Source organism: Pseudomonas sp. MWU347 (assembly GCF_017947305.1).
Taxonomy (GTDB): domain Bacteria; phylum Pseudomonadota; class Gammaproteobacteria; order Pseudomonadales; family Pseudomonadaceae; genus Aquipseudomonas; species Aquipseudomonas putida_A.
Genome location: NZ_JAFGZB010000007.1, coordinates 113,716 through 170,526, shown reverse-complemented (window position 1 = coordinate 170,526; position 56,811 = coordinate 113,716). Strand labels below are relative to the sequence as shown.

Sequence of the window (56,811 nt, the reverse complement as noted above, 5' to 3'; positions counted from 1 at the left end):
GAAGTTCTTGCGGATCAGCGCACGGGCCTGTTCGCGGGAGTCAGCATCGCTGAAGCCCAACTGAATGGCGCCGCCCAGTTGTGGCAGGCTGCGATAGCGCAGCTTCTCTTTGCGCAGCAGACTCTTGACGTCGCCTTCGTAGACTTTCAGGCGGGCGTCGAGGGCTTTGTCCATGTCCACTTCCAGCAGGAAGTGCACACCACCGGACAAGTCCAGACCCAGCTTCATCGGGTGCGCGCCGAGGTTGCGCAGCCATTGCGGGGTGGTCTGTGCCAGGTTCAGTGCGACGACGTAGTCATCACCCAATGCCTTGCGCACAACGTCTTTGGCCGGCAGCTGGTCTTCAGCCTTGGTCAGACGGATCAGACCGCCCTTGCCGTTGGCGGCCAGCGAAGCTGCCTTGACGTTGATCCCGGACTCACGCAGCGCGGTGCTGACGCGATCCAGATCGGCCTGATTGACCTGCAGGGCCGTGCTGGCGCCGCTGATCTGAATGGCCGGGTCATCAGGGTATAGATTGGGAGCGGAATAAATCAGACCGACCGCCAGCACCGCCAGGATCAGAATGTATTTCCACAGAGGATATTTGTTCAGCATCACGCCGCCCGTTATGAACGCGGGGCGCCTTGCGCGCCCCGTCGATTGAGTAGAAGTTGGAACCTTAGATCGCTTTCAGCGTGCCTTTTGGCAGCGTGGCGGCGATGGCGCCCTTCTGGAACTTCATTTCCACGGTGTCGGAAACTTCCAGAACCACGAAGTCATCGGCCACTTTGGTGATCTTGCCGGCGATGCCGCCGGTGGTAACCACTTCGTCACCCTTCGCAAGGCTGCTCAGCAGGTTCTTCTGCTCTTTGGCGCGCTTGGCCTGTGGACGCCAGATCATCAGGTAGAAGATGACCAGGAAGCCGACCAGGAAAATCCACTCGAAGCCGCCGCCCATTGGGCCTGCAGCAGCCGGTGCAGCTGCGTCAGCCATGGCGTTAGAGATAAAAAAGCTCATTTAGCACTCCAGTTGCAAATGTTGAATCTTGGGGTCAGAAAACTCAGTCCAAAGGCGGAACGGGGAGCCCGCGTTTGGCGTAGAAGGCATCGACAAAGGCGGCCAATGTACCCTGTTGAATAGCCTCGCGCAAACCAGCCATCAGCACCTGATAATGGCGCAAGTTATGGATGGTATTGAGCATGCTGCCGAGCATTTCGCCGCACTTGTCCAGGTGATGCAGATAAGCGCGGGAGAAGTTCTGGCAGGTATAGCAATCGCAGGTCGGATCCAGCGGCGAATCATCATGGCGATGGAACGCGTTACGGATCTTCAGCACGCCTGTATCAATGAACAGATGCCCATTGCGGGCATTACGGGTTGGCATCACGCAATCGAACATGTCCACACCGCGGCGCACACCCTCAACCAGATCTTCCGGTTTGCCAACGCCCATAAGGTAACGAGGTTTGTCAGCCGGCATCATGCCCGGCAGATAATCCAGCACCTTGATCATCTCGTGCTTCGGCTCGCCCACCGACAGACCGCCAATGGCCAGGCCATCGAAGCCGATCTTGTCCAGACCTTCCAGCGAGCGCATGCGCAGATCCTGGTGCATGCCGCCCTGAACAATACCGAACAGCGCCGCGGTGTTGTCGCCATGCGCGTTTTTCGAGCGCTGGGCCCAACGCAGCGACAGCTCCATGGATACGCGGGCGACGTCTTCGTCAGCCGGGTACGGCGTGCATTCGTCGAAGATCATCACGATGTCGGAACCGAGATCGCGCTGCACCTGCATCGATTCTTCCGGGCCCATGAACACTTTCGAGCCGTCGACCGGGGAGGCGAAGGTCACGCCCTCCTCCTTGATCTTGCGCATCGCGCCCAAGCTGAACACCTGGAAACCGCCGGAGTCGGTGAGGATCGGGCCTTTCCACTGCATGAAGTCGTGCAGGTCGCCGTGCTCCTTGATCACCTCGGTGCCCGGACGCAGCCACAGGTGGAAGGTGTTGCCCAGAATGATTTCCGCGCCAGTGGCGACGATGTCACGCGGCAACATGCCCTTGACCGTGCCGTAGGTGCCCACCGGCATGAACGCCGGGGTCTCGACGGTGCCACGCGGAAAGGTCAGCCGACCACGACGAGCCTTGCCATCGGTGGCAAGCAGTTCAAAGGACATGCGACATTCGCGACTCATTCTGTTTCCTCTGGGCCTGTGTGTTCAGGGGCAGTCGGGGCGGGATTACGGGTGATGAACATCGCATCACCGTAGCTGAAAAAGCGGTAGCCGTTGTCGACGGCGGCTTTATAGGCGGCCATGGTTTCGGGATAACCGGCGAACGCCGAAACCAGCATCAACAGCGTGGATTCCGGCAAATGGAAGTTGGTGACCAGGGCGTCGACCACATGGAACGGCCGGCCCGGGTAGATAAAGATGTCGGTGTCGCCGCTGAACGGCTTGAGCACGCCATCACGCGCGGCACTTTCCAGCGAACGCACGCTGGTGGTACCCACGGCAATCACCCGCCCGCCACGCTCACGGCACGCGGCAACGGCGTCGACCACGTCCTGGCCGACTTCCAGCCACTCGCTGTGCATGTGGTGATCTTCGATCTTGTCGACGCGCACCGGCTGGAACGTCCCCGCACCGACGTGCAGCGTGACGAACGCGGTCTCGACGCCCTTGGCGGCAATCGCCTCCATCAGCGGCTGATCGAAATGCAGCCCCGCCGTCGGCGCCGCCACCGCCCCCAGGCGCTGGGCGTACACGGTCTGATAGCGCTCGCGATCCGAGCCTTCATCCGGGCGGTCTATATAAGGAGGCAACGGCATGTGCCCGACGCGATCGAGCAGCGGCAGCACTTCTTCAGCAAAGCCCAGCTCGAACAGCGCATCGTGACGCGCGAGCATATCGGCTTCGCCACCGCCGTCGATGAGGATCTTCGAACCCGGCTTCGGCGACTTGCTGGAGCGCACATGGGCCAGCACGCGGTGCGAATCGAGCACGCGTTCGATGAGGATTTCCAGCTTGCCGCCCGAGGCTTTCTGCCCGAACAACCGCGCCGGAATCACCCGGGTATTGTTGAATACCATCAAATCGCCCGGGCGCAAATGCTCAAGCAAATCAGTGAATTGACGGTGTGCAAGGGCGCCGCTCGGCCCATCAAGGGTCAGCAGGCGACTACCGCGACGCTCGGCCAACGGGTGGCGGGCGATCAGCGAATCAGGAAGCTCGAAGGTAAAGTCAGCAACGCGCATGATGGGGTTCGTCTAGCAGGGCCGGAAAGTCTAGCGGAATTATCAAAAATTGACCATGAAACGTGATTGACCAACGGTAATCACCTCTCTATACTTCGCCGCCATTGAGCCCTGATGGCGGAATTGGTAGACGCGGCGGATTCAAAATCCGTTTTCGAAAGGAGTGGGAGTTCGAGTCTCCCTCGGGGCACCAAAATTAAGAAAGGTCTTGCTTAGCAAGGCCTTTTTTTTCGTCTGTCGGAAAGTGCCCCCTCTCCACTCAATGGCCACCTGCTCACCCGCGATGAGACCGGTTGCGCGATAAACTTGGCGAAGTATTGATCGCTAAAAGCGAAGAACTTCAGACGCTTGCCACAAGCTCAAAGCCTGCTGGCGATTTCTTGCCACATATGGTCGTAGTTGTATTTCAACCAACGAATCAGCAACTTGTCGAACAACCTGCGAAACCAATTACGCTGCCGCGCCACAAGCCTTTCCTCTATCTCGCCCCTGAGCCAATCAGGGTCAAAACCTGTCCAGACAGTCGGCAAGACCGCTGCAATGTTCATAAAGCACACCGGCGCTACTTCTGAATAAAAAATCTCGTAGAGCACCGCTGGATCGACGCCTTTTAGCTGGCATGCGATGTAATCGTAATCAGTGGGAAAATGGTTGAACGGTTCGGACAGTGCAGCTCTAACGTTTGTCAGTTGTGGTTCATTCAGAAAATGCTCCAACGGGAAAACCCCTCCATTTGCGTTCCACTGGCGCGGCGCAGTTCAAACGACGAGCCGAGACAGGAACTCAGATATCTGGATCAGGCGCACGCGGGGCTTGAACAACTCCCCCAAACAAACGCTCAGCTATCTGACGACCTCGTTCCTGGCCCTCCTCCGTCAACCAGATCGATTTGTTCCTGTTTACCGGATTACTGATGAGACCCTGTTCATGCAATCGGTTCATGACTTCAAAATCGAAGCCTTTCCATGCATTGCCGTCGTCGGAACTGAAAGCGGCCAACAGGGCAAGCACAGCCTCTTCAATCAACTTTTCGTCGTATTCCATGATCGTCGCTCCGCTCATATGCCTGAACTATCGTTGAGTTTGTCTGGCAGCTCATACTCGCTGGCCATCCTGAGAAACTCGTTCTGTTGCTTAGGTCATTGAATGTCTCGGCGCTGTCCGTGCAACCTGTTTTGCCTAGGGACTGCACCTGATGCGTCCACTCAGTATAATCACGCACGCCCGCAGCCGGTCTTCCGCCCCGTTGCGACTATCGCTGGTCGTACCGAATTTCAAGACTCAAGCTCAAGAACCTCCAAGGCCAACCATGGAAACGTCACTGGAAACCGTCGCCCTGTTCTCCCTCAAACTCGCTTACGAGGAGGAAGGCCTGAGCCCGATTCTGCGGGATGACATGGTTATGGGTGACTATCAGAAAGACGTTTTCGAACTGCTGGTGCGCCGGGGTGATGTCGAAACCATTCAGTTCAAGATGAACGAGTGCCTGGGCTTGGCGATGGATGCGTTGGGCGGCGTCGAGAAACCGCTGGGGCGGGAGCTGCACAAGCTGTCAGCCGATTTCAGTCAGTCGCAGTCGCTGGAGCAGCTTGATCAGCCGCTCCTCGCGCTCAAGGGTTATCTGAAAGACATTCTCTGATCAGTTGCTTCACTCGCTGACCTTTCAGCGTCGAGCCTTCAAAACCCGAATATCCGTGGGAAACCCATCCGCCCCCACAATCTTCTTCCAGCCCACATACTGAAACTCGCCCCGCTCATCAATGTAATCGCCCTTCTCCACCGACCGGCCACCGACGATCGCCACGCGTTTTTCCTCGCCACAGCCGCCATCCGACGGGCGCACGGTATAAATCACATACGGCTTCACATACTGCGTGGCGCGAAAGTATTGGCCGCAAATTTCGTCGACGGTGATCAGCATGGTTTTCAGGCGGGCTTCGCCGTCCATGTCTTCGTGGAGTTTGAGGAAGGAGATGTCGCCGACGTCGCTGTAGCCGAGTGAACGGGCGCGTTTGTATTCGGGGGAGTTCTGATGAGCGATACGGCCTTGCTCGGCGGCCTGATTCATTCTGGCGGCAAACTCGGCATTGCCTTGAGCAATGGTTGCCTCGGCCTGGGCGGCGACGTTTTCGCATTGCGCGAATTCGCGGGAGCTGAGGTATTGGGGCGTCAGGTTCGAGCGGCGCTGGTTCATGCTCCGCAGGCTGTTCTCCAGATCGCCGATCACCTCATAGGCGCTGGGTACGCGACCGCTCTGGACGTCGGCGATTTTCTCCTGCATTCGCTGGCAGTTGCCGAGGTAATACTGCCAGCTGCTTTCCGGGGGCTCCTTCCACTCGGCGAATGCCGGGGTAATGACAGCGGCGCACGTGATTGCACAGAGCAAGCGCAGAACAGAAGCGGCTTTTGGCATGAGTAGTCCATTACAGGAATCAAGAAAGTGGCGCGACGCTACTATTTTGCTATCGTGCCGTCCACTGTCGGCAAGGTGCCGAGCGTTTGTACCGTGACGGGTTTCGAAGGATGGATACGATGGATGTTGTGTTTTTCTTTATCGCCTGGATAGGCATGTGGGTCTGGGTCGTCAGGCAGCGTGGTGCGTGGAATCTGCTACTCGCCAATGTGTTGGGTGCGGCCAGCGGCATGATTGTCGGCCTGGTGGTTTCGCAGCTTTGTGTCGGTCTGTTCGGCTCTAGCCGGCCACCGGTCCCGGGGGTCATGGGATCGCTTCTGGAAATGCTGGCGACTGCCGCGGCGCTGACCGGCGTATGGATGCTGGTGGCACGTCGCTCGCAGGTCGAACACCCTGTCGCGCGTCAGCTACTGGCCGGCCTTTGCGGCGTTGTGGCCGGCATAACGGCGATCATGTTTTTTGTTCAGATCAATCCGCCCAATCTCGGCATGTGAATGTCTTCGTGGCGTCAGACCTCTATTTTGATATCTTGCCGTCCATCTTCAGCACTCACCGCCAGTGGGTGCTGTTTTGCAGGCTATTGAAGGGTTAAGGAAAGGATCGAATGGAGTTTCTGAGTTTTCTGGCATTTATCGCCGCCTGGGGTTTGATGTGGCGCTGGGTGGTGAAAAACCGCGGCAGCTGGAATCTGTTTTACGGCAACATCGTTGGCGCGGCGGGCGGTTTTATCGTCGGCATGGTGGTGCTGTCGATCTTGCTGTCGATATTCCCGTCGGCGCATAAATCCGCAAAAGCGCCAATTGAAGACGTGATCACACAGAGTGATGTGACCACCAGTCTGTTGCCCGAAGCCGAGTCGGATTCGACGTCCGCGGTGCTGGAAAACGCGCCGGGCTTTGCCGCGATCGAGCCGGATAACCAACCTTCTCCGCCGGATTCCGCACTGCTGCCGAATTACGCCAGCCGGGCGCCGAAATCGATATCGGAAAAAACCGTCCTGGATCAGAGCGACGCGCAGGGCCGTAAAGCGCTCACCGCGCTGCGCGACAAGCTTGGGCAAAATGCCGACAGCGATAAATCGATGCTCGCGTATGTCATGTGCGGCACGGTGGTCACCAGCACACTGCGCTTCCCAGCGTCGGAGCGCTTCGCCGACAGTTCCGCCATTGTCACCAAGCGCTTCAAGGATCAGGTCTACACCCTCAGCAACAAGGTCACCGCGCGCAACATGAACGGCGATGACGTCACTTATCGCTTCGACTGCTCGGTGCAGGAGCAACCCGCGTCCGCCGAATGGCGACTGCTGGCGCTGAAGCTGCAGAAGGCTGACTCTTAAGCCTCGTTTAAGGGTTCAAGGCGCCGGCTGCGCTATCATCGCCAGCCTGTGCGCCTTGAGCTTTGCCCCCTGAATGTCCCCGATACCTGCTGACCTGAATCCGCTACCTCCCGTCCTGGCCGGCCCACTGCTGCGCCGGCTGGAAACCACGCGCGTGGTGCTGTGGCTGGTCGGTACGCGTCAACTGTCGCTGACGTTGCGCCTGCAAGGCGTAGGAGATATCCCTCTCGATGCCGGGAGGTGCACGGTCATTCCTGTAGGCCGTCATGCGTTCGTTCATTTGATTGACGTTGTGCTCGACAGCGCCCTGCCCTGTCAGACCGTTGTGGGTTACGACTTGCTGATCGATGGCCAGCAGCGAATTGCCGACTGGGCACCACATCTGGTGTATGGCGATGCTACTTGCCCGAACTTCGTCGTGCGCTCACGGATCGATCAATTGCTCCACGGCTCCTGCCGCAAGCCGCATCATCCGGCGGCAGACGGTCTGCTCTGTGTCGATCAGTTGCTGGCGATAGAAACCGATCCACAACAACGCCCCGCCCTGTTGATGATGAGCGGCGACCAGATCTACGCCGACGATGTTGCCGGCCCGATGCTGCGGGCGATTCATGCGTTGATCGAGCGCCTCGGTCTGTTCGACGAACACCTCGAAGGTGCCGTGGTCAGCGACAGCGCCAAGCTCTACCAACACCCGGCCAGTTACTACCACCGTGCGGATCTGTTACCGGCGCTGGAGAGCAACGAGACCTTGCGCGAGCGATTTTTCGGCGGTGCGCGTAAGCCGATTTTCACCAGCAGCAGTGCTGACAATCACCTGGTGACCTTCGCCGAAGTGATGGCGATGTATTTGCTGGTGTGGTCGCCGATTGCCTGGGGGTTGATCAATCCTGCTGCTCCAGCGCTGACGCCTGAACGCTTGAAGCGCTACACCCTGGAGCAGACCCGAATCGATGGTTTCAAGGCCGGGTTGGCCAACGTTGCCCGGGCGCTGGCGCACCTGCCGAGCCTGATGATTTTCGATGACCACGACATCACCGATGACTGGAACCTTTCCGCGCAATGGGAGGAAACCGCCTACGGTCATCCGTTCTCCAAACGCATCATCGGCAACGCCTTGATCGCGTACATGTTGTGTCAGGGCTGGGGCAATAATCCGGACGCGTTCAAGGATGTGCTGGAGAACACTCGCCGCCTGAGCGCCAGTGGTGACGATCAATATCTCGACAGCCCGGTGCAGGACGCGCTGATCGATGACTTGCTGCGCTTTCAGCATTGGCATTTCGTGCTGCCGAGCAGCCCGGCGCTGGTGGTGCTCGACACCCGCACCCGGCGCTGGCGCAGCGAGATGGCACTCAAGCAACCCTCCGGTTTACTGGACTGGGAAGCGCTGAGCGAACTGCAGCAGGAGCTGCTTGATCATCCGTCAGCGATCATCGTTTCACCGGCGCCGATCTTCGGCGTGAAGCTGATTGAAACCGTTCAGAAGGTTTTCAGCTGGTGCGGTTATCCACTGCTGGTCGACGCCGAAAACTGGATGGCTCATCGCGGTGCGGCGCAGGTGATCCTGAACATTTTCCGACACACCCGCACACCCGGAAACTACGTGGTGCTGTCCGGCGATGTGCATTATTCCTTCGTCTACGAAGTGCTTATCCGACACCGCAAGGCCGGGCCACGGATCTGGCAGATCACCAGCAGCGGGATCAAGAACGAGTTCCCGAAAACCCTGCTGGAATGGTTCGACCGCCTCAACCGCTGGCTCTATTCGCCGCGCTCGCCGTTGAACTGGTTCACCAAACGCCGACGCATGCGCATCGTGCCGTACACCCCGGAACATGCCGAAGCGGGTGAACGGCTGTGGAATTCAGCCGGGATCGGCCAGGTGTTTTTCAATGCGCTGGGGCAGCCGAGCGAGATCATTCAGCACAATTCGAACGGGGCGCTGAAGACGCGGATGCTGGCGCCGGAGTTGGGGGATTATCCGGACTGACGTGCACCTATTCCAATGTAGGAGTGAGCCTGCTCGCGATTGCGGTAGGCCATTCAAAATGTATATCGCCTGATACACCGCTATCGCGAGCAGGCTCACTCCTACAGGGGGTTCGTTTGCGCGTCAGTGCGCGATCACGGCACGCCCCACCCCTCTGACAATCATCCCCACCTCCCGCTCATCAATCGTCAGCGGCGGCAGCAGCCGTATCGTCTTGCCACGCGTCACGTTGATCAGCAATCCATGATCCCGCGCAGCAATCAGCGTCAGATCGCGGAGCGGCTGTTTCAACTCGATACCAATCATCAAGCCCTGCCCGCGAATCGCCAACACATTGGGGTTGTCTGCCAGTTCGGCGCGCAGGCGGGTCAACAGGCGCTCACCCTGCACCCGGACATTTTCCAGCAAGCCCTGTTCTTCGATGATATCCAGCACCGTGCAACCGACCCGGCAGGCCAGCGGGTTGCCGCCGAAGGTGCTGCCATGGCTGCCGGGCGTGAACAGGTCCGCCGCTCTGCCCCGCGCCAGACAGGCGCCGATCGGCACACCGTTGCCGAGGCCTTTGGCCAGGGTCATGACGTCCGGCACGATACCTTCATGCTGGAACGCAAACCACTGGCCAGTGCGGCCGATACCGGTCTGGATTTCGTCGAGCATCAACAGCCAGGCGCGCCGATTGCACACTTCCCGCAGGGCTTTGAGGTAGCCGGGCGGCGCCAGTTGCACGCCGCTTTCGCCCTGGATCGGCTCGACCAGAATCGCCACGATGCGCGCGCCATGCTTGTGCTGCAGCTGATCCAGCGCCGCCAGATCACCGAAAGGCACTTTGACGAAATCCCCCGGCAGATCATTGAAGCCCAGGCGCACCGCCGGGCCATCACTCGCCGACAACGTACCGAGCGTGCGGCCATGAAATGCGTTGGCCATGACCACCACCAGCGGCTGTTCGATACCTTTGCTCCAGCCGTACAAGCGCGCAAGTTTCAGTGCAGTCTCGTTAGCCTCAGCACCCGAGTTATTGAAGAACGCGCGATCCATGCCCGACAGCTCAGTCAGCCGTTTGGCCAGTTGCTGCTGCCAGTCGATGCTGTACAGGTTGGAGGTGTGCAACAGCAGCCCCGCCTGTTCGCTAATAGCAGCGACGATCCGTGGGTGCGAGTGCCCTACGTTGGTCACCGCAACCCCGGCGACGGCATCCAGGTATTCACGACCGGCCTGATCCCACAGGCGAGTGCCCAGACCTCTGGTGAAACTCAGAGCCAGCGATTGGTAGGTGTTCATCAGGGCGGCGGTCATGACTTCAAACTCCAGTGAAGGTCGGTGTGTTTGCAGTATGGTTAGCCACCAGAACTGGATAAACTCGGTAAAACTTCAATCATTTAAAAGCAGAGCTTGATAATGGACCTGTTGCAGGCAATGAGCGTCTACGTGAAGGTTGTAGAAGCCGGGAGCATGACGGCGGCCGCGTTGCAGTGCGAAATGTCCACGACCATGGTCGGAAATCACCTGCGCGCACTGGAGCAACGGCTCGGCGTGCAATTGTTGCAGCGCACCACCCGCCGGCAGCGGCTTACCGAGTTCGGCAACGTGTACTACCAGCGCTGTCTGGACGTTCTGGGTCTGGTGGCCGACTCCGAACGCTTGGCCGAACAGGCCCTAGACGAGCCACGCGGCCTGTTGCGCATCACCGCGCCGCTGACCTTTGGTGTCGAACGCCTGGCCCCAGCGCTCAGTGAATTTTCCCTGCAATACCCGCAGGTGAAAATGGATGTGGTGCTGACCAACCGCCGCCCGGATCTGCTGGAAAGCGGCCTCGACGTAGCGTTTCGGCTGGGACATTTCGAGCAGTCGAACCTGATCGCCCGGCCGCTGATCGACTACACCCTGACCGTGTGCGCTTCGCCGGCTTACGTCGCCCGACGCGGCATGCCGATCACCCCGGAAGACCTGCAACAACACGACTGCCTGTCGTTCGCCTACCCTGCCGGCGACGACTGGCAATCAGTGGAAAAACGCTGGCGCCTCAGCGGCCCGGACGGCGAGATTCTGGTCGACGTCAGCGGCCCGATGCTGATGAACACCTCCGCCGGCCTTCATCAGGCAGCACGCACCGGCATGGGCATCGTCATGCTGCCGGATGCGCTGGTGGAACAGGATCTGCGCGACGGCAAACTGGTGACGGTGATACCCGATTACCAGCCACCGAGCCGCCCTTTGCATTTGCTCTATGCCCCGGATCGTTATCGTTTGCCCAAGCTGCGGCGCTTCGTCGAATTCGCAATGCAAACCTGGGGCAGATCCTGACTCAATTGCTATCGACTACGCTCCGGTGATTGCCGACAAGGATGCTGTTATCGATGAGAAACGACCTTACCGTACGCGATCTGTTGCCCGACGAAGTGGAGCCAGTTCGGCTGTTTCTCGGCCTACATGGCTGGGGACACCGAACAGGCTCCAGCGACTACTTCACTCAACTGATCGAAAACTCGCAACGCACTGCCGTCGCACTGAGCGGCGAAAAAATCATCGGTTTTGCCCGAGGCATCACCGATGGTTTGTCCAACGGTTATCTGTCGATGGTCGTAGTTGATGGCCAGCATCGGCGCGCCGGCGTCGGGCGCGCACTGGTCGAGCATGTCATGGGGGACAACCCCGAGATCACTTGGGTACTACGCGCCGGGCGCGAAGGTGCGGAGGCGTTTTTTGCCAGTTTGGGGTTTGAAACATCGGTAATTGCCATGGAGCGACCGCGCTTGAAATAACCGCCGCCGAACATGGCAACCGCTATGATTCATCTTCTCTTTCAAGCACGGACGCCAATTGATGCTGATCACTCTGCAAAACACCCCTCTGTGGGTTTATGCGGTTTTCCTGGTACTCGTTTATTTCGGGATCAAGGCTCGCACGCCCAGCCCCAAGAGCCGTTTAGCAATGCTGGTCACACCACCAGTGTTAATAGCCTGGTCTCTCTTCTCAATAAATCTGACGCTTAACCCAGCCCTGTCCCTCAGCTGCTGGATTGGCGCCCTCTTGCTGGGCGGCGTTACGGCATGGCTAATGTTTTCGGCGCAATACGTGACGCTTGATGATTCGCAAACAGGACTGATCTTGCCCGGCACTTGGAAAGTGTTGATGTTGTACCTGCTGTTTTTTGCCGTGAATTACTACTTCGGTTATCAGGATGACGTGCATCCGGAGCAAGCCTCTGCTCTGGATGCACTGTTGTTGAAAGCCGCGATTTCAGGTTTCGTCTGCGGGTTGATCGGCACTCGTTCGCTGAAGTACTACCGTTTGCTGCGCACGCTTCAGTCCCAACGCCGACAAATAACCTCGCAGTAATTCAGGAACCAGTTTTCACCAACACCGGTTTCTCCTGATAACGCTGCGCAAACAACTGCTTCAACTGCGCGACCTTGGGCATGTCGTTGATCACGATGTACGGATAGCTTGGGTGTTCGGTGAGGAAATCCTGGTGATAGTCCTCCGCCGGGTAAAAGCCGTTGTAGGTTTCCAGTTGGGTGACGATCGGTTTGTTGTAGGCATGCGCCGCGTCGAGTTGGGCGATGTAGGCCTGGGCCACACGTTGTTGATCGGCATTGACCGGGAACAGCGCCGAGCGATATTGCGTGCCGCTGTCCGGCCCCTGGCGGTTGAGTTCGGTCGGGTTGTGGGCCACCGAGAAGTAGATCTGCAGCAGGCTGCCGTAACTGACTTGCGTCGGATCGAAGGTGACTTGCACTGACTCGGCATGACCGGTATCGCCTTCACTGACCCGCTCGTATTCCGCCGTGTTCGCCGCACCGCCGGCATAACCGGAAACGGCTTTCTGCACACCTCTGACGTGTTGGAAAACCCCTTGCACGCCCCAGAAACAACCACCGGCGAACACCGCGGTTTCACTGTGCGCCTGAGTGGTTTCGTCGAGGGCTGGCGGCGGGATGGCCACCGCATCCTCTGCACCGAAAGAGAACGCCGAGCACTGACCGATCACACCGGCCATGGCGACACCGAGCAACGCACGGCGCCAGTTGTTTTGAGCTTTCATGTTGCGCACTCCCGATCAGCCGAAGGTGAAGGCGTAAGCCGATACGCCCGGGTCAAGAAATTCGATGCTGAAGGTGCGATCCTTCACTGCATCGGTTTGCCGCACCAATTGGTACAGGCGCTGCTCAGTCACGCTACCGCTGCCATCCGCGGCGACATCGACACCGTGCGCCTCACCCGGCGCCTTACCGTCGATCGACACTTTGAAACGCACCGGTTTGCCATCCGCGCCCGGGCCCAGCACCAGATGCAGATCGCGGGCGTGGAAGCGGTAGACGATGCGACTGGCCGGCGCGCTGGCGGTGGCGCGCTCGGCACCGACGGCCCACTGGCCGCCAAGGCTCCAGTCATTCAGGGTCAGGTTGGCGGGTGGGTTATAGGTCGCGACCTTGTCAGGCACCAGCCCGGTTTCCGGTACGAAATGTTCCGCACGCTGGTAACCGACGTAGGTTTCCGGTGACAGCACCTGATTCATGTCCGGCGCCTGTTGCACGCCTTGGGCATCGGCGTTGATCAAGCCGTCGGCGACGGTTTTCGCCCCGGCCTCACGCAGCAACTGCTGTATGACCCGTTCCGATTCGGCGTAATCCCCTTCGCCAAAATGGTGGTAACGAATCCGTCCTTGAGCATCGGCAAAATAATGCGCCGGCCAGTATTCGTTGTTGAAAGCACGCCAGATTTTGTAGTCGTTATCGATGGCGACCGGATAGTTGATACCCAGCTCCTTCATGGCTTTAGTGACATTGCCCACGTCGCGCTCGAAAGCGAATTCCGGGGCGTGCACGCCAATCACTACCAGGCCTTGATCGCGGTACTTTTCCGCCCAGGCTTTGACGTATGGCAAGGTGCGCAGGCAGTTGATGCAGGAGTAGGTCCAGAAATCCACCAGCACCACTTTGCCCTTCAATGCCTGGGCGTCCAACGGTGGCGAATTGAGCCATTGCACGGCGCCATTGAGCGGCGGCAACTGGCCTTCGACCGGTAGTGTTCCCGGTGCCTTGTCGGCAACTTTCATCGCCCCGCCGGCAGCAGGAATCTGCGCCATCATGGTTCCGTTGCCCGTCGGCGATTTGCTGGTCAGCTTGCCCACCAGTGCCTGTTCAATCCCGCCCGTGGACGCGGTCGACAACCGCGCCAGCAACCCGGTGTCGAGGCCCAGCGCAATCGCTGCGACACCCGCGAGCATCGCCGCTCCCAACCCACGCCGGATCCACTCCCCCGTACCGATCGAGCGCTTCATCAACGCAAAGACCTTACCGCCCAGCAGCAGCGCCGCCGCCAGTGAAGTCGCGGCGCCCGCCGCGTAGGCGAGCAACAACAGCGTGGTGGCGATGCTTGCCCCTTGCAGCGCGGCTCCGGTCAGAATCAAACCGAGGATGGGCCCGGCGCACGGTGCCCAGAGCAGACCCGTGGCGACGCCAATCAGAAACGAGGCGCCGGGACGCGGACGATTGTCCTGGCCCGCGGCTTCGGACAGCCGACTGCCGGCCGACACCAGCGGTCGCGTCAGGCGCTCGGCGAGGCGCGGCAGCAGCAGCGTCAGCCCGAACAGTGCAACGAACAGCAACGCGAGCCAGCGCCCGTACTGATTGACTTGCACCACCCAACCGCCGCCCACCGCCGCCAGTGTGGCGACGAGGGCGAAAGTCAGCGCCATCCCGGCCAAGAGCGGCAAGCCACTCTTGATAAACGGCTGCCCGGTGCGAGCGAAGACAAAAGGCAGAACAGGCAGGATGCACGGACTGACGATCGTCAGCACACCGCCCAGATAAGCGAGAACCAAGAGCCACATGGTGTCGTCCTGTAGAAAGTGAACATCGAAAAATGGCCATGGCTCATGCCGCCACGGGTTTGAACGTCATCGCCAGGCCATTCATGCAATAGCGCAGGCCGGTGGGTTTCGGGCCGTCGTCGAACACATGTCCCAAGTGCCCTCCGCAGCGTCGGCAGTGCACTTCATTGCGTGACATGCCGAACGATCGGTCCTGACGCGTGGCCACCGCATGTTCCAACGGTGCCCAGAAACTCGGCCAGCCCGTGCGGCTGTCGAACTTGGTCGCCGATGAAAACAGCGCCAGATCACAACCCGCGCAGGCGAATGTGCCGTTGCGATGCTCGTCATTGAGCGGGCTGGTATAGGCCCGTTCGGTGCCTTCTTCGCGCAGGATGGCGTACTGCTCGTCCGAGAGCAGCGAGTGCCATTCACTGTCGCTGTGGCTCACCTCGAAAACCTCATCGGCATGGGCTTGCTCGATCAGTCCGGTGCTCGAGGAAAATTTTGGCAATACACCCGCCACCAGGGCTGCAACCCCCAGCCCGCCGCTCGCTACGAGAATCTGTCGCCGTGAAAACATGGCCGTCTCCAAAAATTCCAGGTGCCTGTCATGGAACACAGCCTAGGCTTGGGTTGATCGCTAAATCCTCACGGGAAGTTAACGAATTCGTGATAACTCGCCCCGAGGAAAACCCGCACAATGCGCTCACTGCGCCGAAGGATTGAGCTTGATGGAACCGACCAGACGCATCCTCGTGGTCGAGGATGACCAGCACATCGCCGACTTGATTTGCCTGCACCTGCGCGATGAGCATTACGACGTCGTGCACAGTGCCGACGGCGATGAAGGCATGCGCCTGTTGCAGCAAGGGCAATGGGATGCACTGATCCTCGACCTGATGTTGCCGGGGGTCGACGGCCTGGAAATCTGCCGCCGCGCCCGGGCGATGGCGCGCTACACGCCGATCATCATCACCAGCGCCCGCTCCAGCGAATTGCACCGCATTCTGGGTCTGGAGCTGGGTGCCGACGATTACCTCGCCAAACCGTTTTCAATGCTGGAACTGGTGGCTCGGGTCAAAGCCTTGCTGCGCCGGGTCGACGCCATGGCGCGCAACCTGAAAATGGACGCCGGCAGCCTCAGTCTCGATGGTTTGAGCATCGACCCGATCACCCGCGACGTCGCCCTCAACGGTGCGCGGCTGGACCTCACTCCGCGAGAGTTCGACTTGCTGTATTTCTTCGCCCGACAGCCGGGCAAGGTGTTCTCACGCATGGACCTGCTCAACGCGGTATGGGGTTACAGCCACGAAGGCTACGAGCACACGGTCAACACCCACATCAATCGCTTGCGGGCGAAAATCGAAAGCGATCCGGCGCAACCGACCCGCATCCTCACCGTGTGGGGCCGAGGCTATAAATTCAGTACGGAACAACCATGAAACTGACCCTGTCGCAGCGCCTGTCGCTGGTGTTCGCCGTTTTGCTGCTGGTGTGCTGCGGCACCTCGGCATGGCTGCAGGTGCGCTCCAGCAAGATGCATGAACTGGAAGTGGTGCAAGGCCTGTCGCGGGATCTGGCGCAGCACATCGCCCATGACACGGTGCTGATGGACAGCCATGGCCTGATGCCCGGCGCCGTGCGCGAACTGTTCAGCAAGCTGATGCTGGTCAACCCGAGTGTCGAGGTGTACCTGCTCGACCCCGAGGGGCGGATTGTCGGCAATGCGGCGCCGGAAGGACATCTGCGCCGGGAGACGGTTGATCTGGCGCCGATCCGCCGGCTGCTCGATGACCAGCCGTTGCCTATTCTCGGCGATGACCCGCGCAGTGCCGACGGGCGCAAGGTCTTCAGTGCCGCGCCGTTACGGGTCAACGGCAAGCCCGCCGGTTATCTGTACGTGGTGTTGCTCAGTGAAGAACACGATCGTTTCGCCGAACGTGGCGCGACCAGTGCCGCGCTCAACACTGCATTGCTGTCGATCGGACTGGTCGCATTGCTATGCCTGATCGCCGGTCTCACGGCGTTCAACCTGATCACCCGGCCACTGCGCCGATTGACCGAAACCGTCAGCCGCTTCGACATTGATGGCACGCCGCAACCTCTGCCCGCTCCGTCAGCAGCTGTGGATAAAAGCGCTGACCCGGATGAGATCGCCGTGCTTGATGGCGCCTTCCGCCAAATGCAAAAACGCCTCGGTGAGCAGTGGCGCTCGTTGACCCGCCAGGATCAGGAGCGCCGTGAACTGGTGGCGAATATCTCCCACGACCTGCGCACACCGCTGGCCTCGCTGCACGGCTATCTGGAAACCCTGTCACTCAAAGACGCCACACTCACCGCCGATGAACGCCGGCGTTATCTGGGCATCGCGCTGGATCAAAGCCGCAAGGTCGGCGGGTTGGCGCAATCGCTGCTGGAGCTGGTGCGTCTGGAGCACGGTTTCGTGCAACCGGTACTGGAACGCTTCTCGCTGATCGATCTGCTGCAGGACATCTTCCAGAAATTCGAACTGGCCGCCGAAGCACGCCACGTCGAACTCAAGGCCAGCTTCGGTCCGAACCTGCCGACGGTGTGCGCCGACCTCGGGTTGATCGAACGGGTGCTGACCAACCTGGTGGATAACGCTTTGCGCCACACGCCTGCGGGCGGTGAAATCGAGCTCGACTTGAAACCCCAGGGCGCCTTGGTCGAAGTCACGGTCAGCGACTCCGGCCCCGGCATCGCTCCGGATCTGCGCGAAGGTCTGTTCCTGCGTCCGTTCAATATTGGCGGCGCGCGGCGTGACGGTGGACTGGGCCTGCGGATCGTCCACCGCATCCTGCAACTGCACGGGCGTGAGATTCAGTTGATCGATGTCGCCGGGCGCGGCGCGACTTTCCGCTTCACGCTGCCGACCGATCAGCAAACCGCTGAACAGTGGATGGTGCGCTCGATGAACCTGAACACGCCGGACAAATAATCCGCACCACCGGACTGTTGTTCCGTGACAACGCCGCCCCGCTCCCCTAAATTAACCGGCCTGAAAAAGACCTCGCGCTTTCTCGTTTCCACTCAAGTTAAAAAAGTAGTGAAATTTCAATGTCCGATTTCAACACCGCTGAATCCGTAGTCACCGAATCGTCCAAAGCGGAATACGAAAACTCCATCAATCTTTCACAACACCTTCCACAAGCCAAAATCATCAGCGAGATGGTGCTGGATGCTTTCCAGTCGACCCGCGAAAGTGACCAGATCCGCGAGCTGCGCGCCGCGATCCGTCAGGCGCACGACAGCTTCGATGACGACAAGGCCTACGAGCTGATGGGCCAGCTCAAGGCGCTGAAAGACGCCGAGGCCGCCGACATCGCCGCCCTCGAAGACCTGAGCAGCAAGTTTTCAATCGGCCGCATCCTGTCCTGCTTCAAGGACGATCCGGCGTTCCAGGAAATCGTTTACGGCCTCGCACTCAAAGTGCTGAACCAGACCCACCAGGCGATCAGCAACCCGAGCGGCGGCAAGAGCAAGGCTGCCAAGAAGAAAGAACTGGAAATCTTCACCATCAGCAAGGACGGCAGCAGCGTGACCCTGCCGCTGCGCACGCCGCGTTCGCGTCTGAACGTTGACCGTGAAGCGCTGGAGTTCCTCGGTTTCACCTTCATCGGTGAAGGCGAAGAAGCCGAGTTGGAGGGCGAGACCTTCATCGACAACGCCGGCACCGAACACGCGATCAACCGCAAGAACATCATCACCGCCCTGCAACAGCAAACCGCGTTCGATGGTTACAGCATCGCCGCGCAGTAATCCCGGCACCGACAAAAAAGCCCCGCTCTGAGATTCAGGCGGGGCTTTTTGTTGGGCGGCGTAACGGTCAGACTTCCGGCTGCACCGCCGCGATCATGTCGACTTCAACCGCGGCGTTCTTTGGCAACTGATAGACACCGACCGTAGTGCGAGTGTGCCGACCGGCGTCGCCGAGCACATGGCTGAACACATCCGATGCACCGTTGGCCACTTCGCTCAGGTCTACGAAGTCCGGGGTCGACTTCACATACACCGTGACCCGCAACAACGCCCGAATCTTGTCCAGCGAACCCACCGCATCGACAATCAGCGCCAGGCAGCGCATGGCACTGATGCTCGCGGCAGCCTGGGCATCCTTGAGCGTCAACTCCAACCCGACGCGACCGGGATACAGAATCCTGCCATTGACCCGCGGCACCATGCCGCTGATGTACAACTCATCGCGGTGCCGGATCAGCGGCGCGTAATTGCCGCCGGCGGTGTTCTCGCCGTAGATGTCGTAGTTCAGCTCGTGTGCCAGGGCAATGAAACGTTCGTCGCAGGTCATCCTCTCAGTCATTTCGCCCAGCCTTTTGGTCAGTGCATGAAGAATCGCGGAGTGGAACAGTTGAGCGCCGAGGAAGTGGCATGGCGCTATCATTGAAGACTGGATCCAAATCTAGGTGTTTTGCCAGTACTGCGCAACCTTCGAAATCGGCGGTGCACGCCATCGCGAGCAGGCTCGCTCCCACATTTGATTGGCGTCGTTCACAAATCCCCTGTGGGAGCGAGCCTGCTCGCGATGGTGTCACCTCGATTCAGCATAATTTACCCAACAAAAAACCCCGCACATCTCTCAATGTGCGAGGTTTTTCGTAAAGCCATCCAGCCTTACGGCGCGTACGTCAGCAGCAGCTCGGCGGGCACCTTGAAGTCCAGGGACATCATGACGCTCAGGGCGGTGATGGTGAAGATCGAGAACACGAACAGCTTGCGTGCCCAGACCGTGTCATCCACCGCCTTGTAGCCGGTCCAGGCCATGTACAACCAGTACATGCCCATGGCCGCGGCGACCGCGAGGTAGCTCATGCCGGCGTAACCGCTGAAGGTCAGCATCAAGGTCGCCACGAGGAACGCCAGGATGTAGAGCAGGATGTGCTTCTTGGCCACTTCGATTCCGCGCTTGACGGGCAGCACCGGAATCGATGCGGCCAGGTAGTCGTTGAAACGGAAGATCGCGATGGCGTAGGAATGCGGCATCTGCCACAGGCTGAACATCACCAGCAGGGTCAGTGCGGCCATGTCGAAGCTGTTGGTTACGGCAACGTAACCGATCACTGGCGGCATGGCGCCCGACAGACTGCCCACCAGCGTGCCGTGCACCGACTTGCGCTTGAGGTACAGGCTGTAGAAGCCGACGTAGATGATGAAGCCGATTACCGCGAACAGGGCGGCCAACGGGTTGGCCACCTTGTACAACAAGGCAACGCCGAGAACACCCAGGATGGTCGCGTAGACCAGGGCCAGTTTCAGGGAGATCAAGCCCTGCACCAGCACCCGGTTCTTGGTGCGTTCCATCTTCAGGTCGATGTCGCGGTCGATGCAGTTGTTGAACACGCAACCGGAGGCCACAACCAGGGATGTGCCGATCATGGCGGCCAGGAACACCGCCAGATCTACATGCCCTTTCGAGGCCAGGAAGAACCCGCCTGCCACAGAAAGCACGTTACCGAAAATGATCCCCGGTTTGGTGATTTGGATAAAGTGCTTGAGCGACATCGGGTCTACCTCACTTCGCCATCATGTACGTGTGGATGCTGAACATGATCCACAGCGACAGGCCAACCAGCAGCAGGATCACGATGGCCGTAAAGACAAACGCGATCACGTTGTTACGTTGTGCAATCGAACGGTCCAGGTGCAGGAAGTAATACAGGTGAACGATCACCTGGATTACCGCGAACAGCAGGACGATTGCCAGCGTGGTCGACTTCGGCAAGGTCGGGAACATCACCAGGCCGAACGGGATGGCAGTCAGGATCACCGACAGGATGAAGCCGATGGCGTACGACTTTACGCTGCCGTGGCCAGCATCATGGCTGTCATGGGAGTGTGCATTAGCCATTACAGAGTCCCCATCAGGTAAACAACGGTGAATACGCAGATCCACACCACGTCCAGGAAGTGCCAGAACAGGCTCAGGCAGCTCAGACGGGTCTTGTTGGTCGCCGTCAGGCCGTGCTTGTTGACCTGGTACATCATGATGCCCATCCAGATCAGACCCGCGGACACGTGCAGACCGTGGGTACCGACCAGGGTGAAGAACGCCGACAGGAAGCCCGAACGGCTAGGACCGAAGCCCTCGGAGATCAGCAGGTGGAACTCGTTGATCTCCATGGCGATGAAGCCTGCGCCGAGCAGGAAGGTCATGAACAACCAGCCCAGAACCTGCTGCTTCTTGCCTTTGTACAACGCCAGCATGGCGAAGCCGTAGGTGATCGAACTGAACAACAGCAGAGCGGTTTCGCCCAGCACGTATGGCAGTTCGAAAATGTCGTGGCCCGACGGGCCACCGGCGACGTTGTTTACCAGTACTGCGTACACCGCGAAGATCGACGCAAACAGAATGCAGTCGGTCATCAGGTAGAGCCAGAAACCGTATACGGTCATCTCGCCCGAGTCGTGGTGATGGTCATCGTGCCCATGGTCACCATGGGCGTGTCCAACATTGGTCACTAAGTTCGACATGGTTTAAGCCTGTTCCAACGAGGTTACACGGGTGGCATTGGCCGGGATTTTCCCTGCCGCGACCAGACGCTTGTGCTGCTCGGCTTCGATGCGCTCGATCGTTTCAACCGGAACCATGTAGCCCTGGTCGTCACGTGCGGCGTGGATCACGAAGTAGATGACAGTGCCGGCCAGGCTGGCGATCGCCAACCACCAGATGTGCCAGATCATCGCGAAACCGAAGACGGTCAGCAGTGCGCCCATCACCACGCCAGTGGCGGTGTTGTTCGGCATGTGGATCGGCTCGTACTTGGCCGGAGCCTGGTACGCAGTACCGTTTTCCTTGGCTTCGGTGAACGGGTCGATGCAGTCAGCCTTAGGCAGCACAGCGAAGTTGTAGAACGGAGGTGGCGACGAGGTCGACCATTCCAGAGTGTGGGCATTCCACGGGTCACCGTGTTCGCACATGTTCTCTGGCTTGTTGCGGTCACGCACACTGACGTACAGCTGGATCAGTTGGCAGGCGATACCGACAGCGATCATCACCGCACCGAACATGGCAACGTACAGGTACGGTACCCACTCAGGGTTGGTGGTGGCGTTCAGACGACGGGTCATGCCCATGAAGCCCAGTGCATAGAGCGGCATGAACGCGACGAAGAAGCCCGAGATCCAGAACCAGAACGCTGCTTTACCCCAGCCTTCGTGCAGCTTGAAGCCGAACGCTTTCGGGAAGTAGAAGCCGAAACCTGCGATGTAGCCGAATACCGCGCCGCCGATGATCACGTTGTGGAAGTGCGCGATCACGAACAGGCTGTTGTGCAGAACGAAGTCAGCACCCGGGATGGCCAGCAGTACGCCGGTCATGCCGCCGATGGCGAAGGTCACCATGAAGCCCAGAGTCCACAGAACCTGGCTGGTGAAGCGCAGACGGCCCTGGTAGATGGTGAACAGCCAGTTGAACAGTTTCACACCCGTCGGGATGGAAATCAGCATCGTCGCCAGACCGAAGAAGGCGTTGACGCTGGCACCCGAACCCATGGTGAAGAAGTGGTGCAGCCAAACCATGAAGCCCAGTACCGAGATCGCGCCCGAAGCGTAGATCATCGAGTGGTGGCCGAACAGTTTCTTGCCGGTGAACGCCGAGATCACTTCCGAGAAGATGCCGAATGCCGGCAGGATCAGGATGTAAACCTCAGGGTGGCCCCAGGCCCAGAACAGGTTGACGTACATCATTGGATTGCCACCAAGTTCATTGGTGAAAATGTGGAAATCCATGTAACGGTCGAGGGTCAGCAGTGCCAGGGTAGCGGTCAGGATCGGGAACGAAGCCACGATCAGGACGTTAGCCCAGGTGCAGGTCCAGGTGAAGATCGGCATGTCCATCAGTTTCATGCCAGGGGTACGCATTTTCAGCACGGTGGCGAGGAAGTTGACCCCCGTCAGCGTCGTACCTAACCCGGATAGCTGTAGCGCCCAGATGTAGTAGTCCATACCCACGCCAGGGCTGTACTGCAGACCCGACAGCGGCGGATAGGCAACCCAGCCGGTCTTGGCGAATTCGCCGACACCCAGCGACAGGTTGATCAGCACAACGCCGGACACCAGCAGCCAGAAGCTCAGGGAGTTCAGGAACGGGAAGGCAACGTCACGCGCGCCGATCTGCAGCGGCACTGCAAGGTTCATCAGGCCGGTGAAGAATGGCATCGCCATGAAGATGATCATGATCACACCGTGAGCGGTGAAGATCTGGTCATAGTGTTCAGGCGGCAGGTAGCCAGGCGAACCCTCGGTGGCCATGGCCAGCTGGGTACGCATCATGATGGCGTCGGCAAAGCCACGCAGCAGCATGACCATGGCAACGATGATGTACATCACACCGATTTTCTTGTGGTCGACCGACGTCAGCCACTCGGTCCACAAGTAGGTCCACTTCTTGAAGTAGGTGATTGCAGCGAACAACGCCAGACCACCGAGCGCGATCATCGAGATGGTGACCATCACGATCGGCTCGTGGAAAGGGATCGCTTCCCAACTTAATTTACCAAACATCGTTTACTCCTCTGCCCCGGCAGCTGAATGCGAATTCGAGTCCATGTCCGTTGCCGCCACTTCTTTCTCTTTCTTCTCGTGCTTCAGCGGCTTGCCCGGTTTCATGCCTTCGTACTTGTCGACGATGGTCTGGAACAGGTTCGGCGTGACCGAGGAGTAGAGCTCGACTGGATTGTTCTGGCTTGGCTTGGCAAGGGCTGCGTATTCAGCTTGTTCAAGCTGTTTAGGTGCCTTTTTGACTTCACTTACCCAGGCGTCGAAATCTTCCTGAGAAGTTGCGATCGCTTTGAATTTCATACCGGTGAAACCAGCGCCGCTGTAGTTGGCGGAGATACCGTCCATTTCAGCGTTGCGGTCAGCGATCAGGTGCAGCTTGGTGGTCATGCCCGCCATCGCGTAGATCTGGCCGCCCAGGCCCGGGATGAAGAACGAGTTCATCACGGCGTCGGAGGTGATCCGGAAGTTGACCGGAGTATGCGCCGGGAACACGATCTTGTTGACCGTGGCAATGCCTTGTTCCGGGTAGATGAACAGCCACTTCCAGTCCAGCGCAACGACTTCGATGGTCACCGGCTTGACGTCGGATTCAATCGGACGGTACGGGTCCAGTTTGTGGGTCGAAATGTAGGTGATGTAACCCAGGGCGATGATGATCAGAACCGGGATGGTCCAGACCGCCACTTCGATTTTGGTCGAGTGCGACCATTTCGGGGTGTAGACGGCATCCTTGTTGGACGCGCGGTACTTCCAGGCGAACAGGAAGGTCATGACGATAACCGGCACAACGACCAACAGCATCAGCAGCGTGGCGGTGATGATCAGGTTGCGCTGTTCCAGGCCGACCTGGCCCGTTGGATTGAGCAGGGTCATGTTGCAGCCTCCCAGCAACAACGTGCCGAGCAGCGGCACTAGGCCTAGTAATCTGGGGTACCTGTTTTTACTCATCTCACGACCTCTAAAGCAGCTTGCGCAATGCAGTTGGGTTTTGATCGCCAACACTTCACCCTGCCAAGGGTTGGCATTTTCTTTGGATTGAATAAGGGCCGCCCGTCGCGCGTCAGACGCTCGACAAAACCATGGACAGCGGTCAGTTCTTATTCGAATTCGTGGTCAAAGGCCTTGTTACAGACCAATTCCATTTGGTGCGGAAAGTTGGAAGGCACCGACACCTGGGTGTCGCAAAAGCCTTTCGGCCCGCTCGACACCCGACTTCCTGTCCAGTTCCTTAATAAAGGCTGAACAGTGCCGGGAATTCAGTGCGGGCGATTGTAGATAGGTAGCGCCCTATACACCATGTCTTATCCCGAAATAATTTTTATCGCTCAGAGCAACAATCCATCACCGTTTTTGCAAAAGTTCCGCATGTTATCGAAATCGATTCTCAACAAAAACACCAAAAAATGTAGGCCTATACACCTCAGTTCAGACAGCTCCGAAGGGATTTTCCCGGCAGCGAATCGGCGCAAAGCCCGATATTCAAAGGCCTCTGGCCATCTGCCAGAGCCTGTTAAAACTGCCTGATCTGGCACCTGCGTGCAAAACCAGAAAAATGCCGAAACAGACCAATCCTTTTTTGTAACATTACGCCAATCCGGGTCGCCGAAAGGCCCTGCGACATGGCGCGTGTGACAACATGTCGCACACCTGCCGCACTCTCCATTGCCGTTCGTCACGGTGATTTCACAAACACTCTGAAATGCAAAACGCCCCGATCGGCTGATACGCAAATCGGGGCGTTTTCTGTATCGGCCAATCTGCCGAAGAGTTGATTCAGCGCAGTGCTTTTCGGTTACGCGAGGTCAGCAGCGGCACCAGAATCACCACCAGCACGAACGCCACCAGCGCCCATTGCGCCAGCGACAGACCGAGGATCGGCGGGTACGGCGTCGAGCAGAAACCATCGACCTGGAAGCCCAGCGGGAAGATCTTCGCCAGCGGCAGGTCGTCGACAATCGGCTGCAACACATCGATGCCGCAGCTCACCGCCGGATAGAACTGGGTGTACACGTGATGCCCGGCAACACCGGCGCCGGCGATCGCGCAGATCACCACCAGCACTTCGAACACCGTGATGCTGCGGCGGGTGCGCATGGCCGCGCCGATAAACGCGAACAGCGCAATCAGCAGCAACGCATAACGCTGCAGGATGCACAGCGGGCATGGTGCCTCGCCCAGCACGATCTGCATGTACAGCGCGCCGCCGATCAGTGCCAGACAGATGATGCCCAGCAGCACCAGAAAGCGCCGCTCACGTCCCAGTCGAATCGTTTCCTCGCTCATCGCGTTTCCCTTGTATGTCCATGGTTCAGCTGGCTGGCGGCTGCGCTTGCAGTTGCGCCATCAGACTGATGTTGTCTTCGATATGCCAATTGGCCGCGATGCGACCGTTGTCGATCTGATAGATATCGGTTGCCCGGAAGTCTACACGCTGGCCCTGCCCTTTGAGAGCCTTGAACGTCCCACTGAAGTGTCCGCGAAAGTGCAGATGCACCACCACGCGGTCACCGGCAATGATCATTTGCTCGATCTCGCAGCTCAGGTCCGGCACCGCCGTGCGAAAGAACTTCGATGCCAGCAACGGCCCGGTCGGCCCCTGCACCCGACCTTCGGGCGGGGTCTTGTCGACAAACTGCGGCGACAAGGCTGCCGTGGCCAGGGCCTCTTCCCCACTGTTCCAGAAACTGCCGTAACGCCGTGCCGCCAACTCCATTGCATCGCGCTGAGCCTTGGGCAGGCTCTGATCGACGACCAGGGTCTGTGGCGCGATCAATGCCGATTCGGCCGCAGCAAACGGACTGGCCAGCAAAGCAGCCGACAGGCCAAGCATTGCCAGGTTCAGACGAGAGGAGAAGATGATGTGCGACATGGGGGCGATCCTGATCAGTTAAACGAACGAGCGCCTATCATCAGCATCGGGGAATAAACGATAAACCGGTTAAGAAACGATTAACCTTTAAACAGAATTTAAGAATCGAGACCGCGTAACGGCCTTCGCGAGCAAGCCCGCTCCCACAGGTTCAGCGTCGTTCACACATTCTGTGCACGCCACAAATCCTGTGGGAGCGGGCTTGCTCGCGAATGAAGGCAACCCGGTTCTGGATTATTCCAAAGCCGCCGCCGGCCCGAAGAACTCATACCGGCTCTGCTGCTCCGGCACGCCCAACGCTTTCAGATGCCGCTTGATCGCGCCCATGAAGCCCTTCGGCCCCAAGAAGTAAGCGTCGACATCGCGTTGCGCCGGCAGCCACTCACCCAATTGCTCTTGGCTGAGGATCCCGACCTTGTCCGCCGCCGGGCTCACGCCGTCGTCTTCGGCGTAGCAATAGAAGCGCTTGAGCTGCGGATGACGCGCCGCCAGCCCATCGATCCAGTCGCGGAACGCATGCACGCTGCCGTTGCGCGCGCAGTGGATAAAGTGCACCGGGCGCTCGGTTTGCAGCGCTGCTTCGAGCATCGCCAAAGTTGGCGTGATGCCGACCCCGCCACTGATCAGCACCAACGGCTTGTCGCTGGCAGTCAGGGTGAACTCGCCCGATGGCGGGAACAGCTGGATGCTCGCGCCGACGTGCAATTGATCATGCAAGTGGTTGGACGCACGACCACCCGGTTCGCGTTTGACGCTGATGCGGTACTGACCTTTATTGGCCAGCGCCGACAGTGAGTAGTTGCGACGGACTTCTTCGCCGTCGAGGATCAGCTTCATGCCGATGTACTGACCCGGCTCTGCGGCCAGGATTGGGCCTTTGTCCGCCGGCTCGAAGTAGAACGAAATGATTTCCGCGCTCTCCTCGACCTTGTCCACCACGATGAACTCCCGCGCGCCGCGCCAGCCGCCGACCGCTTGTTCTTTCTGGTCGTAGATCGCGGCTTCAGCGCCGATCAGAATCTCGGCCAATTGCCCGTACGCCGCGCCCCACGCGCTCATCACTTGCGGAGTGGCGATCTCCTCGCCGAGCACTTCGGAAATGGCCCGCAGCAGGCAGGTGCCGACAATCGGGTAGTGTTCCGGGAGGATTTGCAGGGCGACGTGCTTGTTGATGATCTTCGCCACCAGATCGCCCAACTGGTCGAGCTGATCGATGTGCCGGGCGTACATCAACACACCATTGGCCAACGCGCGCGGCTGATCGCCACTGGCCTGATGCGCCTGGTTGAACAGTGGGCGTACCTCAGGGTATTCGGAGAGCATCATGCGGTAGAAGTGGGTGATCAGCGCTTCTCCGCCGCTTTCCAACAGAGGCACAGTGGATTTGACGATGGCACGATCCTGGACGCTAAGCATAAGAATGACTCCTGAGCTTTTTGAGAATTACCTTAGGCTTATCAGTTTTCGTGCCAGATAAATTATCGTTATAAATCAATGGTTTATTTTTTACGTAGTCATTTAGACTCAAAGCGTTTTATAGTCATCGCGACTACATCGAGTCTCTTTGACTACAAGACCATGACCGCCAAATCCCTGCTCACCGCTCTACTGCCACTGGTCTCCGACCTGTCCCGCGAACTGCCCGAGGGCGAGCGCTATCGGCGCCTGCTCGAAGCCATGCGCGCCCTGCTGCCGTGCGATGCCGCCGCGTTGCTGCGCCTGGACGGCGAATGGCTGGTGCCGCTGGCGGTGGATGGTTTGAGCACCGACACCCTCGGCCGGCGCTTCAAGGTCAGCGAACATCCCCGTTTCGAGATCCTGCTGGACGGCGCCGGGCCAACGCGGTTCGCCGCCGACAGCGACTTGCCCGATCCTTACGACGGCTTGGTCGATGGTCTGGGCGATCACCTTGAGGTACATGACTGTCTCGGCTGTCCGCTGTTCGTCGATGAAAAACTCTGGGGCCTGATCACCCTTGATGCGCTCGATCCGGAGCGTTTCGAGCCGATCGAACTCGACGCCTTGCAAGCGTTCGCCAGTCTCGCCTCGGCCACGGTCAACGCCGCCGAACGCATTGAGCGCCTGGCGCTGCGTGCCGAGGACGAACACCATCGCGCCGAGGTCTACCGCCAGGCCAGCGGTCAGCAGCAGCGTGAAATGATCGGCCAGAGCAAGGCGCACAAACGGCTGGTGGAGGAAATCAACCTGGTCGGTGGCAGCGACTTGACTGTGCTGATCACCGGCGAAACCGGGGTCGGCAAGGAACTGGTGGCGCAAGCGATCCACGCCGCCTCGCCGCGCGCCGACAAACCGATCATCAGCCTCAACTGTGCCGCCCTGCCCGACACCCTGGTCGAGAGCGAACTGTTCGGCCACGTGCGCGGCGCCTTTACCGGCGCCACCAGCGACCGCCGCGGCAAGTTCGAACTGGCCAATGGCGGCACGCTGTTTCTCGATGAAGTCGGCGAACTGTCGCTGACCGTACAGGCCAAGTTGCTGCGCGTGCTGCAAAGCGGCCAGTTGCAGCGGCTCGGCTCGGACAAGGAACATCAGGTCGATGTGCGCCTGATCGCCGCGACCAACCGCGATCTGGCCGAAGAAGTGCGCAGCGGCCGCTACCGCGCCGACTTCTATCACCGCCTGAGCGTGTACCCGCTGCGCGTCCCGGCGCTGCGCGATCGCGGCCGCGATGTGTTGCTGCTCAGCGGCTTCTTTCTGGAACAGAACCGCTCGCGCATGGGCCTCAACAGCCTGCGTTTGAGTAGCGATGCCCAGGACGCGTTGCTCGCCTACACTTGGCCGGGCAACGTGCGCGAACTGGAACACTTGATCGGGCGTAGCGCGCTGAAGGCACTGGGCAATTGCAAGGTGCGGCCGAAGATCCTCAGTTTGAGCGCGGCGGATCTGGATCTGCCGCGTGAGGTTGTGGATAACTCGCCCGCGCCTACTGCCAATATTTTAACCGTGGCACCGTTGATCAATGGCGACTTGCGCAGCGCCACTGAGGAGTATCAGCGCCGCTTGATCAGTGCGGCGCTGGAACGCAATCAGGATAACTGGGCGAGTGCGGCGCGGGAGCTGGGGCTGGATAGGGCGAATCTTGGGCGGATGGCCAAGCGGTTGGGGATGAAGAGCTAAAAGCACACCCTCACCCTGGCCCTCTCCCGGAGGGAGAGGGGACTGATTGGGGGATATTCAAGAATTCCGCCGACGTGAGAGATCTGTACTGAATCCATAATCGACTCGGTCATTCAGGTCGATGTACAGCGCCAGACACCTCGTTCGGCCCCCTCTCCCTTCGGGAGAGGGCTGGGGTGAGGGGCTTTGGATCTGCCGCCAGCCGATAACCGACCTAAAGCCCACCCCGTTAACGCCGATAACCCGGCATCAATAGTTTCTGGCGATTTGCACCCTCGCCCATCACCTTTTTCCACAGAAGGTTTTTATGTCTTCCACCAAAGCCCGCGCAGATTCACTTTCGCTTCTGCTGTTTACCTTGCGCAGCGGCAAGCTGATGGCGATCAACCTGCTGAAAGTCAGTGAAATCATCCCCTGCCCGCCGCTGACCAAAATGCCCGAGTCGCATCCGCACATCAAAGGCATCGCCACCCTGCGCGGCGCGTCGCTGTCGGTGATCGACCTCAGCCGCGCCATCGGCGAGCGACCGCTGGAAGACCCGAACGGCGGCTGCCTGATCGTCACCGACGTCAGCCGCTCCAAGCAGGGCCTGCACGTTCAGGCGGTGAGCAAAATCGTCCATTGCCTGACCACCGACATCAAGCCGCCGCCGTTCGGCTCCGGCGGCTCGCGCGCCTACATCACCGGCGTGACCTCGGTGGACGGCACACTGGTACAAGTGCTCGACATCGAGAAAGTCATCCACAGCATCGCCCCGGCGCAGATCGAAATGGCCCCGACCGACCTGAGCATGGAAGACGCCGAAGTCCTTGGTAACGCACGGATTCTGGTGGTCGACGACAGCCAGGTAGCGCTGCAGCAATCGGTGCACACCCTGCGCAACCTCGGCCTGCAATGCCACACCGCGCGCAGTGCCAAGGAAGCCATCGACTGCCTGCTGGACCTGCAAGGCACCGCGCAACAGATCAACCTGATCGTCTCCGACATCGAAATGTCCGAGATGGACGGCTACGCCTTCACCCGCACCCTGCGCGAGACGCCGGACTTCGCCCACCTCTACGTGCTGCTGCACACCTCGCTCGACAGCGCGATGAACAGCGAGAAAGCGCGTCTGGCCGGGGCCAACGCGGTGCTGACCAAGTTCTCCTCGCCGGAACTGACCCAGCGCCTGATCGAAGCGGCCAAACACGTCGCCGCCAACGGTCACTGAGTCTTGGGCCAGACATACTGCTTTTTGATGCGGCGCGACCTTCGCCAAGGCGTGCCGCCGATCCACTGGCCGGAAGGCATTGAGCTGAGCACCTATCGTCCGGAACTGGCGGCGGCGGTGCATCAGCTGATGCAACTCGGCTACCGTGAGGGCAGCGGTCGGGTGCCGGCACTGGAGGAGTGGCAGCAGCGGTTTGAAAGCGATGCCGAATACGATCCTGAATTGTGCTTCATCGCCCGCGATAACGAAGGCGTGATCGGCGTGGCGCAATGCTGGACCAGTTCGTACATCAAGAATCTGGTGGTGCACCCACGTGCTCAGGGCCGAGGTTTGGGTCGGGCATTGCTGCTGAATGCATTCAAGGTGTTTCAGCAAAGGCGCGAAGGATTTGTCGATCTGAAGGTGCTGGAAGACAATCTGCGGGCGCAGCGGTTGTATGAGAGTGCCGGGATGATTGTGGTTCGCCGGGAACTTGTGCCGGACTGATCGACCGTCTTCGCGAGCAAGCCCGCTCCCACAGGGGGAACGCATTCCAAATTGTGGGAGCGGGCTTGCTCGCGAAGAGGCCGGCCCAGGCAACTTCTCCCCCTCAGGCATACTCAAACCTTGGCCAAACCAAGGATGCCCAACCATGAAAACCCTCTCCCTGAGCCTGCTCTGCCTCACCGCCCTAGCCTCACAGGCCCACGCCTCCAGCCCCGACGCCTGGGCCGCTTACGACAAAATCGTGCTCGCCAGTTGCACCAAGGCCAGCGGCCTGAAAGACGCCAAACCCGTCGGCACACCCGCGCAATTCGATGACCGCGTCGGCTACACCGCCGTGCTGTTGCAAGGCCAATACCCGCAAAAACACATGAAAGGTCAGCAAGGCACTGAGCTGTGCCTGTACAGCAAAAAGTCGAAAACCGCGTTCGTCACCGAATGGGACTCGATCCGCCCGACCGCCAAGCCCTGAGGGCTGGCGCACAACTTGCTTCGATCAGCCTCAGCCTGGCGACTTTACGTCGCCGTATCACACTCTGATTGAAGATTGATCGTGCAATGAATACGACATTTTCCTGCGTCGGTTGCGGCAAATGCTGCACCGACCACCATGTGCCCCTGACCCTCGCCGAAGCCCGCATGTGGGCGGCGGATGGCGGTCAGGTGATTGTGCTGGTGGAGGCCTTTCTCGGCAACGGCCTGGGCCTGCCGGCGCAGCAGCGTGAACACGCCGAACGGCGTTCGCTGGCAGTGCGCAGCGGCAACACGGATGCCCACGTGGCCATCACCTTCGCCGCCTACAACGTCGGGCGCTGCCGGAATCTTGACGAAGACAACCTGTGCCGTATCTACGAGCGCCGACCGTTGGTGTGCAGGATTTATCCGGCAGAAATCAATCCGCACATCCCGCTCAACCCGGCGGCCAAGGATTGCCCGCCAGAATCGTGGCAACAGGGGCCGCTGCTGATTGTCGGCGGGGAGCTGGTCGATCAGGAACTGCTGGCGTTGATCCAGCGTTCGCGCCAGGCCGATCGCGATGACATCCGGATCAAGGATGCAATCTGCGCGGCGCTGGGGATTCGCACCACGGCGCTCAAGGGCGATGGATTTACCGCGTATTTGCCGCAGATGGACGCTTTTGCGGCTGTGATCGATCAGGTTTCAGCACAGCCGCTGAGTGGAACGTCCAGTGAATGGCTGTTTCATTTGTCCGGGGATGATGTGGCTGGGCAGTTGCTTGCCGCCGGGGCGCAGGTGGTGACTGAGCCGGCGCAGACGTATGCATTCATTTCGCTGCGGGCGGCTTGATCCGGATTTTGTACTGCCTGCAATGGCCCCTTCGGGAGCAAGCCCCCTCCCACAGGGTTTTGAGTTGTACACAGAATAAATGATCAACTCACAAACCTGTGGGAGGGGGCTTGCTCCCGAAGAGGTCGGCCCAGACTACCTCAATCCCGAACCTGCCGCCGCCCCCAGAACTCCCGCGCCAGCAACCGCAAATCCCCCGCCAGCCCCGCCACATCTTCAGAATTGCGCTGACTCTGCCGCCCCTCATCCACCGTCAATTCCGACGCCGTGCGAATGCTGACGATGTTGCGATTGATGTCCTCGCTCATCGCACTCTGCTGCTCCACCGCCGCGGCAATCTGCAGGCTCATCTCGGTGATCTGCTCGACCCGTTCACTAATCCCGTCCAGCGCCCGCGCCGCGCGCTGTGCCTGTTCGACGCTGTTATCCACATGCTCGCTGCTCTGCTGCATTACCAGCACTGCATCGCGCGCACCGTTTTGCAGGCTGCTGATCATCCGCTGGATCTCGTTGGTCGACTGCTGCGTGCGTTGCGCCAACCCGCGCACCTCATCGGCCACCACTGCAAAACCGCGCCCGGCATCGCCAGCACGCGCTGCTTCGATCGCCGCGTTGAGCGCCAGCAGATTGGTCTGCTCGGCAATGCTGCGGATCACCTCCATCACCCCGGAAATCTCGCTGCTGTGACCTTCGAGCTGATGAATCACCTCGGTCGCCCGCCGCAACTCCTCGGCCAGACGCAACACCGCACTGCGACTCTCGCCGACCAGCAAATGCCCTTCGCGGGTTTCCGTGCCGGCCATGTCCGCCGCCACCGAGGCCTGCTGCGCATGGCTGGCAACTTGCGCGACGCTGGCGGCCATCTGATGAATCGCCGCCGCCACCTGATCGGTTTCCGCTTGCTGCGCCAACGAACTGCTGTGGCTGCTTTGCAAATGATCAACCAGTTGCGCCGCATGCCCGGCCAACTGCTGCGATGCATCACCGATGCGCCCGACCACCGCGCCGACCTGGGCTTCGAGCATCTGCAGGGCGAATTCAATCTGGCCGATTTCATCGCGGCGCCCGGTGTAAATGCTCTGACTCAACGGATTGTCCGCGACCTGCCGCGCCCGTTCGCTCAGCCGCTCCAGCGGCCGCAAGATCCAGCGCACGCCCAACGCGCAGAGACTGCTGCCGACAACAAATGCCAGCCCATCGATCCATGCCGACTCCGGACGCAACCAGGCCTCGATCCCCAACACCAGCCCCAGCAACGCACTGGCCAACACCGTGATCCTGCCACGCAGACCTAAAGTGGGCAGCGGCGGCCGTCCCTTCAACTCTCCACGCAACTGCGCGTACACCCGCTCCGCCGCCGCCACCTGCCGTGCATCCGGCCGGGTGCGCACCGACTGATACTCCACCGCCACGCCGCTCTGCGTGACCGGCGTGACATACGCGCTGACCCAATAATGGTCGCCATTCTTGCAACGATTCTTCACCAGCCCCATCCACGAGCGCCCGCCCTTTAGCGTCTGCCACATGTGCGCAAACGCCTGCGCCGGCATGTCCGGATGGCGCAGCAGGTTGTGTGGCGTGCCGAGCAATTCGTCGCGGCTGTAGCCGCTGATCCTGATGAAATCGTCGTTGGCGTAAGTGATCGCGCTGGTCAGATCAGTGGTCGAAAGAATGTTCGCGTCCGGCGCCACATCGACGTTACGGCCGGTTACCGGGAGATTGATCTTCATGGAAAGCGCGCTCGTTTTATGGGAAGAGTCGGCAGGGCTGCTGACTCTAAGCGCACCAATTGGTCAAATATTGATCTGGCTCAGGATCTGAGCACTTAGCCATCACTGCGACCGAAAATCGCAGTCGATGGCTGAAGGCGGGATGAAACTCAGCGCTTGCCCATCGAGCGACGGGTGCCCGGCGGCGCCATGCCCGGGGTCTTGGTGTGGCCGTTCTTGGCGCCGTTCTTGTACCACGGCTGATTCGAACCCTTGGCGGCCGCCAGTTCACCCGGTTTGAACGGGAATTTGAAAGCCGGGATCTCGGGTTTGGTTTCGCTGGCGTCAGTCAGCTCGGCCGGGACATCGCTCACGGCGTCGTCAACCGGCGGTTGGGTCGGGGAAGTCATAAAAGCTCCGCAAAGCAAAAAAGTCGGGCCCGAACAGTGAGCCGCGAAGGCGCGCAGTATACCTGCGCGCCCAGACTCGGCACCTGAAGATTTGCACCGCTCGCCGAACGGTTAACAGGTAGGTGATGGTGCAATGTTTCACAAATTGGGAATGATCGGTCCCTTTTTAGGACCGGCTAACAACAATAGCCGGCAGAAATGTGTCGCCCGCACAGACGTCTTCGCGAGCAAGCTCGCTCCCACAGGTGGAGTGCGCTTCTATGTGGGAGTGAGCCTGCTCGCGATGAACGATGACGCGGTGCTCGGACGGATCAAGTGCGTGGATCAACCCGATCCAGCGCCCGGTTCACTGCCAGTTCGGCGAGCATGACGATCTGCTGGATCGCCAAGGCAGTGCTGCGTTGCGGGCCGCCGAGTTCATTGGCGAAATTGCTGGCCATGGCACTGGCAGAGGCCAACGATTCGTAAGCGTGGGCGAGCAGGGTTTCGGTGTCGATGCCTGGGTTGACCAGAAACATGGTGCTTGGCTGTCGCGGCTGGACGGGTTGCGGACTGAGGTAGAAATCGAGCGCACGTTTGATGGCTTCGCGGTTTTGGGCGAGGTCTTCTGCGCGGATGGCTTCGGCGAGCGGGGTTGTGGTTTCGGGGGGTGGGTCTGGAATCAGTTTATCCATGGGTAGCTCCTACTTGTATTTGGGAGCCAGCCTTTGCCGTTTCCACACGACAAAAGGTGGCAACTGTGCGCGGGGTGGAAAACCGATAAGTAGGCAACCGGCCAGACCGAAGTCTGCCCACGCACAGCCGCCGCGACGCAGTTTGCAGACGAAAAAAGACGTCGGCAACGATTACGGTGCTGGTGCATTGTTTCTACTTGAATCGGATTTCCACACCCGATCGCTGAATTTGCAGCGACAACCAAAGACTAGAGACCGCGCTTCCGACGGACAACCTGAAAACCTTGTGGGAAGGTTCTGGTTGTTTGGCACAAATTTAAACAGCCAAAAACCACCCCTCACCCTAGCCCTCTCCCAGAGGGAGAGGGGACTGACCGAGGTGTTTGGGAGAGCTACGCCGACGTGAAATAACGAGCCGAACTCAAATTTTGAAAAGCACACAAATCGGCTCCCTCTCCCTCTCCCTCTCCCTCGGGAGAGAGCTGGGCGGGCGGCGTTCCGATGAGGGGCAAATCCACCACAAAACCAAAGCCGCCCCCCGCTCTTCACCACTCAACAGGATGAGCGTTAGCTCGGCTGCGGCTTTTGATCTGTAAGGCGACGTCGGAAGGCTGAGTGGAGGGATTGATCCGGGGGTGGGAGCGCAGCGACCGTTTGGCGAAGCCAAACACAGCGAGAGGAGGTGCAGCGAAGCAAACCGTAGGCGCTGCGCCCGGATCGATCCCGGAGCGAAGGGACCCCGAGCCCCAGCGAGCGGGCCGAACGCAGGAGCAAGCGTTTTTGGTTACTTTTTAGGCGTTTGTAAAAAGTGACCCGCCGTAAGGGCGGAACCGTAATCAGCCACACCCGCAGAAACGGATATACACCCCGGCGAAACTGACAGCGCTGACAGCTAGCCGTCACCCTACTGACCTGCAGACAGGTTTATAAAGACAACAACCCTGCCCAAACTCCGTCCGGCGCCCACCCCGCATGCGAATCCAAAAGAACAAAGCCCTGCTCGCCACCCTGTTGATCGTCCTCGCAGGCGCAGGTCTGTGGTACACCCTGAAACCCGCCCCGACCAAACTGGCCACCCCAACCGCCATCCCGGTCCGCGTCGTCACGGTCAGCGAAAAAGACGTCCCCCGCTACACCAGCGGCATCGGCTCCGTACTCTCATTACACAGCGTCGTAGTGCGCCCACAAGTCGACGGCATCCTCACCAAAATCCTCGTCAAGGAAGGCCAACTCGTCAAAGCAGGCGACCTGCTCGCCACCATCGACGACCGCTCGATCCGCGCCAGCCTCGACCAGGCCCGCGCGCAACTGGGCGAAAGCCAGGCACAACTGCAAGTCGCCTTGGTCAACCTCAAGCGCTACAAACTGCTCAGCGTCGACGACGGCGTCTCCAAACAGACCTACGACCAGCAACAGGCACTGGTCAACCAATTGAAAGCCACCGCACAAGGCAACCAGGCCGCAATCGACGCGGCGCAGGTACAACTTTCTTACACGCAGATCCGCTCCCCGGTCACCGGCCGCGTCGGTATTCGTACAGTCGATGAAGGCAACTTCCTGCGCATGACCGACACCGCCGGCCTGTTCACCGTGACCCAGATCGACCCGATCGCCGTGGAATTCTCGCTGCCGCAGCAAATGCTGCCGACCCTGCAGGGCCTGATCAACGATCCGCAGCACGCACAGGTCAAGGCTTACATTGGCGCCGACACCGACGGTGAAACCGGCAACCTGCTCGGCGAAGGTCACCTGACCCTGATCGACAACCAGATCAACGCCAACACCGGCACCATCCGCGCCAAGGCCGAATTCGACAACGCCAGCCAAAAGCTCTGGCCGGGCCTGCTGGTGACGGTAAAAATTCAGACGGCACTGGATAAGAATGCGCTGGTGGTGCCGCCTACCGTCGTACAACGCGGCCTCGACCAACACTTCGTTTACCGCGTGAACGGCGACAAGGTCGAAGCCGTACAAGTGCAGATGGTTTATCAGGGCAGCGGGCAGGACATCATCAAAGGCGTGAAGGCCGGTGACGTACTGGTGACCGACGGCCAGTCGCGGCTCAAACCCGGCTCGACCGTGCAGGTCATGAGCGAGCCGCCACAGGTGGTGCAAGCGGAGCCGAAACCATGAAGGCGCACAAAGGCGTCTCCACCTGGTGCATCGATCACCCGGTCGCGACGATTCTGCTGACCATCGCATTGGTGCTGGTCGGCGTGATTGCCTTCCCGCGCCTGCCGATCGCCCCACTGCCGGAAGCGGAATTTCCGACAATTCAGGTCTCGGCGCAGTTACCCGGTGCGAGCCCCGACACCATGGCTTCGTCCGTGGCCACGCCGCTGGAGGTGCAATTCAGCGCCATCCCCGGCATGACCCAGATGACCTCCAGCAGTGCGCTCGGCTCCAGCCTGCTGACCCTGCAATTCACCCTCGACAAGAGCATCGACACCGCCGCCCAGGAAGTCCAGGCCGCGATCAACACCGCCGCCGGCAAACTGCCCAAGGACATGCCGACCCTGCCGACCTGGAAGAAGGTCAACCCGGCCGACAGCCCGGTGCTGATCTTAAGCGTCAGCTCGACGCAAATGCCCGGCACCGAACTCAGCGACCTGGTGGAAACCCTGCTCTCGCGCCAGATCAGTCAGATCGACGGTGTAGGCCAGATCAACATCACCGGTCAGCAACGTCCGGCGATCCGCGTGCAAGCCTCGGCCGACAAACTGGCGGCCATCGGCCTGACCCTGGCCGACATTCGTCTGGCGATCCAGCAGACCAGCCTCAACCTTGCCAAAGGTGCGTTGTACGGCGAATCGAGCATCTCGACGCTGTCGACCAACGATCAGTTGTTCAAACCCGAGGATTACAGCCAACTCATCGTTTCCTACAAGGACGGCGCCCCGGTTCACCTGCGGGATGTCGCCAAAGTCGTCAACGGTTCGGAAGATGCCTACGTGCAAGCCTGGGCCGGTGATCAACCCGGGGTGAACCTGGTGATCTCGCGCCAGCCCGGCGCGAACATCGTCGAAACCGTCGACCGCATTCAAGCCGCCCTGCCCGGCCTCGAAGCCATGCTCCCGGCCTCGGTGCAGGTGAAAACCCTGATCGACCGCACCCAGACCATTCGCGCCTCGCTGCATGAAGTCGAGATCACCCTGTTGATCGCGATCCTGCTGGTGGTGGCGGTGATGGCGCTGTTCCTGCGGCAGTTGTCGGCGACGATGATTGTGTCGGCGGTGCTCGGTGTATCGCTGACCGCCAGTTTCGCCCTGATGTACCTGCTGGGATTCAGCCTGAACAACCTGACGCTGGTGGCGATCGTCGTCGCGGTCGGGTTTGTCGTGGACGATGCGATTGTGGTGGTGGAGAACATCCACCGGCATCTGGAGGCCGGCAACAGCATGCGCGAGGCGGCGGTCAAAGGTGCCGGCGAGATCGGCTTCACCGTGGTCTCGATCAGTTTCTCGCTGGTGGCAGCGTTTATTCCGTTGCTATTCATGGGCGGCGTGGTCGGGCGGTTGTTCAAGGAATTCGCCCTGACGGCGACCTCGACCATTCTGATTTCGGTGGTGGTGTCGCTGACCCTCGCGCCGACGCTGGCAGCGCTGTTCATGCGCAAACCGGTGCACCACGCCCACGACAAACCGGGTTTCAGCGAACGCTTGCTGGCCTGGTACGAAAAAGGTCTGCGCCGCGCCCTCGCCCACCAGAAACTGATGATCGGCGTGTTCGGCCTGTCGCTGGCACTGGCGATTGCCGGTTACATCTTTATCCCCAAGGGATTCTTCCCGGTTCAGGACACCGGATTCGTCCTCGGCACCACCGAAGCCGCTGCGGATATTTCCTACGGCGACATGGTGAAAAAACACTTGGCCATGGCCGAAATCGTCGCCGCCGATCCGGCCGTTCAGGCGTTCTCGCACTCGGTCGGTGTGTCCGGCAGCAACCAGACCATCGCCAACGGCCGCTTCTGGATCGCCCTGAAAAAACGCGGCGACCGCGACGTCTCGGCCAGCCAGTTCATCGACCGCATTCGTCCGCAACTGATGAAAGTCCCGGGCATCGTCCTGTACCTGCGCGCCGGTCAGGACATCAACCTCAGCTCCGGCCCGAGTCGCGCGCAGTACCAATACGTGCTCAAGAGCAACGACGGCGCGACCCTCGCCACCTGGACCCAGCGCCTGACCGAAAAGCTGCGCAGCATCCCGGCGTTCCGCGACATTTCCAACGATCTGCAACTGGGCGGCAGCATCACTCACATCAGCATCGACCGCAGCGCCGCCGCGCGTTTCGGCCTGACCGCGAGTGATGTCGACGAGGCGCTGTACGACGCCTTTGGTCAGCGTCAGATCAACGAGTTCCAGACCCAGGTCAACCAGTACAACGTGATTCTGGAGCTGGACACCAAGCAACGCGGCAAGGCCGAAAGCCTCAACTATTTCTACCTGCGCTCGCCGCTGAGTGGCGAGATGGTGCCGCTGTCGGCGCTGGCCAAATTCGATGCGCCGACCATCGGCCCGCTGTCGATTGCCCATGACGGCATGTTCCCCGCCGCCAACCTGTCGTTCAACCTGGCGCCCGGCGTGGCGTTGGGCGACGCGGTGATCCTGCTCAATCAGGCCAAGGCCGAGATCGGCATGCCGACCGCGATCAGCGGCAATTTCCAGGGCGCGGCGCAGGCGTTCCAGAGTTCGCTGGCCAGTCAGCCGTGGCTGATTCTCGCGGCGCTGGTGGCGGTGTACATCATTCTCGGCGTGCTCTATGAGAGCTTCGTGCATCCGCTGACAATCATCTCGACGCTGCCGGCGGCCGGTCTCGGGGCGGTGATCATGCTGTGGATCTGCGGTCAGGATTTTTCGATCATGGCGTTGATCGGGCTGGTGTTGCTGATCGGTATCGTCAAGAAGAACGGCATCCTGATGATCGACTTTGCCCTGGAAGCCCAGCGCAATCGCGGACTGGCGCCGCAGGATGCGATTTTCGAAGCGTGCCTGACGCGGTTCCGGCCGATCATCATGACCACCCTCGCCGCGCTGCTCGGCGCGTTGCCGCTGATGCTCGGTTACGGCACCGGCGCGGAACTGCGCCAGCCGCTGGGGATCGCGGTGGTGGGCGGCTTGCTGGTCAGCCAGATGCTGACGCTGTTTACTACGCCGGTCATATACTTGTGGCTTGAGCGGCTATTCCACAGGCCCAAACCAATGCCCACGACGGCACTGGCGACCACAGACTGAGGCAGGGTCATGCGCGTTCTGATTATCGAAGACGAGGAAAAAACCGCGGATTATCTGCACCGCGGTCTGACGGAACAGGGTTACACCGTGGACCTGGCCCGCGACGGCGTCGAAGGCCTGCATCTGGCGCTGGAAAGCGACTACGCGGTGATCGTCCTCGACGTCATGCTGCCGGGCCTGGATGGCTTCGGCGTGCTGCGCGCATTGCGTGCACGCAAGCAGACCCCGGTGATCATGCTCACCGCCCGCGAGCGCGTCGAAGACCGGATCAAGGGCCTGCGTGACGGCGCCGACGATTACCTCGGCAAGCCGTTTTCCTTCCTTGAACTGGTAGCCCGCCTGCAAGCGCTGACCCGGCGTAGCGGTGGCCATGAACCGGTGCAAGTGAGCATCGCCGACCTGTGGATCGATCTGATCAGCCGCAAGGCTACCCGCGCCGGCACCCGCCTGGACCTGACGGCGAAAGAGTTCTCGCTGCTCAGCGTGCTGGCGCGCCGGCAAGGTGAAATACTCTCGAAAACCGCGATTGCCGAGATGGTCTGGGACATCAATTTCGACAGCGACGCGAATGTCGTCGAAGTCGCGATCAAGCGCCTGCGAGCCAAACTCGACGGGCCGTTCGACGAGAAACTGCTGCACACGATTCGTGGCATGGGTTATGTGCTGGAGAGCCGTGGTGTCCAGTAATTCCATCGCACTGCGCCTCAGCGGCATGTTTACGCTGGTGGCGCTGCTGGTGTTTCTGTTGATTGGCGGCGCGCTGTATCAGCAGGTCGACAAAGGCCTGGGTCTGCTGCCGGAAGCCGAGCTGGATGCGCGTTACAGCGTGCTGGAGTCGGCGCTCAATCGTTATGGCACGCCTGAGCATTGGGTGAAGATCAACGCCAAGCTCAAGCTGCTCGGCGAGGAAGACAAGCGCATTCGTTTCTGGGTGGTCAGCGGTGATCCCGGTTACGAGTACGGCGCGCCGGACGCGCAAATCCGCGCCTTCGCCAAAGGGCCGCTGGGCATGCATGACCTGCAGTTGCCCGAGCATCCTTATCCGCTGAAAGTGCTGCTGACCGAGTTACCCGCCAAGGATCAACGCCCGCCGCTGCGCTTCATGATCGGCATCGATACCGAGACTTTCCACGAGACTCAGCACAACCTGCTGATCGCCTTGGTCAGCCTGGCGATTGTCGGCGTGCTGCTGGCCTCGGCGCTGGGCTACTGGGTGGCGCGGATCGGCCTCAAGCCGTTGATCAAACTGTCTCACGAAGCCCAGCGCCTGGCACCGCCACTACGGGCCGGACGCCTGCGCATGTCGCCCTTGCCGCCGGAGCTGGAGCAGTTTGTCGACTCGTTCAACTCAACCCTGGAGCGGGTCGAACAGGCCTATTCGCGCCTGGAATCGTTCAACGCCGACGTCGCCCATGAACTGCGCTCGCCACTGACCAACCTGATCGGCCAGACCCAGGTCGCGCTGACCCGCGGGCGCTCCGCCGAACACTATTTCGAAGTGCTGCAATCGAACCTCGAAGAGCTGGAACGCCTGCGTTCGATCATCAACGACATGCTGTTTCTGGCCAGCGCCGACCAGGGCAGCAAGGCGACCAAGCTCACCGAAACTTCGCTGGCTGATGAAGTCGCGACCACGCTCGAGTACCTGGATTTCATCCTCGAAGACGCGCAAGTGCAGGTGCACGTCAGTGGCGATGCGCAGGTGCGGATCGAGATCGCGCATCTGCGCCGGGCACTGATCAATCTGCTGAGCAACGCCGTGCAGCACACCGAGCCGGGCCAGGTGATCGAGGTGCACATCGAAGTTGAAGAGCATCAGGTCAGCATCGGCGTGGCCAATCCGGGCTCGCCGATTGCCAGCGAGCACTTGCCGCGCTTGTTCGAGCGCTTCTATCGGGTCGATGCCTCGCGCAGCAACAGCGGCAACAACCATGGGCTGGGGCTGGCGATCGTCAAGGCAATTGCTCTGATGCACGGTGGCGATGTGTTTGTGCGCAGTGATCGGGGGATGAATACCTTCGGCATTTATTTGCCTGTTTAGAAGCCCCTCACCCTAACCCTCTCCCGGAGGGAGAGGGGACTGACCGAGCCGTTCTCTGGAGTTGCATCGACCTGAAATATCCAGTCGAACTCAAGTTTTGAAAAGCCCCCGATCTGCTCCCTTTCCCCCTCGCCCCCTTGGGGGAGAGGGCTGGGGTGAGGGGGTTGCTCTTGGCTGCACCGAGACCTTCGACTTTTACCTCCTGCGCAACAGTCATTTATGAAAATCACGCTGTTTCTCGGCGCCCGGCAACCTTATCTTTGCCCGCACCAAACAGCACTTGCCAAGCAAGAAGGTTTTCAAGATGTCCAACAGTATGGGTATTGCCAGCGCTTTCGTTTTGTCCTCATTGATCCTGTCGCCGATGGCGATGGCTGAAGAATCGCAAGCGTTCGTAGCGCAGAATGCCGCTCGCGCTCACGCCTTCGAACAGTATCAGGCAGAAGTGATGGCCAAGTCGCAGGACGCCTCGCAAGCCCCTCAAGCCGCCACTTCCCAGGCTCAAGCGGCCGAGAAAGACAGCTGAGTCGCGCACCGCGAAACATTTCCCTCGACGCGGTTGTTTGGCTCTTCCCGTTCAACCGTCGTCCTTCCAGGCCGCTGCCTTTCAGCGGCCTTTTTTCGTTGTGGTCTGAAAGCCGTTTGGTTCGTCTGTAAAAAACAAGAAACATCCCGCACCTCAAGACATTGAAGTGTCAGTTGACCCAAGGAGCTCCGTCGCAAGTGCGTTACCCAGTCAGTTTCACCCCGCTGTTCATTGCAATTGCCGCAACGATTGCCCCCGCCGCTCACGCCGACGAAGCCGCCAAACAAGGCTTCATCGAAGGCTCGAGCCTCAACCTCAACGCCCGCAACTACTACATGAATCGCAACCGTCTGCAGCAGACGGACGACAACATCGAGTGGGGCCAGGGTTTTCTCGGGATCTTCCAGTCGGGTTACACCGAAGGCACGGTCGGCTTCGGCATCGATGCCCACGCCATGCTCGGGCTGAAGCTCGACGGCGGTGGCGGTACCGATGGTTCGAGCATCCTGCCGATCAGCGATGGCAACGGCAAAGCGCCGGGCTCGTTCTCGACTGCGGGCGGCACGTTGAAGATGCGCGCGTTCGATACCGAGCTGAAGGCCGGTGACCTGTTCCTCACCAACCCGGTGATTGCCGGCGGTGATTCGCGCATGTTGCCGCAGACCTTTCGTGGCGTGAGCCTGACCAACCACAGCTTCGACGGCTGGATGTTCGAAGGTGGCCAGGCCAGTTTTACCAAGCCGTACAATCAGAGCGGTCGCCAGCGCATCGGCACGTCCTACGGCAAACTCGCCGAGGGCGACGAAAGCCGTCACCTGAACTGGGCCGGCGTGTCCTGGAGCGGCGTCGAAGGGCTTACCAGCAATCTGTACGCCGCCGAGCTGAAGGACATCTGGAACCAGTACTACTACGACCTGGATTACACCTGGCAGTTGACCGATCTGGTCACCCTCAACCCGGGCCTGCACTTCTATCACACGCAGGACACCGGCGACGCGCTGCTGGGTAACATCGACAACAACACTTACAGCCTGCATTTCACCGTCGGCATCGGCAACCACAGCGTCACCGCTGCGTACCAGCGCGTGAACGGCAACACGCCGTTCGACTACATCAGCCAGGGCGACAGCGTTTACCTCGACAACTCGCAACAGTATTCGGACTTCAACGGCCCGAACGAGCGCTCGTGGAAGCTCAAGTACGCCTATGACTTCGCCGGTCTCGGTGTGCCGGGCCTGACTTCGGCAGTTTCCTATTCGCGCGGCACCGTGGACCTGACCAAGGTCGATCCGGGCAGCAAAGGCTATGCCTCGTGGTACAGCGCTGACGGTCGCAACGCCAAGCACTGGGAACGCGACCTTGATCTGAAATACGTGGTGCAGAGCGGTCAGGCGAAAGACCTCGCGGTACGCCTGCAATGGGCGACCAACCGGGGTGGCAACGGTTACGGCGCGATTGATACCGATACCGATGAATACCGGGTGATTGTCGACTACCCGATCAACGTCTTCTAAGATCCCCCCTGCACCACGGTCTTGAATTTAGAGATGTACCCTGTGGGAGCGGGCTTGCTCGCGAATGCGCTGCATCAGTCGACATCAATGTTGAATGACACGGCGTATTCGCGAGCAAGCCCGCTCCCACAATGGAATACCGTCACTGACTTGATGCAACTACGCTAATAAGATCCTCCCAACCGACAGCCCCCATCATGATCGCGAGCCGTACCCCACCTCTGGCGGGCAAGACCGGACGCCCTGAATTGCTGCTGATCTGCGGCAGTTCGCTGACCGTGATCGCGATTCTGTGCATCGTCACTTTTCTGCTGATTCGTGAGCACGCCAACGCTCAGGAGTCGGCCACCCGCAGTGCCACCACCATCGCCCAGTTGATCGACGCCGACGTCCTGCGCACGGTCGAGCTGTACGACCTGACCTTGCAAGGCCTGATCGCCGCCGCCCAGCGTGATGATCTGCGCGACGTCACCCCGCAGATCCGCCATCTGGCGCTGTTCGACCGCTCCACTACCGCGCGCTTCAAGGGCGACATCCTGCTGCTCGACAAGCATGGCGATGTGGTCGCCGACTCATCACGCATCGAACCCAAACCGGGCAACTTCGCCGACCGCGATTATTTCCTCGCCCATGCCTTCAACCGTGACATGGGCATGTTCATCAGCCGCCCGTTCAAGACCCGCTGCGATTGCGACGAAGCCAATCAGTGGCGCATCAGCTTCAGTCGGCGGATTTCTTCGGACACTGGAGAATTCGCCGGTGTGGCGGTGGCGTCGATGAAACTCGACTACTTCGATCAACTGTTCAACAGCCTCGATATCGGCAAAGACAGCACGCTGAACATCATCAACAGCGACGGCGTGCTGCTGGCGCAGAAGCCTTATCTGCAAAGCGACTCCATCGGCAAGAGTTTCGGCAACCGGCCCAACGTGGTGCGGATTCTCGGCGACAAGGACGGCAGTGGCAGTTTCACCAGCACTTCGAGCATGGATCATCAGCAACGGCTTTACACCTATTCGCGGGTCGGCAATCTGCCGTTGACGGTGATGGTCGCGCTCTCCAGTGATGAGGTGTTCGGCACCTGGCGCCGCACCGCGCTGTTGATCAGCGGCGCCACCGGCGTGCTGTGTGCCGGGCTGCTGTGGCTGACCTGGCTACTTGCCCGTGAGCTGCGCCTGCGCCAGCGCGCCGAACGTGAACTGGCGCAACTGGCCGCCACCGATGCGCTGACCGGCGTGGCCAACCGGCGGATGCTCGATCAGTCGCTGCGCCACGAATGGTTCCGCGCCCAGCGTTCGGGCAAGCCGCTGTCGGTGATGATGATCGATGCCGACCACTTCAAGGCCTTCAACGACCGGCATGGGCATCAGGCCGGTGATCAGGCGCTGCGCGAACTGGCCAGGGTAATCACGGCGAACGTGCGACGACCAGGGGATCTGGTCGCCCGTTACGGCGGCGAAGAGTTCTCGGTGATCCTCGCTGAAACCGACAGCAGCGGCGCGCGACAGATTGCCGAACATATCCGCCAGGCGGTCGAGCAGATGCCGAGGGTCCAGGGCGCGGACGTGGCGATGACCGTCAGTATCGGTATCAGCACCTGGACGGCGGTGGTCGATATGTCGCTGGAGCAACTGCTGTTTGCGGCGGACAAGGCGCTGTATCAGGCCAAAGAAGGTGGGCGCAATCGGGTGGTGGTGGCTGGCTGACAGGTGTATTGGCTTCACCGGCCCTATCGCGAGCAGGCTCACTCCTACAGGGGAACGCATTCCAAATGTGGGAGCGAGCTTGCTCGCGAAGAGGCCAGCCCAGGCAACACAAAAACCGCAGGCATAAAAAAAGGCCATCCGAGGATGGCCTTCAAAAAACTAGAGAGGTTTTTTACTTACACCGCCGCAACCGGGCGCATGTAAGAGATCGGTGCAGTGCTGGCGTCTTCGAACGTCACGACTTCCCACGCATCTGTCTGCTCAATCAACTTGCGCAGCAGCTGGTTGTTCAGTGCATGACCGGACTTGAAGCCTTTGAACTCACCAATCAGGCTGTTACCCAGCAGGTACAGGTCGCCAATCGCATCGAGGATCTTGTGCTTCACGAATTCGTCTTCGTAGCGAAGGCCGTCTTCGTTCAGTACACCATCGGAATCCACCACGATCGCGTTTTCAACGCTGCCGCCGAGTGCGAGGTTGTGCTTGCGCAGGTACTCGATGTCACTCATGAAACCGAAAGTACGGGCGCGGCTGACTTCTTTTACGAACGAAGTGCTGGAAAAATCCACGCTTGCACTTTGGGTGCGGTCCCGGAAAACCGGGTGATCGAAATCGATCTCGAAGCTCACCTTGAACCCTTCGAAAGGGACGAAAGTGGCGCGCTTGTCGCCGTCTTCCACTGTCACTTCACGCAGGATGCGGATGAATTTCTTGGCGGCGTCCTGTTCTTCCAGGCCAGCCGATTGAATCAGGAATACGAACGGTCCAGCGCTGCCATCCATGATCGGGACTTCGGACGCGGAGAGCTCGACGTAGGCGTTATCGATGCCCAGGCCAGCCATGGCCGAGAGCAAGTGCTCTACCGTGTCCACTTTGACGTCGCCGTTGATCAGCGTCGTCGACATAGTGGTTTCACCGACGTTTTCCGCGCGGGCAGGAATCTGCACCACAGGGTCGAGGTCAGCGCGACAAAACACAATGCCAGTGTCGACAGGCGCAGGCTTGAGGGTCAGGTAGACCTTCTCCCCGGAATGCAGGCCTACACCTGTGGCACGGATAATATTTTTCAGTGTGCGTTGTTTAATCATGGCTTGGGCCGCTTCAGCGCAAATTGCGAACTGGTATCAACAAAGGCTGGCGATAATAGCAGACCGAGCCTTTGCTGAACACCAATCACCGTCATAGCCCTGATACATTCCATCAATCGGCCTGACGACGCAGGAATGCCGGGATGTCCAGGTAATCCAGATCGTCCTGCGGGTTCATCTTCGCGGCAGTCGCAGCACCGGCCTGAGCCTGGTTGCGCATGACGGTCGGACGGTCCAGGTCACGGTAGTTCACCGCCGGAGCTTCCTGACGCGCAGGAGCAGGTTGTTGAACCTGAGCGGCAGCCATGGAGGTGTGAACGGTGTTGTCGATGACCTTCACAGGCTTCTCGATTTTCGCGCCCAGACCGGTGGCAACCACGGTGACGTGCAGTTCGTCGCGCATGTCCGGATCGATAACGGTACCGACCTTGACCATTGCGTGCTCGGAAGCGAAGGCTTCGATGATGCTACCCACGTCGGAGTACTCACCCAGGGACAGGTCAGGACCGGCGGTGATGTTCACCAGGATGCCGCGTGCACCTTGCAGGTTCACGTCTTCCAGCAGCGGGTTGCGGATGGCCGCTTCGGTCGCTTCACGCGCACGGTTCGGACCGCTGGCGCAGCCAGTGCCCATCATCGCCATGCCCATTTCGCTCATCACGGTACGCACGTCGGCGAAGTCGACGTTGATCATGCCCGGACGCTTGATGATGTCGGAGATACCGCGAACGGCACCGGCCAGTACGTCGTCAGCCTTGGCGAAAGCCGACAAGAGGCTTGCGTCTTTACCGAGGATGGTCAGCAGCTTCTCGTTGGGGATAGTGATCAACGAGTCGACGCTTTCGGAGAGCATGCGGATGCCTTCGTCGGCGATCTGCATACGCTTGCGGCCTTCGAACGGGAACGGACGGGTCACGACCGCAACGGTCAGGATGCCCATTTCCTTGGCCACTTCGGCGATGATCGGTGCAGCACCGGTACCGGTACCGCCGCCCATGCCAGTGGTGATGAACACCATGTTGGTGCCCTGCAGGACTTCGGCAATGCGCTCACGGTCTTCGAGAGCGGCCTGACGACCTACTTCAGGGTTGGCGCCAGCGCCGAGACCTTTGGTCACGCCGGTGCCCAGTTGCAGGATGGTGCGCGCGCCGATGTTTTTCAGCGCTTGAGCATCAGTGTTGGCGCAGATGAATTCGACGCCTTCGATGTTGCTCTTGACCATGTGGTTGACAGCGTTGCCGCCGCCACCGCCAACACCGATAACTTTGATTACCGGGCTTGCGGGGATGTTGTCTACGAGTTCGAACATTTTCCCTCTCCTTACATTCTCTAGTTTTTTCGCCTACTGCATTTTTGTAGCGGTGTTGCGGTAAAGCGTTAGAAGTTGCCTTGAACCCACTTCTTCAATCGGTCCAGCAACGGTGCCTGTGGCTCATCGTTGCTGTAGCTGTCGCGGCTGCCGATGCCCGAGAACGAGATCCCGTCGGACTGCTTCTGCAGGCCGTACATCAACAAGCCCACGCCAGTGGAATAAATCGGGTTGCGCACCACGTCATCCAGGCCCTTCACGCCATGCGGCACGCCCAGGCGCACCGGCATGTGGAAGATTTCTTCAGCCAGTTCGGTGGCACCTTCCATCTTCGACGTACCGCCGGTCAGGACGATGCCCGCCGGGATCAGGTCTTCGTAGCCGCTGCGACGCAGTTCGGCCTGGATCAGGGTGAACAGTTCGTCGTAACGCGGCTCGACCACTTCGGCCAGGGCCTGACGCGACAGTTCGCGCGGTGGACGGTCGCCAACGCTCGGCACCTTGATGGTTTCGCCGGCACCGGCCAGTTTGGCCAGGGCGCAGGCGTAGCGGATCTTGATCTCTTCGGCGTACTGGGTCGGGGTGCGCAACGCCATGGCGATGTCGTTGGTCACCTGATCACCGGCAATCGGGATCACCGCGGTGTGGCGGATCGCGCCTTCGGTGAAGATCGCGATGTCGGTGGTGCCGCCGCCGATGTCGACCAGGCACACGCCCAGCTCTTTTTCGTCGTCGGTCAGTACCGAGTAGGCCGAGGCCAGTTGCTCGAGAATGATGTCGTCGATTTCCAGACCGCAGCGACGCACGCATTTTTCAATGTTCTGGGCAGCATTGACGGCGCAGGTGACCACGTGAACCTTGGCTTCCAGACGGACGCCGGACATGCCCAGAGGCTCGCGGACGCCTTCCTGGTTATCGATCACGTAATCCTGCGGCAGGGTGTGCAGCACGCGCTGGTCAGCCGGGATCGCCACGGCCTGGGCGGCGTCGAGTACGCGCTCCAGGTCAGCCGAGCTCACTTCGCGGTCACGAATCGCCACGATGCCGTGGGAGTTCAGGCTGCGGATGTGATTGCCGGCCACGCCGACGAACGCCGAGTGAATGCGGCAGCCCGCCATCAGTTGGGCTTCTTCGATCGCGCGCTGGATCGATTGCACGGTGGACTCGATGTTCACCACCACGCCCTTCTTCAGGCCGCGGGACGGGTGAGTACCGATACCGACGATTTCCAGCGTGCCGTCGTCCGCGACCTCGCCTACCAGCGCCACCACCTTGGAGGTGCCGATATCCAGACCGACGATCATTTTGCCGCTTTGCACGTTTGCCATGGGTCCTGCCTCTTCTTAATTCTTTGCGACAGCGGGTTGGGCTGTCGTCGGCGCTACTGGTTCCCGCCAGCCAACAGCGAGGCCGTTGGCGTAGCGCAGATCGATGCGCGCAATGTTCGTAATCTGGTCTTTAAGCGTCTTGTCATAGATGGCAATGAAGCGGCGCATCTTTTCCACCAGGTTGCCGCGTCCCAGCAGCAACTCGATGCCGGGGCCGGAGCTGCCGGCACCGGTGGTCAGGAACCAGCTGCCACGTTCACGCAGTTCCAGGCGCGCGATCGAGAAGCCCAGCGGCCGGAGCATCTGGCTCAGCACCTGATACTGCTGCATCACTTGCTGCTGGGCCCGTTGTGGGCCGAACAGCTGTGGCAGGTGTTCGTAGTTCGCCAACTCCTTTGGCGTGAAGGCCTGACCCTGGTTGTTGAGCAGCGACTCGTCGCCCCAACGGGCCACCGGCAGTTGCTCTTCGAGGCGGATCACCACCTGATCCGGCCACACCCGGCGTACTTCGGCGTGGGCGATCCATGGCATCTGCTCAAGCTCGGTCCGCATGCTGGCCAGATCAATGGTGAAGAAGCTCGACGCCACGTACGGGGCGATTCGCTGCTGCACCGCTTGCTGACTGATGTAGCTCAGGTCGCCCTGCACGGCGATCTTGGTGATCGGCCTGTCAGCGTAAGGCAGCAAACGCTGCGCGCCTTCGTAGGTACCGAACCCGAGCGCCACCAGCAGCACCGGCCAGAACAGGCTTTTCAGAAAGCCGAAATTGGCTTTCGGCAGGCGCGCGGACATCGGCTCTTTGGCCACCATTCGGCTGGCACCCCGCGGCACCGGCTTGCGGCCGGGTGCGGGTGGCTGATGTCTGAGATGAGCGCCTTGCATGGTCTTAACCTCGCGCCTCTGTGTTACCGGAGCCTTCAACACTGGCGGCCAGAATGGCCAGAACCAGTTGCTGGAAGTCCAGACCGGCAGCACGGGCCGCCATCGGCACCAGACTGTGATCGGTCATGCCCGGTGCGGTGTTCACTTCCAGGAACCAGAACTGTCCGTCGGCGTCCTGCATCACGTCCGCCCTGCCCCAACCGGCAATACCCAGCGCCTCACAGGCCTTGGCCGTGAGATCCATGAGTTCCTGCTCCTTAGCGGCATCCAGCCCGCACGGAATGCGGTACTGGGTATCGTTGGCGATGTACTTGGCGTCGTAGTCGTAGAACGTGTGCGGTGTACCCAGGGCGATAGGAGGCAACACCTGGTCACGCAGAGTGGCGATGGTGAACTCCGGACCTTGAATCCATTGTTCAACCAAGACTTGCGAATCGTAGGTACTGGCCGCTTTCCATGCGTCGATCAACTCGGACGCAGAACTCACTTTGGCCATCCCGATACTTGAACCTTCATGCGCCGGTTTGACGATCAAAGGGAAGCCCAGTTCCGTCGCCGCGGAAATACAATCGGCTTCGCTGCACAGCACAGCGTGACGCGGCGTCGGAATCCCGAGGCTGTGCCAGACCTGCTTGGTGCGCAGTTTGTCCATCGCCAGTGCCGAAGCGAGGATGCCGCTGCCGGTGTACGGAATACCGGCGCATTCGAGCAGGCCCTGCATCGAGCCGTCTTCACCGCCACGACCGTGGAGAATGATGAACGCGCGGTCGATCTTTTCATTCAGCAGACGCTGCAGAAAATCCTCGCCGACGTCGATCCCGAACGCGTCCACGCCCGCGCTTTGCAGCGCGTCGAGCACGGCGTTACCGGATTTCAGCGAAACCTCACGCTCGGCACTCATGCCACCGAACAGCACGGCGACACGGCCGAAATCTTTCGGCGCGATGGTGGAGAACAGGTTGGCGTAGGCAGCAGTCATTTCAACTTCCCCTCGACCGACGCCGCCACGGCGCCGGCGAACAATTCACTTTTCAACAGCTTCGGCGCGAGACCGCCGATATCCCCGGCACCCTGGCACAGCAGGATGTCGCCGGCACGCAGCAGCGGCTTGACCAGCGGCGCGAGGTCGACACCGCGCTCGATGTAGATCGGGTCGAGCTGACCACGCTGACGGATGCTGTTGCACAGCTTGCGGCTGTCCGCGCCCGGGATCGGCTCTTCGCCGGCCGGATAGACTTCCATCAGCAGCAGCACGTTGGCATCGGCCAGTACATTGACAAAATCGTCGTACAGGTCACGGGTGCGGCTGTAACGGTGCGGCTGGTAGACCATCACCAGACGGCGCTCCGGCCAGCCACCGCGCACGGCTTTGATCACGGCCGCGACTTCGGTCGGGTGGTGACCGTAGTCGTCGACCAGCATCACGTTGCCGCCGTCCACCGGCAGTTCGCCATAGACCTGGAAGCGTCGGCCAACGCCCTGGAACCCGGAAAGGCCCTGGACGATGGCTTCGTCGCTGACCCCTTCGTCGCTGGCGATGCAGATGGTCGCCAGCGAGTTGAGCACGTTGTGGTTGCCTGGCATGTTCACGGACACGTCCAGCGGCTCGCGATCCGGGCGCAGCACGGTGAAGAAGGTCTGCATGCCCTGCTGACGCACATTGATGGCACGCACGTCGGCGTCTTCGCTGAAGCCGTAGGTCACGGTCGGACGCTTGACCAGCGGCAGGATTTCACGCACCACCGGATCGTCCAGGCACATCACCGCCAAACCGTAGAACGGCAGGTTGTGCAGGAACTCGACGAAGGTTTTCTTCAGTTTGTTGAAGTCACCGTCGTAGGTCGCCATGTGGTCGGCGTCGATGTTGGTGACCACGGCCACCAGCGGTTGCAAGTGCAGGAAGCTCGCATCGCTTTCATCGGCTTCGGCGATCAGGTAGCGGCTGGTGCCGAGCTGGGCATTGGTGCCCGCGGCATTCAGACGGCCACCGATAACGAAAGTCGGGTCCAGGCCTCCGGCGGCGAACACCGAAGCGATCAGGCTGGTGGTGGTGGTTTTGCCGTGGGTGCCGGCGACGGCGATGCCGTGGCGATAGCGCATCAGCTCGGCGAGCATCTCGGCACGCGGTACCACCGGGATGCGGCGCTCAAGAGCGGTCGCCACTTCCGGGTTGGAGGTGTTGACGGCGCTGGAGACCACCAGTACGTCGGCGGTGGCAGCGTTCTCGGCACGGTGGCCGATATAGATGTGCGCGCCGAACGATTCCAGACGCTCGGTCACCGGCGAAGCCTTCAGGTCGGAACCGGACACTTCATAGCCCAGGTTCAGCAACACTTCAGCGATGCCGCACATGCCCACGCCGCCGATACCGACGAAGTGGATGCGACGGATGCGGCGCATTTCCGGTTGTGGCATGGCTTTCTGATTCTCAACCATGGGCCACCTCCAGGCAGGTATCGACCACGCTACGGGTGGCATCGGGTTTGGCCAGACGGCGGGCCGCTTGGGCCATTTCTTCGAGTCGTTGCGGTTGCATCAAGACCTCTGTCAGGCGCGCGGCAAGGTCCGCGGCACCAGTCGTTCTTTGCGGCATCACGAAGGCAGCGCCTTCACGGGCCAAATAATCGGCGTTGCGGGTCTGGTGATCGTCGATCGCGTGGGGCAAAGGCACCAGCATCGAGGGCAGACCAACGGCAGCCAGCTCACTGATGGTCAGCGCGCCAGCGCGGCACACCACCAGGTCAGCCCAGCCATAGGCCTGGGCCATGTCTTTGATAAAGGGCTGCACCTGCGCATCCACGCCGGCGGCGCGGTAGCGCTCTGCAGTCACTTCATCGTGGTTTTTGCCGGCCTGATGAAACACTTCCGGACGCAAATCGGCAGGGACTTGCGCCAGGGCTTCAGGCAGCAACTTGTTCAACGGTTCTGCGCCCAGGCTTCCGCCGAGGATCAGCAAACGCGCTTTGCGCCCGGCCAGAGCCGGTCGCGATGTTTCGAGGAACAGCTCGCTGCGCACCGGGTTTCCGGTGGTACGGCGGGTGTCCGACAGAGTAAAGGTGTCGGGGAATGCTTCACACACCCGGGCGGCGAACGGCACCAACAACCGATTGGCGGTGCCGGCCACGGCGTTCTGCTCGTGAACGATCACCGGCACACCGGCCAGTTTCGCGGCAATCCCGCCAGGCCCGGTCACATAACCACCGAAGCCGACCACGCAGACTGGACGCAACTTGCGAATCACCGCCCGCGCCTGCCACACCGACTTGAGCAACATGAACGGTGCCTTAAGCAGCGACAGCTTGCCCTTGCCACGCAATCCGGTGGCGTTGATGCGATGCAGTTCAAGACCTGCAGCCGGCACCAGTTCGTTTTCGATTCCGCGGGGCGTGCCGAGCCAGTGCACGGTGTAGCCGCGCGCCTGGAATTCACGGGCACAGGACAGCGCCGGGAACACGTGGCCGCCGGTGCCGCCGGCCATGATCAATACGTTAGCGCCCATGGTTCGGCTCCTCGGCGAAGTCGCTCTCATGGAACTCCATCTCTTCACTGCCCAGGTGGGTTCGACTCTCCCACTCGATCCTCAGCAACAAGCCGAGGCAGGCACAGCAGATCACCAGGGAACTACCGCCATAGCTGAGGAACGGCAGGGTCAGGCCCTTGGTCGGCAACAGGCCGACATTCACGCCGATGTTGATCAGGAACTGACCGATCCACAGGAACGACAGACCGTAAGCCACATAAGCGGCGAAGAACTGCTTGGCCTTCTCGGCCCACAGACCGATGTACATGCCGCGAATACAGACGAAGACGAACAGCGCCACGGTGCACAGCGAACCCACCGCACCCAGCTCTTCGGCAAGTACGGAGAACACGAAGTCGGTGTGCGCTTCAGGCAGGTAGAACTGTTTCTGCACGCTGTTGCCCAGGCCAACGCCCAGCCACTCACCGCGACCGAAGGCAATCAACGCCTGCGACAACTGATAACCGGCGCCGAACTGGTCGGCCCACGGGTCGGCGAAGTTAGTCAGACGCGCCATCCGGTAGGGCTGCATCTGAATCAGCAAGACCACGGCCCCGACTGCGAGAACCACCATCAGCGAGAAGCGGAACAGCCCGACTCCGCCGAGGAACAGCATCGCCGCCGCAGCCCCCATCATTACCACGGTGGCACCGAAGTCCGGCTCCATCAGCAACAGACCCGCCATCGGCAGCAGCACGATGAACGGCTTGAAGAAGCCCATCCAGCTCTCGCGCACTTCTTTCTGCCGACGCACCAGATAACCGGCGAGGTAGATCACCACAAACACCTTGGCGATCTCGGACGGCTGAACGTTGAAGAAGCTGAAACCGATCCAGCGCATCGACCCGTTCACTTCACGGCCGATCCCCGGGACGATCACCATCACCAGCAGACCGAATGCGCCGATCAGCATCATCCAGCCCAGACGCTGCCAGGTGGCAATCGGAATCATCATGGTGATGATGCACGCGCCGAGGCCCAGTGCCACGTAGATCAGGTGGCGAATCATGTAATACAGCGCGCTGCCCGACTGCGCCGCCGCCACTTCAGTGGAGGCCGAGGCGATCATGATCAGGCCCAGGCCCAGGAGCGCCAGGCAACCGGCGAGCATCGGGAAGTCGAGGTCGATGCCACGGCCGGTGATGATCGGCGACGGGTACGGCTTGATGATATTGCGCAGGCTCATGCCAGATCCTCCACGGCGCGGACGAACTGGTGACCACGGTCTTCGTAATTCTTGAACATGTCGAAACTGGCGCAAGCCGGCGACAGCAGCACCACGTCACCCGACTGGGCGACCGCGCGGCATTGCGCAACGGCGTCGACCAGCGAGGTCGCGCGAATCAGTGGCACGGCGTCACCGATGGCCTCGCCGATCTTGTCGGAGTCGCGGCCCATCAGGATCACGGCGCGGCAGTTGGCCGCCACTGGATCACGCAGATCCTTGAACTCGGCACCCTTGCCATCGCCGCCGGCAATCAGCACGACCTTGCCGTCGATGTCCGCACCCAGGCCTTCGATGGCAGCCAGAGCGGCGCCGACGTTGGTGGCTTTGGAATCGTTGTAGTAACCGACGCCGTCGAGGTCACGCAGCCACTGGCAGCGGTGTTCGAGGCCGGTGAAGTTACGCAGGGCATCAAGCATGGCGTCGAACGGCAGGCCGACCGCATGCCCCAGCGCCAGCGCCGCGAGGGCGTTGGCCTGGTTGTGCGCGCCACGTACTTTCAGTTCGCGCACCGGCATCAGGTTCTGGAATTCGAAGGCCAGGTATTTCTCGCCGTCTTCTTCGCGCAGGCCGAAGGCCTTGAAATCCGGTTTGTTCAGGCCGAAGGTCCAGCATGGCTGGCCTTCGCCGATCAGCGGACGGCTGAGTGCATCCTGACGGTTGACCACGAACTGCTTCGCACCACGGAAGATCCGGTGCTTGGCCAGGTGATACGCTGGCAGGCCGCTGTAGCGGTCCATGTGGTCTTCGCTGATGTTGAGCACGGTGGCCACTTCAGCGTTGAGCTGGTCGGTGGTTTCCAGCTGGAAGCTCGACAGCTCCATCACGTACAGCTCGACGTCATCGCTGAGCAATTCCAGTGCTGGCGTACCGAGGTTGCCGCCCACCGCGACGCGCTTGCCGGCCGCAGCCGCCATCTCGCCGACCAGAGTGGTGACGGTGCTCTTCGCGTTGGAACCGGTGATGGCCACGATCGGCGCCCGCGCGTTACGCGCGAACAACTCGATGTCGCCGGCCATTTTCACGCCACGGGCGGCAGCGGCTTGCAGGGCCGGGGTCGCCAGCGCCAGGCCAGGGCTCACGTAGAGCTCGTCGGCACGGCACAGGAATTCGACGTCCAGCTCGCCACAACGCACTTCCACGTGCGGATAGTCACGCTTGAGCGTGGCCAGTTCCGGTGGATTGTCCCGCGTATCGGCGACGGCAAACGACACGCCCCGGTTCGCCAGGAAGCGAACCAGGGACATGCCGCTCTTGCCGAGGCCGACAACGATGCGGAAGTGGTCAGAAGCGATCAGAGACACTCG

Annotated in this window: 54 protein-coding genes and 1 tRNA gene (1 of these 55 only partly in view); 23 read left to right on the top strand and 32 right to left on the bottom strand. The window is 60.4% G+C overall.

Translation table 11 applies throughout. From position 1 onward, the window contains the following. The 4 genes from secD to queA form a co-directional block, all read right to left on the bottom strand. Positions 1-597: the beginning of a protein translocase subunit SecD gene (gene secD / locus KCG87_RS16735; protein ID WP_098965483.1), read on the bottom strand. 1,272 nt of this gene lie to the left of the window's left edge; the window shows 597 of its 1,869 coding nt (coding positions 1-597); it begins with the start codon at positions 595-597; its stop codon lies beyond the left edge, outside the window. Between the two features lie 64 nt (positions 598-661). Beyond that, a complete protein-coding gene (gene yajC, locus KCG87_RS16730; protein WP_003227923.1) occupies positions 662-1,000 on the bottom strand; it encodes a preprotein translocase subunit YajC in 339 nt (112 codons plus the stop codon). Positions 1,001-1,043: 43 nt separating this feature from the next. After that, entirely contained in the window at positions 1,044-2,159 is a 1,116-nt protein-coding gene (gene tgt, locus KCG87_RS16725) for a tRNA guanosine(34) transglycosylase Tgt (RefSeq protein WP_161794909.1), read from the bottom strand. 14 nt (positions 2,160-2,173) lie between these two features. Then, the gene (queA, locus tag KCG87_RS16720) at positions 2,174-3,238 is read right to left on the bottom strand and encodes a tRNA preQ1(34) S-adenosylmethionine ribosyltransferase-isomerase QueA (protein ID WP_210558525.1); all 1,065 of its coding nucleotides are present in this window, start codon (positions 3,236-3,238) and stop codon (positions 2,174-2,176) included. A 108-nt stretch (positions 3,239-3,346) separates the two neighbouring features. Here queA and KCG87_RS16715 point away from each other — a divergent pair. After that, positions 3,347-3,431, top strand: a tRNA-Leu gene (locus KCG87_RS16715). A 166-nt stretch (positions 3,432-3,597) separates the two neighbouring features. Here the strand turns inward: KCG87_RS16715 and KCG87_RS16710 are convergent. Next, positions 3,598-3,954, bottom strand: coding sequence for a hypothetical protein (locus tag KCG87_RS16710; protein WP_027612144.1), 357 nt, complete (start codon positions 3,952-3,954; stop codon positions 3,598-3,600). Positions 3,955-4,021: 67 nt separating this feature from the next. Beyond that, positions 4,022-4,282: a DUF6429 family protein gene (locus KCG87_RS16705; RefSeq protein WP_027612145.1), complete on the bottom strand. Its 261-nt coding sequence runs from the start codon at positions 4,280-4,282 to the stop codon at positions 4,022-4,024. A gap of 265 nt (positions 4,283-4,547) precedes the next feature. Here KCG87_RS16705 and KCG87_RS16700 point away from each other — a divergent pair, with 265 nt between their 5' ends. Then, on the top strand, positions 4,548-4,877 hold the full coding sequence (locus KCG87_RS16700) for a hypothetical protein (protein ID WP_210558526.1): 330 nt from the start codon (positions 4,548-4,550) through the stop codon (positions 4,875-4,877). Positions 4,878-4,901: 24 nt separating this feature from the next. Here the strand turns inward: KCG87_RS16700 and KCG87_RS16695 are convergent, their stop codons facing one another. Further along, complete coding sequence (locus KCG87_RS16695) at positions 4,902-5,651, bottom strand: hypothetical protein (protein WP_210558527.1); 750 nt, start codon at positions 5,649-5,651, stop codon at positions 4,902-4,904. Between the two features lie 119 nt (positions 5,652-5,770). Here KCG87_RS16695 and KCG87_RS16690 point away from each other — a divergent pair, with 119 nt between their 5' ends. From KCG87_RS16690 to KCG87_RS16680, 3 genes are all read left to right on the top strand, one after another. After that, positions 5,771-6,145, top strand: coding sequence for a hypothetical protein (locus KCG87_RS16690; protein WP_049827877.1), 375 nt, complete (start codon positions 5,771-5,773; stop codon positions 6,143-6,145). A gap of 110 nt (positions 6,146-6,255) precedes the next feature. Further along, a complete protein-coding gene (locus KCG87_RS16685; protein ID WP_210558528.1) occupies positions 6,256-6,987 on the top strand; it encodes a hypothetical protein in 732 nt (243 codons plus the stop codon). A 73-nt stretch (positions 6,988-7,060) separates the two neighbouring features. Next, positions 7,061-8,980 (top strand): alkaline phosphatase D family protein, encoded by a 1,920-nt coding sequence (locus KCG87_RS16680; RefSeq protein ID WP_210558529.1) that lies wholly within the window; start codon positions 7,061-7,063, stop codon positions 8,978-8,980. 123 nt (positions 8,981-9,103) lie between these two features. Here the strand turns inward: KCG87_RS16680 and KCG87_RS16675 are convergent, their stop codons facing one another. After that, positions 9,104-10,276 carry an aspartate aminotransferase family protein gene (locus tag KCG87_RS16675; RefSeq protein ID WP_210558530.1) on the bottom strand — a complete coding sequence of 391 codons (1,173 nt, stop codon included), beginning with the start codon at positions 10,274-10,276 and terminating at the stop codon, positions 9,104-9,106. A gap of 102 nt (positions 10,277-10,378) precedes the next feature. On the opposite strand from KCG87_RS16675, the gene KCG87_RS16670 reads away from it, so the two are divergent. The 3 genes from KCG87_RS16670 to KCG87_RS16660 all read left to right on the top strand — a co-directional run bounded on the left by KCG87_RS16670 (position 10,379) and on the right by KCG87_RS16660 (position 12,319). Beyond that, positions 10,379-11,284 (top strand): LysR family transcriptional regulator, encoded by a 906-nt coding sequence (locus tag KCG87_RS16670; RefSeq protein ID WP_134787282.1) that lies wholly within the window; start codon positions 10,379-10,381, stop codon positions 11,282-11,284. A 53-nt stretch (positions 11,285-11,337) separates the two neighbouring features. Next, on the top strand, positions 11,338-11,742 hold the full coding sequence (locus tag KCG87_RS16665; RefSeq protein ID WP_135296511.1) for a GNAT family N-acetyltransferase: 405 nt from the start codon (positions 11,338-11,340) through the stop codon (positions 11,740-11,742). 61 nt (positions 11,743-11,803) lie between these two features. Then, positions 11,804-12,319 carry a hypothetical protein gene (locus tag KCG87_RS16660; protein WP_210558531.1) on the top strand — a complete coding sequence of 172 codons (516 nt, stop codon included), beginning with the start codon at positions 11,804-11,806 and terminating at the stop codon, positions 12,317-12,319. Between the two features lies 1 nt (position 12,320). Here KCG87_RS16660 and msrA read toward each other — a convergent pair whose 3' ends face one another. The 3 genes from msrA to msrB are packed head-to-tail and all read right to left on the bottom strand — an operon-like array spanning position 12,321 to position 15,378. Then, positions 12,321-13,025 carry a peptide-methionine (S)-S-oxide reductase MsrA gene (gene msrA, locus KCG87_RS16655; protein ID WP_210558532.1) on the bottom strand — a complete coding sequence of 235 codons (705 nt, stop codon included), beginning with the start codon at positions 13,023-13,025 and terminating at the stop codon, positions 12,321-12,323. A 15-nt stretch (positions 13,026-13,040) separates the two neighbouring features. Continuing rightward, a complete protein-coding gene (locus tag KCG87_RS16650) occupies positions 13,041-14,816 on the bottom strand; it encodes a cytochrome c biogenesis protein DipZ (protein ID WP_210558533.1) in 1,776 nt (591 codons plus the stop codon). Positions 14,817-14,859: 43 nt separating this feature from the next. Further along, a complete protein-coding gene (msrB, locus tag KCG87_RS16645; protein WP_098965507.1) occupies positions 14,860-15,378 on the bottom strand; it encodes a peptide-methionine (R)-S-oxide reductase MsrB in 519 nt (172 codons plus the stop codon). Between the two features lie 151 nt (positions 15,379-15,529). Here msrB and KCG87_RS16640 point away from each other — a divergent pair, with 151 nt between their 5' ends. From KCG87_RS16640 to KCG87_RS16630, 3 genes are all read left to right on the top strand, one after another. After that, positions 15,530-16,240, top strand: coding sequence for a response regulator transcription factor (locus KCG87_RS16640; protein WP_210558534.1), 711 nt, complete (start codon positions 15,530-15,532; stop codon positions 16,238-16,240). Continuing rightward, positions 16,237-17,757, top strand: coding sequence for a HAMP domain-containing sensor histidine kinase (locus KCG87_RS16635; RefSeq protein WP_210558535.1), 1,521 nt, complete (start codon positions 16,237-16,239; stop codon positions 17,755-17,757). Before KCG87_RS16640 ends, KCG87_RS16635 begins: the two co-directional genes overlap by 4 nt. Positions 17,758-17,876: 119 nt before the next feature. Next, positions 17,877-18,578 (top strand): hypothetical protein, encoded by a 702-nt coding sequence (locus KCG87_RS16630; RefSeq protein ID WP_139054206.1) that lies wholly within the window; start codon positions 17,877-17,879, stop codon positions 18,576-18,578. A 67-nt stretch (positions 18,579-18,645) separates the two neighbouring features. Here the strand turns inward: KCG87_RS16630 and KCG87_RS16625 are convergent, their stop codons facing one another. The 9 genes from KCG87_RS16625 to hmpA form a co-directional block, all read right to left on the bottom strand. Next, complete coding sequence (locus tag KCG87_RS16625; protein ID WP_027612161.1) at positions 18,646-19,137, bottom strand: RidA family protein; 492 nt, start codon at positions 19,135-19,137, stop codon at positions 18,646-18,648. A gap of 311 nt (positions 19,138-19,448) precedes the next feature. Continuing rightward, a complete protein-coding gene (cyoE, locus tag KCG87_RS16620; RefSeq protein WP_003227980.1) occupies positions 19,449-20,336 on the bottom strand; it encodes a heme o synthase in 888 nt (295 codons plus the stop codon). 10 nt (positions 20,337-20,346) lie between these two features. After that, positions 20,347-20,682, bottom strand: a complete 336-nt coding sequence (cyoD, locus tag KCG87_RS16615) for a cytochrome o ubiquinol oxidase subunit IV (protein ID WP_003227981.1) — start codon at positions 20,680-20,682, stop codon at positions 20,347-20,349. Next, on the bottom strand, positions 20,682-21,305 hold the full coding sequence (gene cyoC, locus KCG87_RS16610) for a cytochrome o ubiquinol oxidase subunit III (protein ID WP_003227982.1): 624 nt from the start codon (positions 21,303-21,305) through the stop codon (positions 20,682-20,684). The genes cyoD and cyoC overlap by 1 nt, the downstream gene beginning before the upstream one ends. 3 nt (positions 21,306-21,308) lie before the next feature. After that, positions 21,309-23,336 (bottom strand): cytochrome o ubiquinol oxidase subunit I, encoded by a 2,028-nt coding sequence (cyoB, locus tag KCG87_RS16605; RefSeq protein WP_007968380.1) that lies wholly within the window; start codon positions 23,334-23,336, stop codon positions 21,309-21,311. 3 nt (positions 23,337-23,339) lie between these two features. Then, a complete protein-coding gene (cyoA, locus tag KCG87_RS16600; protein ID WP_027612162.1) occupies positions 23,340-24,281 on the bottom strand; it encodes a ubiquinol oxidase subunit II in 942 nt (313 codons plus the stop codon). Positions 24,282-25,106: 825 nt separating this feature from the next. Next, positions 25,107-25,616: a disulfide bond formation protein B gene (locus tag KCG87_RS16595; RefSeq protein WP_025109264.1), complete on the bottom strand. Its 510-nt coding sequence runs from the start codon at positions 25,614-25,616 to the stop codon at positions 25,107-25,109. A gap of 25 nt (positions 25,617-25,641) precedes the next feature. Further along, a complete protein-coding gene (locus tag KCG87_RS16590; protein WP_210558536.1) occupies positions 25,642-26,202 on the bottom strand; it encodes an ester cyclase in 561 nt (186 codons plus the stop codon). Positions 26,203-26,436: 234 nt separating this feature from the next. Continuing rightward, positions 26,437-27,618 (bottom strand): NO-inducible flavohemoprotein, encoded by a 1,182-nt coding sequence (gene hmpA / locus KCG87_RS16585; RefSeq protein WP_210558537.1) that lies wholly within the window; start codon positions 27,616-27,618, stop codon positions 26,437-26,439. Positions 27,619-27,780: 162 nt separating this feature from the next. Here hmpA and norR point away from each other — a divergent pair, with 162 nt between their 5' ends. The 5 genes from norR to KCG87_RS16560 all read left to right on the top strand — a co-directional run bounded on the left by norR (position 27,781) and on the right by KCG87_RS16560 (position 32,341). Further along, entirely contained in the window at positions 27,781-29,340 is a 1,560-nt protein-coding gene (gene norR / locus KCG87_RS16580; protein ID WP_134787293.1) for a nitric oxide reductase transcriptional regulator NorR, read from the top strand. A gap of 307 nt (positions 29,341-29,647) precedes the next feature. Continuing rightward, positions 29,648-30,550 carry a chemotaxis protein gene (locus KCG87_RS16575; protein ID WP_007968390.1) on the top strand — a complete coding sequence of 301 codons (903 nt, stop codon included), beginning with the start codon at positions 29,648-29,650 and terminating at the stop codon, positions 30,548-30,550. Between the two features lie 27 nt (positions 30,551-30,577). Continuing rightward, the gene (locus KCG87_RS16570) at positions 30,578-31,036 is read left to right on the top strand and encodes a GNAT family N-acetyltransferase (RefSeq protein WP_210558538.1); all 459 of its coding nucleotides are present in this window, start codon (positions 30,578-30,580) and stop codon (positions 31,034-31,036) included. A 145-nt stretch (positions 31,037-31,181) separates the two neighbouring features. Further along, complete coding sequence (locus KCG87_RS16565; RefSeq protein WP_210558539.1) at positions 31,182-31,505, top strand: hypothetical protein; 324 nt, start codon at positions 31,182-31,184, stop codon at positions 31,503-31,505. Positions 31,506-31,591: 86 nt separating this feature from the next. Next, on the top strand, positions 31,592-32,341 hold the full coding sequence (locus KCG87_RS16560; RefSeq protein WP_210558540.1) for a YkgJ family cysteine cluster protein: 750 nt from the start codon (positions 31,592-31,594) through the stop codon (positions 32,339-32,341). A 140-nt stretch (positions 32,342-32,481) separates the two neighbouring features. On the opposite strand, the gene KCG87_RS16555 is transcribed toward KCG87_RS16560, so the two are convergent. The 3 genes from KCG87_RS16555 to KCG87_RS16545 form a co-directional block, all read right to left on the bottom strand. After that, on the bottom strand, positions 32,482-34,071 hold the full coding sequence (locus KCG87_RS16555) for a PAS domain-containing methyl-accepting chemotaxis protein (protein WP_210558541.1): 1,590 nt from the start codon (positions 34,069-34,071) through the stop codon (positions 32,482-32,484). Between the two features lie 149 nt (positions 34,072-34,220). Further along, positions 34,221-34,460 carry a hypothetical protein gene (locus tag KCG87_RS16550; protein WP_041071739.1) on the bottom strand — a complete coding sequence of 80 codons (240 nt, stop codon included), beginning with the start codon at positions 34,458-34,460 and terminating at the stop codon, positions 34,221-34,223. 311 nt (positions 34,461-34,771) lie between these two features. Further along, positions 34,772-35,134, bottom strand: a complete 363-nt coding sequence (locus KCG87_RS16545; protein WP_103369286.1) for a DUF6124 family protein — start codon at positions 35,132-35,134, stop codon at positions 34,772-34,774. Positions 35,135-36,106: 972 nt separating this feature from the next. Here KCG87_RS16545 and KCG87_RS16540 point away from each other — a divergent pair. The 7 genes from KCG87_RS16540 (at position 36,107) to KCG87_RS16510 (ending at position 46,152) form a co-directional block, all read left to right on the top strand. After that, positions 36,107-37,267: an efflux RND transporter periplasmic adaptor subunit gene (locus tag KCG87_RS16540; protein ID WP_210558542.1), complete on the top strand. Its 1,161-nt coding sequence runs from the start codon at positions 36,107-36,109 to the stop codon at positions 37,265-37,267. Further along, positions 37,264-40,365 (top strand): multidrug efflux RND transporter permease subunit, encoded by a 3,102-nt coding sequence (locus KCG87_RS16535; RefSeq protein WP_210558543.1) that lies wholly within the window; start codon positions 37,264-37,266, stop codon positions 40,363-40,365. Before KCG87_RS16540 ends, KCG87_RS16535 begins: the two co-directional genes overlap by 4 nt. Positions 40,366-40,374: 9 nt before the next feature. Further along, positions 40,375-41,052 carry a heavy metal response regulator transcription factor gene (locus tag KCG87_RS16530; RefSeq protein ID WP_007916978.1) on the top strand — a complete coding sequence of 226 codons (678 nt, stop codon included), beginning with the start codon at positions 40,375-40,377 and terminating at the stop codon, positions 41,050-41,052. Beyond that, on the top strand, positions 41,042-42,406 hold the full coding sequence (locus tag KCG87_RS16525) for a heavy metal sensor histidine kinase (RefSeq protein ID WP_210558544.1): 1,365 nt from the start codon (positions 41,042-41,044) through the stop codon (positions 42,404-42,406). Before KCG87_RS16530 ends, KCG87_RS16525 begins: the two co-directional genes overlap by 11 nt. 304 nt (positions 42,407-42,710) lie before the next feature. After that, the gene (locus tag KCG87_RS16520; RefSeq protein ID WP_096795481.1) at positions 42,711-42,932 is read left to right on the top strand and encodes a hypothetical protein; all 222 of its coding nucleotides are present in this window, start codon (positions 42,711-42,713) and stop codon (positions 42,930-42,932) included. 197 nt (positions 42,933-43,129) lie between these two features. After that, positions 43,130-44,446, top strand: coding sequence for an OprD family porin (locus KCG87_RS16515; protein WP_210558545.1), 1,317 nt, complete (start codon positions 43,130-43,132; stop codon positions 44,444-44,446). A 197-nt stretch (positions 44,447-44,643) separates the two neighbouring features. Next, the gene (locus tag KCG87_RS16510; protein WP_210558546.1) at positions 44,644-46,152 is read left to right on the top strand and encodes a sensor domain-containing diguanylate cyclase; all 1,509 of its coding nucleotides are present in this window, start codon (positions 44,644-44,646) and stop codon (positions 46,150-46,152) included. Positions 46,153-46,328: 176 nt separating this feature from the next. Here the strand turns inward: KCG87_RS16510 and lpxC are convergent, their stop codons facing one another. From lpxC to murD, 9 genes are all read right to left on the bottom strand, one after another. Continuing rightward, a complete protein-coding gene (gene lpxC, locus KCG87_RS16505) occupies positions 46,329-47,240 on the bottom strand; it encodes a UDP-3-O-acyl-N-acetylglucosamine deacetylase (RefSeq protein WP_007961638.1) in 912 nt (303 codons plus the stop codon). Between the two features lie 112 nt (positions 47,241-47,352). After that, a complete protein-coding gene (ftsZ, locus tag KCG87_RS16500) occupies positions 47,353-48,549 on the bottom strand; it encodes a cell division protein FtsZ (protein ID WP_007961637.1) in 1,197 nt (398 codons plus the stop codon). Between the two features lie 68 nt (positions 48,550-48,617). Further along, entirely contained in the window at positions 48,618-49,877 is a 1,260-nt protein-coding gene (gene ftsA, locus KCG87_RS16495) for a cell division protein FtsA (protein ID WP_003228014.1), read from the bottom strand. A gap of 15 nt (positions 49,878-49,892) precedes the next feature. Further along, positions 49,893-50,759 (bottom strand): cell division protein FtsQ/DivIB, encoded by an 867-nt coding sequence (locus KCG87_RS16490; RefSeq protein WP_007961636.1) that lies wholly within the window; start codon positions 50,757-50,759, stop codon positions 49,893-49,895. Positions 50,760-50,763: 4 nt separating this feature from the next. After that, entirely contained in the window at positions 50,764-51,738 is a 975-nt protein-coding gene (locus KCG87_RS16485) for a D-alanine--D-alanine ligase (protein WP_027612179.1), read from the bottom strand. Then, positions 51,735-53,195, bottom strand: a complete 1,461-nt coding sequence (murC, locus tag KCG87_RS16480) for a UDP-N-acetylmuramate--L-alanine ligase (protein WP_025109285.1) — start codon at positions 53,193-53,195, stop codon at positions 51,735-51,737. The genes KCG87_RS16485 and murC overlap by 4 nt, the downstream gene beginning before the upstream one ends. After that, entirely contained in the window at positions 53,188-54,258 is a 1,071-nt protein-coding gene (murG, locus tag KCG87_RS16475) for an undecaprenyldiphospho-muramoylpentapeptide beta-N-acetylglucosaminyltransferase (RefSeq protein ID WP_027612180.1), read from the bottom strand. Before murG ends, murC begins: the two co-directional genes overlap by 8 nt. After that, positions 54,248-55,459 (bottom strand): putative lipid II flippase FtsW, encoded by a 1,212-nt coding sequence (gene ftsW / locus KCG87_RS16470; RefSeq protein WP_171061850.1) that lies wholly within the window; start codon positions 55,457-55,459, stop codon positions 54,248-54,250. The genes murG and ftsW overlap by 11 nt, the downstream gene beginning before the upstream one ends. A gap of 2 nt (positions 55,460-55,461) precedes the next feature. Beyond that, on the bottom strand, positions 55,462-56,808 hold the full coding sequence (gene murD, locus KCG87_RS16465) for a UDP-N-acetylmuramoyl-L-alanine--D-glutamate ligase (RefSeq protein WP_098965541.1): 1,347 nt from the start codon (positions 56,806-56,808) through the stop codon (positions 55,462-55,464). Positions 56,809-56,811: the final 3 nt, after the last annotated feature.

Excerpts from the sequence above, each read along its gene's own strand:
- yajC (WP_003227923.1), bottom strand. The coding sequence starts at position 1,000 with ATGAGCTTTTTTATCTCTAACGCCATGGCTGACGCAGCTGCACCGGCT.
- tgt (WP_161794909.1), bottom strand. The coding sequence starts at position 2,159 with ATGTCCTTTGAACTGCTTGCCACCGATGGCAAGGCTCGTCGTGGTCGG.
- queA (WP_210558525.1), bottom strand. The coding sequence starts at position 3,238 with ATGCGCGTTGCTGACTTTACCTTCGAGCTTCCTGATTCGCTGATCGCC.
- KCG87_RS16705 (WP_027612145.1), bottom strand. The coding sequence starts at position 4,282 with ATGGAATACGACGAAAAGTTGATTGAAGAGGCTGTGCTTGCCCTGTTG.
- KCG87_RS16700 (WP_210558526.1), top strand. The coding sequence starts at position 4,548 with ATGGAAACGTCACTGGAAACCGTCGCCCTGTTCTCCCTCAAACTCGCT.
- KCG87_RS16695 (WP_210558527.1), bottom strand. The coding sequence starts at position 5,651 with ATGCCAAAAGCCGCTTCTGTTCTGCGCTTGCTCTGTGCAATCACGTGC.
- KCG87_RS16690 (WP_049827877.1), top strand. The coding sequence starts at position 5,771 with ATGGATGTTGTGTTTTTCTTTATCGCCTGGATAGGCATGTGGGTCTGG.
- KCG87_RS16685 (WP_210558528.1), top strand. The coding sequence starts at position 6,256 with ATGGAGTTTCTGAGTTTTCTGGCATTTATCGCCGCCTGGGGTTTGATG.
- KCG87_RS16680 (WP_210558529.1), top strand. The coding sequence starts at position 7,061 with ATGTCCCCGATACCTGCTGACCTGAATCCGCTACCTCCCGTCCTGGCC.
- KCG87_RS16675 (WP_210558530.1), bottom strand. The coding sequence starts at position 10,276 with ATGACCGCCGCCCTGATGAACACCTACCAATCGCTGGCTCTGAGTTTC.
- KCG87_RS16670 (WP_134787282.1), top strand. The coding sequence starts at position 10,379 with ATGGACCTGTTGCAGGCAATGAGCGTCTACGTGAAGGTTGTAGAAGCC.
- KCG87_RS16665 (WP_135296511.1), top strand. The coding sequence starts at position 11,338 with ATGAGAAACGACCTTACCGTACGCGATCTGTTGCCCGACGAAGTGGAG.
- KCG87_RS16660 (WP_210558531.1), top strand. The coding sequence starts at position 11,804 with ATGCTGATCACTCTGCAAAACACCCCTCTGTGGGTTTATGCGGTTTTC.
- msrA (WP_210558532.1), bottom strand. The coding sequence starts at position 13,025 with ATGAAAGCTCAAAACAACTGGCGCCGTGCGTTGCTCGGTGTCGCCATG.
- KCG87_RS16650 (WP_210558533.1), bottom strand. The coding sequence starts at position 14,816 with ATGTGGCTCTTGGTTCTCGCTTATCTGGGCGGTGTGCTGACGATCGTC.
- msrB (WP_098965507.1), bottom strand. The coding sequence starts at position 15,378 with ATGTTTTCACGGCGACAGATTCTCGTAGCGAGCGGCGGGCTGGGGGTT.
- KCG87_RS16640 (WP_210558534.1), top strand. The coding sequence starts at position 15,530 with ATGGAACCGACCAGACGCATCCTCGTGGTCGAGGATGACCAGCACATC.
- KCG87_RS16635 (WP_210558535.1), top strand. The coding sequence starts at position 16,237 with ATGAAACTGACCCTGTCGCAGCGCCTGTCGCTGGTGTTCGCCGTTTTG.
- KCG87_RS16630 (WP_139054206.1), top strand. The coding sequence starts at position 17,877 with ATGTCCGATTTCAACACCGCTGAATCCGTAGTCACCGAATCGTCCAAA.
- KCG87_RS16625 (WP_027612161.1), bottom strand. The coding sequence starts at position 19,137 with ATGACTGAGAGGATGACCTGCGACGAACGTTTCATTGCCCTGGCACAC.
- cyoE (WP_003227980.1), bottom strand. The coding sequence starts at position 20,336 with ATGTCGCTCAAGCACTTTATCCAAATCACCAAACCGGGGATCATTTTC.
- cyoD (WP_003227981.1), bottom strand. The coding sequence starts at position 20,682 with ATGGCTAATGCACACTCCCATGACAGCCATGATGCTGGCCACGGCAGC.
- cyoC (WP_003227982.1), bottom strand. The coding sequence starts at position 21,305 with ATGTCGAACTTAGTGACCAATGTTGGACACGCCCATGGTGACCATGGG.
- cyoB (WP_007968380.1), bottom strand. The coding sequence starts at position 23,336 with ATGTTTGGTAAATTAAGTTGGGAAGCGATCCCTTTCCACGAGCCGATC.
- cyoA (WP_027612162.1), bottom strand. The coding sequence starts at position 24,281 with ATGAGTAAAAACAGGTACCCCAGATTACTAGGCCTAGTGCCGCTGCTC.
- KCG87_RS16595 (WP_025109264.1), bottom strand. The coding sequence starts at position 25,616 with ATGAGCGAGGAAACGATTCGACTGGGACGTGAGCGGCGCTTTCTGGTG.
- KCG87_RS16590 (WP_210558536.1), bottom strand. The coding sequence starts at position 26,202 with ATGTCGCACATCATCTTCTCCTCTCGTCTGAACCTGGCAATGCTTGGC.
- hmpA (WP_210558537.1), bottom strand. The coding sequence starts at position 27,618 with ATGCTTAGCGTCCAGGATCGTGCCATCGTCAAATCCACTGTGCCTCTG.
- norR (WP_134787293.1), top strand. The coding sequence starts at position 27,781 with ATGACCGCCAAATCCCTGCTCACCGCTCTACTGCCACTGGTCTCCGAC.
- KCG87_RS16575 (WP_007968390.1), top strand. The coding sequence starts at position 29,648 with ATGTCTTCCACCAAAGCCCGCGCAGATTCACTTTCGCTTCTGCTGTTT.
- KCG87_RS16570 (WP_210558538.1), top strand. The coding sequence starts at position 30,578 with ATGCGGCGCGACCTTCGCCAAGGCGTGCCGCCGATCCACTGGCCGGAA.
- KCG87_RS16565 (WP_210558539.1), top strand. The coding sequence starts at position 31,182 with ATGAAAACCCTCTCCCTGAGCCTGCTCTGCCTCACCGCCCTAGCCTCA.
- KCG87_RS16560 (WP_210558540.1), top strand. The coding sequence starts at position 31,592 with ATGAATACGACATTTTCCTGCGTCGGTTGCGGCAAATGCTGCACCGAC.
- KCG87_RS16555 (WP_210558541.1), bottom strand. The coding sequence starts at position 34,071 with ATGAAGATCAATCTCCCGGTAACCGGCCGTAACGTCGATGTGGCGCCG.
- KCG87_RS16550 (WP_041071739.1), bottom strand. The coding sequence starts at position 34,460 with ATGACTTCCCCGACCCAACCGCCGGTTGACGACGCCGTGAGCGATGTC.
- KCG87_RS16545 (WP_103369286.1), bottom strand. The coding sequence starts at position 35,134 with ATGGATAAACTGATTCCAGACCCACCCCCCGAAACCACAACCCCGCTC.
- KCG87_RS16540 (WP_210558542.1), top strand. The coding sequence starts at position 36,107 with ATGCGAATCCAAAAGAACAAAGCCCTGCTCGCCACCCTGTTGATCGTC.
- KCG87_RS16535 (WP_210558543.1), top strand. The coding sequence starts at position 37,264 with ATGAAGGCGCACAAAGGCGTCTCCACCTGGTGCATCGATCACCCGGTC.
- KCG87_RS16530 (WP_007916978.1), top strand. The coding sequence starts at position 40,375 with ATGCGCGTTCTGATTATCGAAGACGAGGAAAAAACCGCGGATTATCTG.
- KCG87_RS16520 (WP_096795481.1), top strand. The coding sequence starts at position 42,711 with ATGTCCAACAGTATGGGTATTGCCAGCGCTTTCGTTTTGTCCTCATTG.
- KCG87_RS16510 (WP_210558546.1), top strand. The coding sequence starts at position 44,644 with ATGATCGCGAGCCGTACCCCACCTCTGGCGGGCAAGACCGGACGCCCT.
- lpxC (WP_007961638.1), bottom strand. The coding sequence starts at position 47,240 with ATGATTAAACAACGCACACTGAAAAATATTATCCGTGCCACAGGTGTA.
- ftsZ (WP_007961637.1), bottom strand. The coding sequence starts at position 48,549 with ATGTTCGAACTCGTAGACAACATCCCCGCAAGCCCGGTAATCAAAGTT.
- ftsA (WP_003228014.1), bottom strand. The coding sequence starts at position 49,877 with ATGGCAAACGTGCAAAGCGGCAAAATGATCGTCGGTCTGGATATCGGC.
- KCG87_RS16490 (WP_007961636.1), bottom strand. The coding sequence starts at position 50,759 with ATGCAAGGCGCTCATCTCAGACATCAGCCACCCGCACCCGGCCGCAAG.
- KCG87_RS16485 (WP_027612179.1), bottom strand. The coding sequence starts at position 51,738 with ATGACTGCTGCCTACGCCAACCTGTTCTCCACCATCGCGCCGAAAGAT.
- murC (WP_025109285.1), bottom strand. The coding sequence starts at position 53,195 with ATGGTTGAGAATCAGAAAGCCATGCCACAACCGGAAATGCGCCGCATC.
- murG (WP_027612180.1), bottom strand. The coding sequence starts at position 54,258 with ATGGGCGCTAACGTATTGATCATGGCCGGCGGCACCGGCGGCCACGTG.